Below are 43,541 nucleotides of genomic sequence, written 5' to 3'. Positions count from 1 at the left end.
AGCCCAGGTTGAGGGTTCCGCAACGCCGAACCCGATGCCTGGGTATGAATGTGAATGGGGACGTATGTGAATGGGGATGTATATGAATGGATATGCGTTGGCGGCCTGAATGGCCGCGGGAAGCCGGACTCGGGGCTGTAATTGTCCCCGCCCGCTACTGCTTCCAGCGATCGTAGACGGTCGTCTTCGGGGGAAATCCCTGGCCCTTGCGCCGGGCCTCAAGGGTTTGCTCCCGGATGTCCTCATCGATCCAGAAGACACCCGAGGCGGTGAACATGAAATACTTGGGCACCTGGAAGTACTCCGGCCATTGCATCCATCGCCAGCAGCCCCAGCGGGTGAAGTCGGCACTCAAGCCGGGCACCCAGGCGGCGTATTCGTAGAGGCGCTCCTGTATGTCATGAGAAACCTGATACGCCTTCTCCGGATCCCGAAGCTGATCCCACTCCTCGAGCAAGGCATCCAGCCTGTCGTCACGGATATTCGTCGAGTTGAAGTTCTTTGGCTTTCCAGCATCTTCACCACGCATTTCCCATTCAAAGGTCGGAACTTTGGCATAGCCGGTATTCCATCCGAAGAGACAGATCTCGTGGTTTTTCTCGAAGACCTTGGTGAAGAAAGCGGTGGGATCCATTTCCTCGATGCGCAGGTCCAATCCGGCCTGGGCGGCTTCCTCCCGCAGGACAAGGGCGATGCGGCTTTCCTCAGAGCGACTGCTTATTGAAAAAGTGAAGGAAAGTCGCTGTCCGGCATCATTGACCAGAATCCCGTCAGGTCCCCGCTCTGTGAAGCCGGCCTTGGCAAACTCCTCCAATGCCTTGTCTATACTGAAATCACGGGCGCGCATGTCGGTATGGTCATAGGGTCCATATCCGTCGACAAAGGAGCGGATGCGCCGCTGGTCGCCGCGATGAATATCCTTGTTTACCCGCTCGTAGTTGGTGGCGTGTTGAATGCCGACCCGGATATCCCGGTTATCCAGGAGGGGGCTCATTGAATTTATAAAAAGCCCCATGCTTCCCGTCGGGAGCAGGTGGTAAACCTGTGCCCGTTCAATATATCCATTCTTGATGGGATCAACGTCTGCGCGGTCATACCAGAGTTCGGTTTCATTGATCGGGAACAGGTCAAGGGTCCCATTGAGAAAGGCCTCAAACGCCTTGAAGTCATCGCGGACCACGACGTAGGTGAGTTTATCCACATTGTAACGGTACCGGTAGAACGGCTTGTCATCCGCCCACCAATTGGTCAGCCGCCGGAAGGTGACCTGCTCACCGCGCCGGATATCCTCTGTATCCAATGTGTAAGCACCCGTGACAGGCGCGAACCGCGAATGGTAGCGATCGGTGTAATCCGGGCCGAATTCACGGTAGAACTCGCGCTGGAACAGAATGTAGGATGCCCCCCATGCAAGCGGACTGGGGGTCGGCTTCGCGAGGGTTAAGGAAAAGGTCCGTTCGTCGTAGCGGGTGATGTTCGCGATGTTCTCATCATACACCCGGTTCACCGCAGGGTCCTGGACGTGCGGGGACAAGAGGACGTAAAGGGAAAACAGGAAGTCCTCCGTCGTCACCGGGCGGCCATCGCTCCATCGGGCATCCGGATCCAGCTCAAAGTAAATCCGTTGGGGAGTCGTGTTCTCCACAGCCCAGCGCCGGGCAAGGCCGGGGATGTAGCCGTCTTCCCATGGATGTCCGGAGACGAGAAAAACCGAATTGGCGTTCCATAAGGGGCCGCGCAGGCTGCCATTGGCATCAGGTCCAAGGACACGCAGCGTCGCCTGCAACCGGGGTAGTCTCAACCGCAGATGCCCTCCCCGCTTGGCCCGCGGATCACCGAACGAAGCCAACTCCGATCCGTCCTGCCAGTCAAGGCCCTCCGGCAGGTCCTCAGGGCTGGCAAAGACAAAGCGCTCCGGGTGCGCCTCATAATACGCCTCCACCTCTTCCGTGTTGTCGTAGGCGGCCACTTCGTCCCCCTCCCGACGACCGCACCCCGCAAGCACAATTACAGACATCAAAACAACAGCTTGTAGGGCAATCCTCATAGGGACTCATTGCCGCTTACACGACTCCGTGGCAATTATTTTCAGGACGCTTGCACGCATGGAGTCGCGCATGGAAGAGCTAAACAGGGGGTGACGCGCAGTAAAAAGTTGGCGCCCCGAAAAGTCCCCCGAAGCCTAGCAGGCGTGGGCGAAAGGGGCGCGGTAAGGCACTGCAGAGATTATCGCCTATGACCGAGATCCCGGCGGCATGTACCGTTGGTCTGGATGACCTTCTACCTCTGGAATTTCTGCTACGGAGGAAGACTCTTCGAGTATAGGCAGAGCAGTCTCCTCTTGAATCTCATCAAGGACAATTTTGGTTAGATGAATTTCATTTCCACCGTGATTCAGCCAACGGATGATCCGTTCCAACCAATTACCCGGGAAGAATGTCCAGATCGCCAAGGCGAAGACACCAAACCAGGTCATAAAAATGGATACCGTCATAAAGAGGGGAAAAAGTGACGACGGCGCTGGTCCTCCACCGATTGGCCCAATTATTTGTTCCAGATCGTAGGAAAAAAGGCTGGATGCAATGAATGCCCACAGCATCGGCAACCAGATAAATAAAAGGAGCGATACTCCGACTAATTTGCAAAACCTATCCAAGCGCATAAAGGCCTGATAAGCATCTCAGAAAGATGAATCAATACCTTTCCGCCCTACGATGCTGACCTTAGAAAGATCTCTTCCCGATGGTGGTTCAAACGGGAAATGGGGACAGGGTAGTTATTTTCCCTCAACCTTCATCGCCGGATTCGTGGGTGAAGATGTCCTCGATCCGGCGCTCGAAGACATGCGCCAGGGAAAAGGCCAGCTTCAGGCTGGGATCGTATTTTCCGTTTTCCAGCGCAATGATGGTCTGCCGCGATACGCCCAGCTTCTCCCCGAGCGTAGCCTGCGACCAACCCGCCTCATTGCGCAATTCTTTCAGTGAGTTCTTCATTGGTAACGCTTTCGTGCAAGAGCCTGTCCAACAACCCAGAGGACCATCAACATCGGAAGGACCCAAACGGTATCCAGCTCGGGATAGCCCACCCCTTCCATGAAGCCATAGGCCCCCGTGAGAAGGCCGGTCATGACCGCGGAGAAGACAACAGCTTCAAATTGCATCTTCCGCTGCAGTTCATCAAGGGAACGGATGAACCGCATGATGATGATCCCCACCCAGGCAATGGGTAACATCGGTAGCAGGGCAATCAGGGTCCGCAGACCGAAATGCTCGATTCCCGCGTTCTTCAAAGTATAGACGGAACCATAGGTCACCACGCAATATGTGATGGCCCAGATCAGCATCTGTCTGCGGTAAGTTTTGTTCGGTTCGCACATGGTTTCCATAATCATTTCCTATTCGTTTTCTTATTCGTGTTAATTGATTTTAGATGTAAAGTATCCTTAACATGTAAAGCAGACTTAACATGTCAAGTATCCTTTACAATATTTTTTTGAACGTCTCCAATTCACCCTCCTCAAGCTCTTCGTCATCGCCGACGTCCGCAGCCGACACTGTCCTCTTGCCCTTGGTCGAGGATTTGAATGAGCTCATCCCTGAGGCGGAGCGGCGAGTGGAGGGGTGAGGTGAGCAGAAGCGGGCTCACTTAATTAATACCAGGGGACTTTCAGTAAAAGGGTAACTCCAATCATCTGGACAATACGAAATCCTGAAAATAGGGTGCAGCCCATGCCGGACCACTCTACTTTTATTTCAACCTCCCAAAACTACTGGTTTAGAATTCTGAAGGCAGGAATCTCTATTTCCATTTTGTTTCCCTGGATGCTGTCCGCTGCCTCAGAAGATTTAGGATACGATACTCGATATTACTATGACCTGTACGGATCACAGGTTGCTGACAGTGTTCCGCAATACCTGCATTTTGGGATTCCATGGAATGGGTCCATTTCACCGAGGATCAAAGGTCCTTACAAGGTCCGCACATTTAAAGAGGGGAAGCTGACGGCGACTGTTTATTTCAATCGTCCTGACCTCCGAGCAATTGCGGTGGAATACCGTCTTCCGCATCGCTGGACAGAAAAGCAACTGGAGGCAGCCCTAAAGCCCTATGCCAATTTCTGGAAGGCCACCCACTCGCACGATGCAAGCGTCTTCTCTCGACTGATCCGCCAAGAGGTCCTTGTTAGCAACGATGGGAAATTAGCCTATTATTCCCCATACACAATGAAGCTTACAATCCTTAGCCCGCTAGTTCTTGAAGAATTCGATAAGGCCCTAAAAAAGAGTGAGAAGAAAAAGGAGAAAGTCCCGGAGTTTTAAACAGGAAACTCAGTTGGCCTTACCCCGCAAACTTGCCCCAAATCTCATCCCGATGCCACTGAAGGGCTTCCTGGTGGGGATGGAAGTATTCTTCATCGGGTAGATAAATTTTCTTTCGATCCAATTCAAAAAGTGGGAAATTTTGAATTTTTGCAGCCTTCGCTTCGGGATGGATCAGCACCTCATACTGGTCTGACAAGGTAAAGAGCCCTTTATCGAAGGCCCAGTGAACGGATCGGCTCATCGCAATTCCGTTCTTTGGATTATCCGTACCGTTCTGTTCCTTTGAAATGACATGCGCCGCCTCGGCTTCGACAATGTCATTCAATTCAAAGCGCTGACCCGTCACCGCGCAGGTGGAGTTGTAGTTGCCAAGGACGATACGCCGGAAATGCTGGCTCCTCTTCTGGGCATTTACCCGATAGAGGCGGCGATTTGGATCCTCGAAGGGATTCCATGCCTCCAGTGCCTCAAGCTGTATTGCTGTATCGATCAGGTCATCTTCCATGACCATCCCCTCGCCCAGGTACTCATAGATTTCCTCAATCCGCATGCCCCGAATGCGGAAGAGGCGGACTTGCTCATCATATCCTTCAAGCAGCCCCAGTCCGAGAAGACGATAACGGGTTCCGTTCGGTCCAGTCTTATCACTGAGCTGCTTCAGTACCAAAACCGGTTCCTTGTCCCCCAGGCAATTGAACAAGGATGCATTGACCGCCGATTTCAGCGAGCCGGCCTTTGGACTGTAATCAAAATACCAGGATCGGTCAGGATTGTACTCAACCCGGTCCGCATAGGGATTCTTCAACATGCTGGCGATGCTCAGTGCGTAGTCACCGCCTGCAGGTTTGTAGATGCCTTCAATAAGATTGTGGAGTCGATCAAGACCTGGAAGGGCTTCACCTGTCTTTTGAATAAACGACGCGGGCACGGCCTTCCCTAAATACGGAAGAATCCGCTGAAAAGTCGCCTTGCGCGCCTCCCTATCCATGTACCCCGACATCGAAAAGAGGAGTATTTGCTGCGTAGGCTTTTGTCCAGGAGGAAGTTTTTACCATTTAGACGCGATTTTTCTTCAAAATAGGGAATCTAATCATTAGACGTATACCCCGGACCGATCAGCTCGGGATTCAGCTCTCAATTCATTTAATCCCCCCATGCCCAAGAAAACGACTACCCGCCCGTCGACCGGGACGAGGTCTACAAGGAGGTCTTTGAACAGGCCGAGAATTTTAAGAAGTACAAGAGTGCGTGAGGAGCGCTAAGATTATGCAAAACAAACCAACCCAATGCCCTACCTGGGACGAATTCCTAAGACCCCTTCTGGAGTTAGCAGAACAGGAACCCATCATTAGACGAACAGCTGCTCAAAAGATCGCCGATCGATATGCTTTCCCGGATGAAATCCGTAACTCTCGTCTTAATAGCGGTCATCTCCGTATCCAGAATCGGGCTGGCTGGGCGATGAGTTCTTTGGTGAAAGCAAAATTCATTTCCAAACATCCCACGGAAAAATTCACCTACGAGATAACTCAGGCCGGCAAGGATTACCTGAGACAGCATCAAGGGCCAATAACTCCTGCAGACTTGAAGAATCTTGATGGATATGTGGAAGCATGGGAGGAAGCTTCAGCAAAGCGCAAAAAGAAAGGACGAACGGGTTCAGAAACAGTAGTTGAACTGGAAACAACCACACCAGATGATCGCATCGACACAGCCTACAACGAGCTCAATGATTCCCTGGCCGGAGAGCTATTGGAAAATATGCAGGCAATGAACCCGTACCATTTCGAGCAGCTCGTCGTCGACCTCCTCTTCGCCATGGGCTACGGCGGTTCCCGCGAGGAAGCCGCCCAAGTGACCCAGAAATCCAACGACGGAGGGATCGACGGCATCATCAGCGAAGACCGACTCGGCCTGGATGTGATTTACATCCAAGCCAAACGCTACCAAGCAGAATCAACAATAGGACGGAAGGAAATCCAAAGTTTTGTGGGGGCGCTTGCGGGAAAACAAGCGGACAAAGGTGTATTCATAACAACAAGTGGCTTCAAAACAACTGCGATTGAATATGCCGATAATGTTCAACAAAAAGTCATCCTCATCAACGGTCAACGTCTGGCCGACCTCATGATAGAACATAACATCGGCGTATCAACCATCCGTACTGTTGAGCTCAAGCGCCTCGATTCCGATTATTTTGAGGATTGATCCATCGATGCAGCAAAAGTTTTCGGAAAGGCATGGTTTTCGGGAACTAAACTTAAAACGAATTGAGCGTAGATTATGCTAAGTGTTAAAGAGCTCTTCATTGCCGATGGCCTTAATGTCCCGGGGAATCAGATTAAACTTGTTCGTCACGTAGATCACCAAGGTCGGTCAATCAGACAAATAATAAAAGAAGGCCTATTTGACCTATACCAAGCTGAACAAAAAGAAACGGTTCGGCCATTTCATGGCTGCCAAGTTTTGCTTTCCTTCCTTGGTATCGAATCTAACAAGGCCCAGTTTTATGGCGCTTACCGGGTTAATGGAAGCCGACCCTTAAAAAAATCCGACTGGCCCAACATGCCCGAATGGATGCTTAAAGCCCATGAAGATACAATACCGAGGATACATTACGATCTAGAAGAGATTGAATCCCTTAGATCCTACCGGGACCGACTTATCGTTCAGTGGAGAAATCCACGCGGGTGGCATCAATGGAAGGACCTGGACATCTACGAAATACTGCCTGTCACGGTATCCACACTTTTCCCCGGCTATCAGGAAGTCTCTCTGAGCTACGAACAGTTACGGTCCATCTTCGCGGATCCCCGGGCACACCGCGATTGGAAGGCGGCCCTGAAAGCGAATGCCGGGATTTACCGGATCGTGGACATGTCGACCGGGGAAACCTACATTGGCTCCGCCTACGGCAGCGACGGCCTATGGGGACGATGGGGAACCTATGCCAAGACCGGGCACGGTGGAAACAAGCTTCTGAAAGAGCGAAAACCCGGAAATTTCCGCTGGTCAATCGTCCGCACCCTTTCCACCACTATGGCCCCAAGGGATGTGATCCAGATAGAGAGTATGGAAAAGATAAAGCACGGGAGTCGAGCGATAGGCCTGAATGAAAATTGATAGAGAAATTTGAGCATATCTGGTGAATGAATCACTAAAGCTACGCCCCCGGAACCCATGCCCCCCAACACGCCAAAAATCCTCACGGCCCGCCTGGCCGAATGGGCCAACGGCCCATGCCATACCAGCCCAGCTTGTAGGCCTGCGCAGCGGGCCGGAGGGCTGGGTTACTTGACCGGGAATGACAATGGCATGGAGGCGGGCTTCCAGCCCTTGCGATGATGATGCCTCCTTCACCCCGGCCGTTGGCCGGGGCTGGTATGGATTCCGGCCTTCGGCCGTCAGTTGGATCAAAGACCTGGGGTTCTGTTGACGCCGATGCGTCGTTAAGCAAGCCGCTGGGCGGCCGACCAGATTGAGGCATGGGTGGAGGAGCAAATCGAGGCGCTGGAGGAGGGGTGAGGATCACCCTTTCGCTCGATTCGTGCATTTCGTAGTTTCTAAATAAAACCAACCCACCACATAAGCGCACTTAATAATCCATATTCCTGTTATTTATATTAAGGTTGCCAGTGGGACCGCTGCTTGATATCTCAGATTCATGAAATCGAACGGATGTACAGGGAGCGGGCTATTTGTGGTATTAATGGGCGTGCTGGTGAGTGGACTACAAGCGGAGCCCATGCATCCGGGCTTCACTTACCAAGGCGTGCTTGAAGATGCTGGGGCACCGGCGGACGGGCCGTATGACATGACCTTCACGGCCTATGATAATGCCTTTGCCGGCAATCAACTGAACGGCACCCTGGTGCTGGACAATGTCGACGTGGCCGGCGGCGTATTTTCGGTGGAGCTGGACTTCAGCGCGGCAATATTCACTGGCGAGCAAGCCTGGCTGGAGATTGAGGTACGACCGGGCGCCAGTGTTGATCCGGCGGACTTCGCCCTTCTTGGACCACGGCAAAAGATCAGCCCGACTCCCTATGCCCTGTACTCGCTGGCCGCTGGCACGGTCCGCCACGGAACGGAATCGCGGACCACTGACCCGATGCTGCCATCGGAAGCGACAAGCCTTGGACGGGTTGCTTTCGACTACAATTTCGCGTCACCCCCGGTGGTGACGGTAACAGGCATATATGATGCCGCTAATCCAATCCTGCTGCTTCCGCAAGTGACCAACATCGACAACGACGGGTTCGAGCTGGTGGTCATCAACCCGGTCGATATCGCCTATCCCAGCAAAACCTACACCTTCAATTGGACTGCGGTGGGCAATGGCAGTCTCATGAAATCCTGGTACCGCGACCTTGACGGCGATCTCTACTCCGACGGTGTGAGTATTGACAGCTATGACCAACCACCCGGATATTTTGCCGGTTCAGCTTTGATCCGGACGAGCGGCGATTGTGATGACGGCGATCCGGCGATTAATCCCGAAGCCACGGAAATCTGGTACGACGGCGTCGATCAGGATTGCGACGGCCTGAGCGATTACGATCAGGATTACGACGGGTACGATTCAGGCGCCCACGGCGGCAGTGATTGCAATGATCTGGATCCCACAGTTTTCCCAGGTGCTCCTGAAATTCCTCTCGACGGAATAGATCAAGACTGTGACGGGATTGACTCGACCGGACTGGGCGTGGCGAACCTGTCCCCCGGTGATCTGGTCATCACCGAGATCATGCAAAATCCCGCTGTCGTTTCGGACAGCCAGGGCGAGTGGTTTGAGGTCTACAATGCGACCGGTGTGGTGGTCGATTTATCCGGCTTGGAAATTGTTGACGACCTCGCGGCCGGATTCACCGTGACGGGCTCCCTCAGCGTTGCACCTGGAGATTATGTCGTCTTCGGAAACAATGGCGATCCGGTGACCAATGGTGGCGCACCCGTCGATTATGCTTATGTGAATTTTCCCCTGGGCAACGCCAGCGATACGATCATCCTTTCCTACAACCTTGTGGAATTCGATCGAGTCGACTACGATGGAGGCATCGCTTTTCCTGATCCGAGCGGTGCCTCGATGAGCCTCAATCCCACGATGCTCGATGCCTTGCAGAACAACGCAGGCAGCGCGTGGTGTGCTGCCACCAGTCCATTCGGGGCAGGTGACCTTGGCACACCTGGATCCGCAAACGACACCTGTGCCCCTCCTCCGCTGGGCGTGGCGGACCTGTCCCCCGGTGATCTGGTCATCACAGAGATCATGCAAAATCCCGCTGTCGTTTCGGACAGTCAGGGCGAGTGGTTTGAGGTCTACAATGCGACCGGTTCGGTGGTCGATTTATCCGGCTTGGGAATTTTTGATAATTTTGCGTCCGGATTCACCGTGTCGGGCTCTCTTATCGTTGCAGCTGGAGATTATGTCGTCTTCGGAATCAACGGTGATCCGGTAATCAATGGCGGCGCACCAGTCGATTATGCTTATGGCGCGATTTTTCCCCTGAGCAACGCTGGGGATACGATCATCCTTTCCTACAATCTGGTTGAAATCGATAGAGTCGACTATGATGGAGGCTTCGCATTCCCTGATCCGAGCGGTGCCTCGATAAGCCTCGATCCCACAAAGCTCGATGCCTTGCAGAACAACTCAGGCAGCTCGTGGTGTACAGCCACCAGCCAATACGGGGCAGGTGACTTTGGCACACCCGGATCCGCAAATGGCGGGTGCCCCTGAGAAGGATCACCGATGAAGACGATACATTCAAACACCCTTCTCCCGCTTTTCCCGGCACGGCTATTGAGCTGCTGGCTGATTATCCTTGCGCTTCCGGGTGCCCTCTCCGCCGGTGTGATCGCCGGCGGTGGTGGAACCTGTGGCGGCGGGGCCGGCGGCAGCGTCTACGCCCTGAATGGAACAATCGGGCAACCCCTCGTGGAAACATCGGCGGACGGACCCTACGTCCTGCGCTCAGGCTTCTGGAATGTGGTGCTCATTGTCCAGCTTCCACCGGCGGGCGATGGATTCACCAACTGGATGAACAGCCTGGCACCCGTGGACAAGCCTCCGGAAGGCTTACGCGGTCCGCTTGACGAGCCAGCCGGCGATGGCGTGAGCAATCTCTTCAAGTACGCCTTTGGGTTGCTTCCGCTGGAATCATCACCTGATGCCTGGCCGCATTTGGCGAGCCACCCGGATCCTTCAAATCCCGCCCAGTTCCTGTTGGCTGTCGAGTTTATCCGATCCACTACCGCTGAAGTCGTATTCTGGATGGATGGCTCCCCAGACTTGGAAGTGTGGACTGAAGCCCCCTTCACTCTTGAGGTCATGGAGGTCCTTCCCGATGAGCGTGAACGTATCCGACTTGTGAGTACAGTTTCCCTCCTTCCGGGGGAGCGCTACTTCCTGCAGCTCAATGTGGATCTGCCCTGAGCTTGAGGGCAGCGATTAGAGTTAATTGAGCCGCGTAGCAGCGACGCAAAATCAGACCGTGTTGGTCGTAGTTCCCCAACCCCAATAACATGAGAACCTGGCATATGACAAAGCAATCCCTCTTTCTATTAGCGGCACAAATCTGTATCCTGATCCCGCTTACCCGGGCAGAAGTCTATGACCTGGAGCGTTTGGTCACTGAAGGGGAGTTTTCAAATACTTTCAAATTGCGCTTGAATATCCCGGAACCCCAGACGGCCGCCCTGCTCACTCCCGGGATGCTTTTCACCGGTGAGTTTGACTTGGATAATCGCCGTCTCGCTAACCAAGCACTCTTCGATATCAACCGGCCCCGAGGGGCGTTATGGGCATGGACAGAGGAGGAGGATAAGGGTCACACGATCGGTGATTCCGAATACCTCATTCTTCCTTTCCTGGCCGAATGCGTGCGCTTGCGATATCCCGCCAATCAATCTCCGGTCAATGGGCCGGTGACCTTGAAAAATCTCCATGAATCCGATGGGTGGCTCGTTGACCAGTCCGATTGGGAAGGCGGGTCGGTTAAAGTGTATCCTTACGATGAGGCTCCCGGGGACAAGCGACAGTATGGCTGGGTGCCCAGTGAAAAGATCGCCCGCTATTACCAGGCTTTTGCTTCCTACAACAAGGCAAGCCTCCCCAATTCATGGACCAACTTCGGGGTCGTCGAGTCACCGGCCGAGCTCACCCATGCCTTCAGCATCAAGAATAGCAGGGCGGATCCCTTTGTTGCTGCCGAGACAACGTTTTACTACGATGGAGAGCTCGTCGGGGTATCGGATCCTCCCGATAGCACCACTCCACAGATTACCGTCGATGAATCATCCGGAGGATTTCACGTCTTCACGGCAGTTGTTTTAGACACAAATGGCAAGCAACGGGCCACCCATTTGAACCGGGTCTTCGTCAAGGGGCCCCGCCCCCTGTCCGCTTTTGAATCATGGGCGGTTGATAACTTGCCCGAGGGCTTTCGCGGACCACAGGTTCATCTCTTCGATGATGGGGTGACGAATCTTGAGCGATTTGCCCATGGGCTGGGTCTTGAAAAACTTCCCAAGGGCTTTCAGGTGATCCAGTTCGCCGAGTCCGGCTTTGAGAAAATAGACGATACCGACTATGTCGTTTTTTCGTATCCGGTCGGGGAGGAGGCCCGCACTTCCGGGCTGAATATCATGCCACAGGTATCGACCGATGGTCAGGATTGGAGCGACTTCGTTAATATCGATGATCCCGCATTTGGGTTGCCGCATGTGGTGACGCGTGAGGGCACTGTTGTTACGGCAAAGTATCCCCTCGCGGAAAATCCCCTCTTTTTTCGGATTGCCCTCACGGATACATTTGAGGGATTGGATTAAGCAGACCCCCACCCTACATCCCGAATCCGTAGATCGGGGCCCGGCACTGCTCGGTAAAGCCGATTTTCCTGTAGATGGGAATGCCCATCTCGGTGGCGTGGAGAAGCGCGTGGGAGGCGCCCTTGCGCGTACCCTCCACCATGGCGGCGCGGGTGATGGCGAAGCCCAGGCCCCGGCCGCGGAACTCCTCCAGTGTAGCGACACAATAGATACCGGCTGCGCCGTCCTTCACACAGACAGAAGCGCAGGCGGCGGGCTGTCCATCAAGAGTTGCAAGGACATTGGCCAGGCGGCGGCCTCCCGCAGAAAATGGTCGAAATTGCTGTGCAGGTGAAGAAGTGGATCAGGATCGGTCATAATCAATTCAAATGAGGGTTTCCGCGTGCCTTGCCGATTTCCTTTGGACCACAGAAGGCCGATTGCCAACCTGTTCGCTAATTCATCACAATCGGCGACCAACTCAGTGGAGTTCTGGGTTGTCCCGAACAACCTCGAGGCAAACATGTCAGGCAAAGGAACAGCAAACCCCAAGCTGATCAAAGCATGATGAAGACCCTATTGATTCCCCTCACCCTGTGCTACGCCCTCTCGTCGACAGCTGAAACACAGCCCACAACGAAGTCCCTGATAGAGACGCAGGGCCTCCGCTATGTTTCCCAGACGGAGACTGGCACGCGCTATCAGCGCTTTCGTGAAGACATCCTGGAATTACCACGGAAGGAACTGGGCCTGAATCCTGACAAGGCCCGGAACACCACCGGAGGGATCATCGCTTTCAGAACTGACGCCCCGGAAATAACGGCCCGCTTCAAGATCCTGAGTGCCAATTATATGGGCTCCGGTTTCGGTGTCTTCGAAAACGGAACACTGGTCGAGGAGTTCAAATTCAGCCCAAAGGAAACGGAGGCAGTCCTGACCGTTACTTCACAAAGAGACGGCGACTCGCTCTTTGAAATTGCCTTGCCGAGCTTTGCCAACGTCGAGTTCCAAGGCGTGGATGCAGCCTGTTCCGCCCTTCCCCCCGTTAAAAAACGGGTCTATGTCGCGCTGGGCGATTCTATCTCGCACGGAAACGGACAGGACGGCTTTGGTCACAAAACCTGGCCCTTCCTCCTGTCGCGCAAACTGGGCTATGAGCTATTCAATCTCGCAGTCGGTGGTGGTAAAGTCTCTGTTCCGGTCGCGGAGATGCTTGAGGACTGGGATTCCATCGACCTGATCACGATTTTGATTGGCTATAACGATCTCCATTATGACCAAAAAACGCCCGAGCAATATCGTGCAAAGGTTAATGAACTTCTCGATACAATCCGGAAAAACCATCCCGATACCCGGATCATTTGTATCACCCCGCTCTTCACCAAACGGCCCGTCTCGGATAAGACCGGCGCGACCATCGAAGAATTCCGGAGCGAGCTGGTGGACCTCGTGACAGCCAGAATGGCGGATGATAAAAACCTTTCCTTTATAAACGGTGAGGAGGTCAGCTCTGAGAAAAACCTGCGCCTCGAAAAACCGGATGATCCGGTTCACCTCGGAATTGAAGGGGCGGAGCTCCTCGCCTCAGCGCTGGCGGAGAAAATCCTTTTTCGGGCAAATGAAACCGCGGAAGAACGCGATGCGCGCATGGCATGGTGGAGGGAGGCCAAGTTTGGCATGTTCGTCCATTGGGGCATCTATGCCGCTGCCGAAGGTGAATGGAAAGGCGCTACATTTCCAGACATGCGTCCGGGCTTTGAATGGCTCATGTGCAAAGGGGAACCGGGAGGAATTGATAAGGACGAGTATGTTGAAGCGCTCGCCCCAAAGATGACCCTTGAACGATTTGATCCTGAGCAGTGGGCGGTCCTCGCAGCCGAGGCCGGTATGAAATATTTTGTCATCACGGCCAAGCATCACGACGGCTTTGGCATGGTGGATTTTCCCTTTACCGCTCTGGATATTGCAGACCGCACTCCCTATGCCGCTGACCCAATGGTCCCCCTGTCAAAGGCAATGCGGGCAAACGGGCTTAAATTCGGATTTTATTTTTCCCAGTCGCAGGACTGGAGCCGGCCCGGTGCCCGGCCCAATTGGTACAAGGGGCTCGATGGCGACTGGAACGAATATGTCGACCAGTTCGCCGCGCCTCAGCTGCGCCATCTACTGGGTGGCACATACGGGAACATTGATTTGCTATGGTTCGACTCGGGCAGAAGCACCAAAACCCGCGAAGGAGCCATGCGTATATGGCAGGAACTGACCGCTCAACCTGACATACTCGTTAACAACCGTCTGAAGCTCGATGAATACGGAGACTTTGACTGCCCTGAACAGTGGATCCCTCCATCCGTTCAAGACAAGAAGACATGGGAGACGTGTATGACCATGAACGGCGGCTGGGGATACAACCCGACCGACACCAACTGGAAGAGCACCGATGAATTGATTCGCAACCTCTGCCTGGTCGTCAGCCGTGGCGGGAACTACTTGCTGAACATCGGCCCGCGGGCAGACGGCACATGGGAACCGCAGGTGGTTGAGCGGCTCAAGGGGATCGGTGCGTGGATGCGGACTAACAGCGAAGCGATTTACGGCACCCGGCCAAATCCAATCGGCCCCATTCGCGAAGGCTCAATCACTTGGAAACCCACAGGAGAAAGCTCTCGCCTGTATGTCCACATCATGGATTGGCCTGCAGATGGAAAGATTTACCTGCCTTTAAAAAGCCCCATCCGGGCGGCGAGATTTCTTGGCGATTCCGACACCCGGCCAACCTGGGAAACCGGACAGGACAGCACGATTATACACCTCAATCGCGACAAGCCGATTCATCCTGCGGCCACGGTCCTCGTCCTCGACTTGAATACGCCAAGCCCTGAAGCGATGCCCCTTGTCGTCCGTCAGGATCAGAATGGCGGACTCCTCATGTTGGCGGTTGAAGCACAGGGAGAGGGCGGCCTCCATGTGCACAACCGGGAACCCTGCCTTGACGGCTGGAGCGGTCGTAATCAAGAACGGCGCCTTGCTAGCTGGACCGTACGGGTGGACAAAGGTGGCACATTTGTAGTGAATTTAAAGTACGGATTCAACACCGATCAGGACATCGGCGAAATGGCCTTTGTAGTGGAAACTCAAGGTAAAGACATTCGCATGCCAATCCAAATCACTGGTGTGGAACCGGACTCACACAACAAGGAAAGGAACCAACTGGTTTCCGAAAAATTCCAATCCGGTGAAGTCATCGACCTGCCTCCCGGACTGCACACAATCAAACTGCTCGCCGAGGGCGCGCCGGAAGCGTTTAAAAGGCCACCGGGACGCGAAAACCAAATTCTCTGCTACACAGGATTTCCCATGCTCAAGGAACTTCGCCTTGAGCTGATTCCTTGAGGCGGTCCAACCTCATGTGCCTCGGCAACCACGCGAGCACGCAGACCCCGATCACGGAGACGCTCCACAGGTAATACCCGACCCCAAGATCATCCAGTCCAAGGCCCGGATGGAAGAGCATGTCATTTGCAGCAAGCACAAAAATAGCGCCGACGTACGGGACGAATGGGATATAGACCCAACGCAGCCAGGCAAAGCGAGTCCGGTCCGGACAGATCAATAGCCAGGCAAGGAGCATCACCGTAAAGAGCGAGGTGGCATTATAGCTGCCGATAAATACCAGAAACAGGATCAATTCGAATGGGAGAAAGCGGGGGTCACGATCGAATAAAAACCCTGCGGACAGCGCCGCACATCGAGCACCGGTCATATCCTCGAGCACAGGCAGGAAAAACGATCCTGCAAACAGGAAGGCCAAGACAACGGCTATGCCGCGAATGATCATTCCCTCACCCCATAATCTTAAACCCTACCGTACGACATAGACCCAGGCGCCGCTACTGCCCACATGCGAGACCGGCAGGTACATCCAGCCCTCCAAGCTATAGCTCCAGATCCATGGACGATGCCCGACGTAAAGCATGCCGAGCCAATCGCCTGTATCAACCACGCCCTCAACAACCGGATAACCGGCCCAGGATTCCTCCTCATTGATGGTTCCTTCCAGATTGCTGAAGGTGACGACCGCTGTTTCCCAGACAGGACCCTTGATGAGCAAGCCCAACTGAAGCAGGTTGATGGAATCCTCACCGAGGCTTGTCTCGAGCTCAAAGCTTACCGGATCCGGTCCAAGCGCGAACTCAACGGATTCCGGCATTTTCTGGAAGCTTCGATCCAATACGCGGATGAAGGCTTCAATGATGAAGGTCTCATCGGAGGCGATTGCCGAAGCCGTCCCGCGGAAGCGGATGACATCGCCGGGCGTCATCTCCAGGGAGAGCGATTTAAACTCCTGGAAGAGCAAATGTTCGGCTATGAACTGCTCAGGTTCCCAGCGCAGGTTGTAGAATACAAATTCCGACTCACCGACCGGTTCCACCCAGTCAAGGACGGTATAGGCCCCACCCCATGAACCCACCTGGCCAAACCAGACATCGTCGAAGTCAAAGAAATTGGTATGGACGATCCACGGGAAATCCCCGTCGCTGAAATCGGTATTGATGAGCAGGCCGATGCTCCCCGGATAGGATGCCGCCAGAAGCGGGCTCGTACCGGCCTCGATCTCCTCAAGATCCTTATACCCGTCACCATCGGTGTCCTGCTTGAGGATATTCGTCCCGAGGACATGCTCCTCGATATCCGTCAGCCCGTCTCCGTCATCATCCGGATCGGTGGCATTGGGATCCTGGTCATTATCGGTATCCAAGGCGACCGTATCGCCCAGGTCATAGACCCGTACGTAGTCCACTTCCAGACGCTGGGGCCAGATATCGGGATCAACCCCCTGTTGCCCGCCCCATGAGCCGCCAACGGCCACATTGAGGATCAGATGGAACGGCTGGTCAAAGGGCCAGTCCTCCCAGCTTGTTCCCGGATTGGGCGCATTGAGCAGCTCGGTGCCGTCAATGGTGAAAATGATGCCTGCCGGGCTCCACTCAATCGCGTAGTCGTGGAAGGTCGTGTCCACATCCGGTACCACGGTAAAGGCCGTCGGATAAGTCCCCGTGAGCCAGTTGTTGTTGAGCGAATGCAGGCTGCCATGGACCGTTCCCATGTCGAAGCCGACATGCTCCATGATATCGATCTCCCCGCTGCGCGGCCAAATGCCATACGCGTCGCCGGTCGGCATCATCCAGATAGCCGGCCAGGTGCCCGTGCCCGCCGGGAGCTTGGCACGAATTTCAATCCGCCCATACAGCCAGTCGCCGTATCCCTTTGAGAGTAGGCGCGCGGACGTATACTCATGGGTTGGCTGGCGCGAGGGAGGCCAGCCCTCTTTGCGTGCCTCAATAATCAGGACGCCGCTTTCCACCCGGGCATTCTCCAGCCGCTCTTCCGTGTAAAACTGCTCCTCTGCGTTGCCCCAGCCACTGCCACCAACATCGTACAACCACTTTGAGCTGTCCGGAAGCCCGTCCACATCAAACTCATCCGACCAGATCAACACTGGATCCACGGCCAGTACGGTAGTCGCTGCCAACAGTAAACTACCCGAAAGGAATGTATATAAGGTCTGCGCATGCATAGAGAATTTCTATCCTTTTGATTCCTTTATGTCAAAGGAAACAGCGGCCCTTGGGCCCCTGTGGAGAACTGCGCAGCCCTAGTAAAGGGACAGGATCCGGGCGAAATAATCCGCCAATAGCTCTTCATGCGCATAGAGCACGGGATCAGCCCCCATCAGGAAGAACGCTTCTTCGAGTATCGTAAAAGCGGAATGGCTGCCCTCCGTCATGGAAGCCTCCAAGCCCTGTATAACAGGCCATACAGGGGCCTCTGCGGCGGCATCACCTGATGGTCGAGGAGCAATAAGGCCGTTGGCTGTCGGGTCTGCCTCGGTGGGCGACCCAATCTGATTGCTCAGGTGGTTTGTAAAGTTCTGGGCGACGGGCCATGGGTGGATGACGGTCCAGGACAGGCCACTTGCCTTGTTTGGCGCAATGAGGCCGATCTGCGACTCACCGGAGAGAATCGGATCAATGGAGGAATCCGGATTATTGATGGACTCAACAATCTCAATTTCAGGTTCGATGACGCTGACATCATCCTCGTAGTCCGGAAGGACCAAGACAGGCACAAGAACAACTGGATCAGGATCGCCACCGTCTTCAGGTGCGAGGGCCGGATCATCGGTCTGGAAGGTCACTTCATTGAAGTCGGTCACGCCGCTGAAGCCAATCAATCCGTAGTCGCCATCGGTGACCAAGGCGTTGAAAGCGTAGCTGAGGACCAGACCACCGTTCAAGGTCACGCTGACCGTGCTACCCTTGAGGATCACTTCAATATCCTGGCTACCACTCAAGTCGAGGTCTGTACGGGTGTACATCTCATCAACAACAATCCCCTTCCGGGTGCTGTGGCCGACTGTCACTTCATTGGTCTCGCTGGAGATGGTAATGAACTTGTAGTTGTTTTCGTCGTAGTAATCGAAGATAAAGCCGGCCTCACCGGATGTCTGCAGGTCTGCTTCAAGGCGGATCAGGGAGGCCGGGGCCACCTCGATGCCAATCAGGCTGATGGCGGTCTCACTCGTTGCGTTACCGCGGTAGAGGCCACTTCCAGCAGACCACAAGCCGCTTTCCGGCGTGAGGAAGAGATTATTGACGGCACCGTCAAAGTCATCACCGAGAGTGAAAGTGGTTTCCGGGGCAAGTCGCTGCACAACCACATTGTCGATCGCGGAACGGGAGTTCTGACCACCAAGGCCAATCATGCCATCGTTCAAGCCCCTGAGGATACCATACTCGTCATAGATCTTCTCAAACTCATACGTCAGGGTGGATTTATTATCGACCATCAAGGTGACGGATGTGCCGTTCACGACGAGGAAGACATTGTAAAGTGTATCTGACCGGAGAGCTCCCAGGTACGGTGCCTGTACTTCAACAGTCCAACCGTCTGCTGTATATTGGCCAATCTCGAGCTTGCTGGTCGATACGTTGATACCGGCAAACTTGAAGTCCGTGGAGCTCTGGTAATCAAAGATCAGGTAAGCATTACTCTTGAATCCACCGGTCGGCTTGACCGGCTGCAGGGTCGCCTTGACCTCGTAGTAGGTCGGGATGTAGGAATCGACGAGGAACACACTCAAGGCATCGCCACCAATGGCTTCAGGCTCAACATAGTAGCTGCCGTTTTGCGTGGTCCAGTTGCCGCTGTCGATGAAGAATCCATCTGGCTGGCCATTATTGAAACCAACTGAGCGAAGCACATCGCGCGGTCCACCGCCAATATTACCAGCCTGTGGATCATCCGGGGCACCGGTCTGGTCCTGCCAGGCAAAGTCCTGCTGGAGAATGACACCCAGCTCACCAAACGGCTCGCCGTTACGGGATTCCTCAGCAGCGATGCCGAGCTTTGCCGGACGCGTGTAATCGGCGCCGTCGCTTTTGGACAGGTCGTAAAGGTATTCGGCCAGCTGTGGCTGCAGGGCACGACTGATCGTCGCAGCACCATACGGGGCGAACGGAACGATGTAGCTGTTGAACTCACCGGCCCAGTCGATCAGGCGATCGCCACCAGTGTTGGCAATGAGGATGTCGCGGCCAGCGCCACCATAGGCAATGTCCTCGAAGGTGATGTCCGTGTCAGTCGCGTCATTGAGGCCATTGTTGGTGTCGTGGAGGTCATCCATGTTGAGCAGGTCGTCGCCCCAGCCTCCGTAGGCATGGTCACGGCCCTGCGCACCAACGATCCAGTCGTTGCCAAGGTCGCCGAAGAGGACGTCGTTGCCGTCGATTTCGCTGTCGAGGAAGTTGAGAATGAACTCAACCGCACCCGGTGCCGTGGAATCGGTGAAGATGCCAGTGACTGGATCAATGAAGACCTTCGTCATCGGGTTGTATTCGTCGTAAGCGTTGAACTCACCGGCGCGAACGTCGCTGTGCAGGAGATAGTTACCCGGATTGAATGGATTGCTGAAGTACTGCGGTAGGGCTTCTGTTCCGGAGATCGCGTCATCGCCAGCGCCACCGTGGATGGCATCGTTACCCAGACCACCAAAGAGGATGTCGTTGGAGGAGACGTTGCCCGGTGTGACATAATCATCGGCACCGAGGTTGAACGGCTCGAGAATCGCGGTCTTCTTGAGCAGGCCTGTGACGTTGATTGTGGATTGCTGGATCTTCCCAGGGGTGGAAATCAAGAGGTCTAGGTCAACAACAGCGGCGATGCCATAGAGCGGCTCGGCTGTGCCATTGCGACTGGTCCAGAGGCGACCGTCGTCACCGAGGATTCCATCATCATGTGTGCCACCGCTGATCCAGTCAGCGCCAACGCCACCGATCAGGTCATCGTTCTGGGCATCACCGTAAAGGACGTCGTCGCCCAGCTGGCCATAGATAAAGTCATCACCCGATTCACCGTGGATTTCATCGGCGGCACCGATATCGAGGGCTGCGGAAGCCGGATCGATGTCTGCCCCACCCGGTGTGTAGTCGAGCAGCACGGCTGCGCGCACCACGATGCGGCGGGCGGCGTCGTAGTTGTCGTAATTGAAAGTAAGGTAGCTGCCGCTATCGATGCCGTTGGTTCCGACGAGGCGGTAGATGTTGCCATTGTCACCGATGATCATGTCGGAGTCGCGGGCATTGAGCTCACCTGTTGTCAGGATCAGGTTGCCGGACTCGTCTGTTGCGGCACCGGTGTTGTTGCGGCCGGCCATATCGCCGTTGCCACCATAAATTGTATCGGATCCGTCAGGACGATCCGTGCGCAGGTCAAGGTTGTAGTGAGTGGAGCTGCCACCGATCAAATCATCCTGGCCGAGGCCACCGAAGATCGTGTCGTTGCCGCCATTGCCCTCGACATAGTCGTCGCCGCCAACATCCGAACCCGGGATTGTTCCCGGCAAGGTTGCCAGAACGAGGATGCCGTTATCATCAACGAGCTTTCCATCACCATGGAGATTGTCGTTACCGAGCTGGCCAAAGATCTCATCATCATCGGCGCCACCGGCAATCGTGTCGTTGCCGAAGTTGCCGACATTGTTGGCGCTGTCGTCGTGGTCAAAGAGGACGATGAAGCGTGACTCGATACCATCCGGATTGGAGGCATCACCCGTTGCGACCTGGTCGACTCCCCAGATGTCGTAGATGATCGTGCCATTGAGGACTGCGAAGCGTGGTCCGGTATCGCCACCCGTGCGGATGATGCTGGCATTGTCACCAGCGATGACATCGTTTCCGGCTCCACCATCAATGTAGTCATTCCCGTCAAAGCCGTTAGCGACATTATGACCACCAATGAGGTCATCATCATTATCGCCGCCGTAAATGGCGTCGTCGCCCTGCTGGCCGAGGATGATGTTCAAGCCAAAGTCAGTCAGCGGAGGCTCGGCACCGGAACCGGCGAAGATCAAGTCAGCAGCGCCATCATCGGCTTCCTGCGTATCGATTGCCGTGTAAGTGAAGGTGGCGTTGGCGAGGCCGATTTGAGCGGCGTTGACGATGCCCCGGACTTCGCCGTGGTCACCGAAGATCAGGTCGCTATCCGGATTTGCATCAATGATGTCCGGTGTGGTTTCGCTCAGGCGGTCGCCCCAGATCGTGTCCGAACCGGTACCACCGAAGATAAAGTCGTTGTCGCTACCGCCGTAGATCATGTCGGCTCCACCGATGGTCGGCTGGGTTGTCCGGACGAGATCGAGGGTTGCCGGGTCGGCGGTCGGGTCATCGTAGACCAGCTCGCCATTGTCACCGAGGACGATGTCCGTGCCTGCGCCACTGCGGATCACATCCGGCTCACCGGCATCGCCGCTGAGGACGGTTCCGCTGACGCCACCAAGGATGATGTCGCTGCCTGTACCGGTCGTGATGTCATCGGCTCCACCATCTGCATAAGCGGTGGTTTCGATGTGACCAATGGTCATCAGGGTGAGCGGAGCGCTGCCACGGCGTGGTGAGTCAGCATCGGCAGCAGTAATGATGCCGCTGTCACCGAAGACAATATTGTCACCGTCAACCGAGTTAATGATGTCACCGAAGCGGCCACCGATCAGGATGTCGTTGCCACTGCCGGAATCAATTTCGTCGACGCCACCGAATGCGGTAGTGGAAAGGCTCTTGATCAGGTCGATGTCGGAGGCGATCAGGTCGGCCCCTGTTTCGCCCGCTTCACGCTCGGCGCGGACGTAATCAATCACGCCATCATCACCGAGGACGATGTTGTCGCCTTCGTAGACGTTGATGAAGTCACCGAGGTGGCCGCCGAGGACGATGTCGTTTCCGTCTGAAACGGAACCGGTATTGATCGTATCCACTCCGCCGTCGCCGAACTGGGTTGTTTCAATGCGGCCGATGGTGATGGGCTGACCTGCGAAGGTCTGGGCACTCTCGTTGGCGGCAGTAATGATTCCGCTGTCACCGATGACGATGTTGTTGCCACCGAGGGAGTCGATAAAGTCGCTGTCGCGCCCACCGATGAGGATGTCGTCGCCCTTACCCGAATCAATGTCGTCAATACCGCCGGCGGCCGTGGTCGAGAGGCTCTGGATCAGGTCGATGTCGGAGGCGATCAGGTCAGCACCCGGGAGAGTGGCAGATTCACGCTCGGCACGGACGTAATCAATCGCGCCATCATCACCAAGGACGATGTTGTCGCCTTCATAGACATTGATGAAGTCACCGAGGTGGCCGCCGAGGACGATGTCGTTTCCGTCAGATACCGAACCGGTATTGATCGTATCCACTCCGCCGTCGCCGAACTCGGTCGTCTCAATGCGACCGATGGTCAGCGGCTGGGCGCTGAAGTTGGTCGCACCCGTGTTGGCGGCTGTAATGATTCCGCTGTCACCGATGACGATGTTGTTGCCGCCGAGGGAGTCGATAAAGTCGTTGTTACGCCCACCGATGAGGATGTCGTCCCCTTCACCGGAATCGATGTCGTCGATACCGCCGGCAAAGTCAGTTGACAGGCTTGTGATCAGGTCGATGTCAGAAGCGATCAGATCAGCACCTGGAACGCTTTCGCGCTCGGCACGGACGTAATCGATCGCGCCATCATCACCAAGGACGATGTTGTCGCCCTCACCCACGTTGATGAAGTCACCGAGGTGGCCGCCGAAGACAATGTCATTTCCGTCAAACAACGGACCTGAAACGATTCCGGCATTGATGGTGTCCACGCCACCGTCACCAAACTCAATGGTTTCCATCCGACCGATGGTCAGCGGGAGGCTGGCAAAGCGTGAACCGTTATCAGTCGCCGAGGTAATCTTGCCGCTGTCACCGATGATCAGGTTGTTACCGCCGAGCGTGTCGATGGTGTCGCCGAAGCGACCGCCGATGAGGATGTCGTCACCACGACCTGAATCAACGTCGTCATCACCGCCGTTTGCGGTTGTCGAGGTGCTGGCGATGACATCGATATCGCTCAGGTCACCGTCGCGGATGACATAATCGATATAACCGTGATCACCGAAGATGATGTTATTTCCTTCGTGGCCGTTGATGATATCGCGAAGATGGCCACCGAGGATGATATCGTTGCCGGCATCGCCGTTGATCGTGTCGATGCCGCCCTTGTCTTCGACATTGGTCTCAATGCGCTCAACCTGACCAGTTGTTTCGATGCGACGCGTTCCGTCCTTCTGTGTGATGATACCGTGATCACCAAGAATTGTATCGTTCCCGTCATTACCGGACAGCATGTCGCCGGCGGGCTCCAGGTTGGTCGGAACGGTGAACATGGCGTTGATCATATCCAGCTCAGCCGGGATGGATGCATCAAACGGCGTGATCTGGTCCTGTGAGAACAGGAGGAGGTTCACATTAAAGTGGGAATCGCCGTAGATGTGGTCATCACCCTTCTGGCCATAAATGGTGTCCGTGCCTTCGCCACCTGCGAGATGGTCGGCGTACTGGCTACCGGTGATGATGTCATTTCCAGGACCACCGTATATAACCACTCCGGCGAAGGAATCGTCGAGGTTGTCCAATGCATCGAGGGCCGAGGCATCAATGATATCATTACCCGGGTTGGAGAAACTGGTACCGTGGATTGATTTCAATCCGGTATCGTTGCTGTAACGCGTGCCCTCTTCGGAGGTGTCGCCGTAGATGACCAGCGGGCTTGTGCCACGTCCAGTTACGGTGATCGTGTCAGTGCCGCCACCACCGTGGACAGCCGTGATAGCACCATCCTGTGTGGTTTCAATGGTCAGGGTTTCATTGCCCTTACCAAGGAGCAGTTCGAAGATTTCAAAATCGCTGTAGGTGATGCCGCCACCGTAGTTGACCAGTTTCTCAACTTCGTCGGTGCCTTCATCGACGGTCAGGCCATCGCCCATTTCAAAGCCCGTGAGGGAGTATCCGGTATTGGTGATGTCCGCATCAATTCCACGGAAGCTGAGCAGACCGGTGTCCGCATCGGTATTATCCGTATGGAAGATTTCCAGCGTATCGATATTCAGGGTCTCATCCGTCAACGAGCTTTCCTGGTTGCTGGCCTCATTGGTTTCACCCGGCAGCACGAGGGCAGGATTCAGGGAACGATCCCTGCCTTCGATAATTCCACCATCAATGATGAGCGGTCCGCGAATCTGGTCGAGGTTCTGATCCATCGGTGCGAAGGCCTTGGTCGGGGAACCATCGCCCTCGTAATCCGCATTGGCAATCACTTCAACATTGAACCAGTCATTCCAGTTATCGCTGTTGAAGGTCAGGCTGTACTCAAATTGTGGAGCATTGGGATCTTCATCGATAATCGCGAAGCGCGCATCCGAGGAGAAGAGCTTTGTCTGCGTGTCGGTGTAGAGCGACAAGGTGATGGTCGCATCCGGCTCATATGTGAGACGCATCCTGTAGCTGTCCCCGGATCCGCCGACAACGGCAATTGTCGAACCGTCTGATTCACGGACGATCACACCGGCCGATTCATCATCGTAAACGGTGACGTCGACTTCCTGATAATCTTCTTCATCAAGGTTGAAGACACTGCCAACAACGTCGGAGGTCATCTGGTGGAAGATCGTGGAGAATTCTACGCCATCCTGATCGCTATCGTCAGCTGCGTAAACGGTGACTGTCTGGAAGAGATTCCATGCCTTCGGGCCGTCGAAAGTAAATGTGAAGACCGACTCGGACAGGTCAATCTGGCTGTCGCCAACCAGGGTAATGGTCACGGTTTCACCATCTGCCGGAGCAGTGGTCAGACGGAACTGGTAGGTATCGCTGAATCCGTCAACGCCTTCGAGGACTTCAGTGATCTCGTCTGGAGTGGTTCCATCCAGCTGGCGGATATCCAGACCCGGCTGATCGTTGTCCACGATGATCACCGGCATATCGAGGATCGGCAGATCATTGTAGCTGCCACTGGCGCTATTGATGCTGTGGCTGATCATGGCAATGCGTTCGCCTTCGAGTCCGGCGTCATCAATTGCCTTCACCCAAATCTGTTGACCAGCGTTGGCGGCATTGAAGGTCAGGACGACCGCATTGGTGAAAGTCACTCCATCCGTTGATACGAGGATGCTTGCGCCGTCTTCGCTCTGGTCGGTTGTGCTGGCCACACCGGCGGATACCGTGAGGTAGACTGTCGAGAAATCAACGGCCAACGGACCGGTGAGCATCACCATGTATGTGGCGATGAGGCCATCCTCAGTCACCCGGAGGGGATCACCGAATGGTGAAAGATCGACAAGGGCACCGTCATTCGAGGAAAGGACATTTGTGGAAACGCCGTTGATACCCGCGGATACATAAGGCTGATCACCACTTGTGATGTTGTGGGAGATGATTCCGGAACGGCCCAGCAAGTCATTGGAAACGATGGTTTGGACGACATCGCCCATGACGCTGATGGTGTCGCTGCCAAGGCCGCCGATCACGGTGGTGACGAGGTCCTTGTTGGTACCGATGACATAAATGGTGTCATCGCCTTCGAGGGCATCCAGCTCGGCACTTTCCACATTTTCAAAGCGGACATTCAAGCCGGCCCCGAAGATGCCGTAGGAAGTGACGACAAAGTTATCTCCAAATGGCGTTCCGAGGACGACGACGGTGTCAAAACCCGCTCCGCCATCGATACTGACTGGAGCGTTGATGGCGTACTGGATGGTGTCTTCACCATTACCACCGAGAACTTCAGTTTCGGCCTGGAGAAGACCTTCAAGGATCACGAAGGCGCGGACAATAAACTCGTCATTGCCGTTTTCACCTTCCAGGCGAAGAACACCGACATTGCGATAGACGGAGAAGGTATCTTCACCCTCACCACCAAAAGCGGTCGTCGCAAAGCTTACGCCGTCACTGAGGTAGGCGATGCCATCAAGCGGGTCATCACCGGAATCGATGATTGCCTGTGAAATCTGTGCCTTGACCGCATCGGTGAGGGCGTCCTCAGCCGGATCAAAGATGACCTCGTTGTTCAACGGGTTGCGGATCACACCAATGATGACCGGTGTGGTTGTGAAGGTATCGCCTGCGGCAATGTTGGCGTCGGTATTACGCGGCGTGCCAAAGACCTGGCCAATCTGGAAATAGTCGTCGCCGTCACCACCATCAAGTGTGGTGATGCTGCTGTTGTCATCCGCGGTGAAGGCATCATGTCCACCAAGGCCATTCACGATCAGGCGGGCATTGATGTTCTGGTCGTAATTGACGCGCTCGACCTGGTCGAGGTCCGGATCGATGTCGGCGGAGTCATTCAGGAGGGCAACGAAATCCTTACGGAGGAGGAAAGTATCATCCGGATTGTTGGCGAGTCCGGCAACCGTGTCGGCACCATTGATGATCAGTGTATCGACACCGTCATTTTCAAATCCGTTGTCATGCACATTGACCGTTGCCGTGCCAGCGTGGGCAAGGTTGATCGTGTACTGGTCGGAGTCGCCTTCACCGTGCAGGTTCAGCGTGGCGGCCAAACCGTTCAGGTGAGTGCGGGTGAAGAAGCCAATGATCGGCTCATCCGGAGTAAAGCTGGCATCCTGCGGAAGGACATCGGCCTTCACATTGACTTCAATGAAGTCATTGCCGGCCTGCGTGTGAATGGTGGTCACACCGGAGATGGACTTGATCGCAATGGTGTCGTCACGCTCGTTGGTCGTGTCGTTACCGTCACCGGAGTAAACCTGCGTCGTTCCCGCATGCGTGCTGTCGATGAAGAGGACATCCTGTCCGTTTCCAAGCCAGAGGTTCAGGTCTTCAAATCCGTCGTAGTTGACACCGGCCGGGAGATCGAGCCCGCGCAGGGTCGTGGTGGTCAAGGTACCGAGCTTGGAAAGGGTGTTGCCGGAATCATCAATATTCAGGTCGTCAAAGCCATCTCCAGCATCGATGTCGATCAGGCCGTCAATTCCGTCAATCGAGCCAACTGGATCGGCGGCCGGCGGAGGTGTTGTCACCGGATAGTCTGCGGGAAGTGTCGGGGAGGTGTCGCTGATCGTGATCGTATCATTACCGGCTTCGGTATTGATGAAGGTCGTGCTGTTCAGGCTCGTGGAGCGGATGTTAACCGTGTCCAGACCGCCAGCGGTGTTGATCGTTGTTTCAGCGGCATGTGTGCCGTTGATATCAAAGCGGTTGTTTCCGTCGCCAAGCCAGATGTTCAGGAATTCGAAGGTCGTGTAGTTGATGCCATTTTCAAGCTCCAGCTCACGGATGGTCGAGCCTGTGAGGATGCCGTACTTGGCATTGTTGGCCGGATTGGAATCGTCAACGTTCAGGACGTCGCCCGTCCCCGTGCCACCATCAACAGTGAGGAGACCATTGATCGCATCGATATTGCCAACGAGCGTAGTTGGCAGGCTCGGCAGTAACGGCGTGTCTATACCGACATTGATCGTGTCGTCATTCTCGTTACCATTGACTTGAACCGAACCGTTCATGGCACGGACATTCACGATGTCGTTGCCGCCATTACCATTGATGGTCGTGTCACTGATGGTGCTCGTGCCATTGACATTCACGGTATCCGCATCGGCCTGGCCGTTGACGAAGAGCGTGTCGCTGACGTCGTTGATGTGGATTGTATCCGTTCCCGGACCCGTGTTCAAAGTGGTCAGCTCGGTGACGGATCCCGTGGACGCATTGTGCGTGCTGTTGATCGTAAAGGTGTCGTTTCCGGAACCGAGTGAAATGACCAGCTCTTCAAAGTTGCTGTAGTCTATGCCGAGGGCGGCGTTGACAGCCATCTGGTTGGCATTGCCCATTCCGAGGCCGGTGATACGGCTGTTGGTGAGGATGCCCGTATTGTTGACCGTGTCACCCGTGTCATCGACGGAGAGATAATCCGTGTCACTGCCCGCATTGATATTCAGACGAGCGCTGATGCCATTGACGGTGCCATTGGTATTAAAGTCCTTGTCACCGGTTGTTCCGTTTGCGTTGGAACCAACATTGACGTGGTCGAAACCGGAACCGGTGTTGAGGTTGGTCGTGCCTCTGATCGTGCGGATATTAATGATATCAGAGCCGTTGTTGCTGTTCAGGTTGGTCACCCCAACATGCGTGCTCTCGATTGTGAAGATATCAACATTTGACCCGAGACCGATGTTCAAGGTCTGGATACCATCATAAAAGATGCTGCCCGGGGTCATATCGAGGCCGGTAATGGTGGAGTTGGTCAGGATTCCTGTGTTGGCGGAGGTCTCACCGGTCTCGTCGACGTTGAGGATATCCGTGCCGCTGGCCGGCTCATCACCACTGAGTGAAAGAAGTGCCTTGATGCCGTCGACTGTGCCGTTGGCATTGAGGTTGCGGTTGGCCTGGGTGCCGGCGGCGTTGCTGCCAACATTAAAGGTTTCCGAGCCGGTACCGCCGTCAATTGTCGTGGCACCGCTGATGGTCCGGACATTGAAGACTTCGGAGCCATTGTTGCCGTCAATGTTGGTCGCACCGGTATGTGTGCTGATAATCGTGAAGGTGTCCGATCCGGAACCAAGGGCGATATTCAGGGTTTCGAAGGTCGTGTAGGTAATGCTGCCACCCATGCCGAGGCCGGTCAGGGTTGTTGCGGTCAACGTTCCGACGTTCGGTGTGCCGTCCAAGGTATCATCAATGTTCAGGACATCGCTGCCACTGCTCGGAGCGTTGCCATAAAGGGTCAGGAGCGCGCCGATGCTGTTCAGGGAACCCGTGGAATTTGTATCCGGAACGGTCAAATTACCCTGGGCGTTTGTCCCGACATTGAACGTATCCGAATCATCCCCGCCATTCACTGTCGTGATGCCGCTGATCGTCTTGATGTTAACGACGTTATCCCCGTCTCCGGTATCCAGGTAGGTCGATCCAGCGTGCGTGCTGTTGATCGTGAAGAGGTCCTCGTTTGTCCCGAGGAAGATATTGAGGATTTCAAATGCGTCGTAATTGATCGAGCCACCGGTTCCGAATAGACCCGTGATGGCCGTCGAGGTCAGCGCTCCTGTATTGGAATTACCATTACCTGAATCACGGACGTTCAAGGTATCTGTTCCCGCGGTTGGGGACGTGAGCTTTACAATATTAGATCTTGTCAGCGGGGTGCCCGTGGCATCGACCCGGATAACCGGAATCAGCGACGGGGCAATGCGATCAAGGATGGCATCCTGAATAGTGCTCGTGAAGGAGCCAAATCCGAGGAAGTCAAACGCTTCAATGATCGAGCGTAAGTCCGCGAGGAAAGAGTTGTTGTAGTCGAGGAGACTCTTCGGGAAATTCGCCCAATCGGTCGGATCCCATGCAACGAGCTTGCCGTTCACATCGCGCCAGACCGGCTTGCCCGTGCTGTCGACTTCCTGGATAAGGTCTTCAATGAGGAATCCGTTGGAATCGAGAACAACCGGGCGGATCCACAATTCACCGCCGGGGGCTGCGCCCGGACCATTGCGGAAGACCAGCTTGTCCAGATCCTGGCGGGCGTAAGTTGTCACGTCCCCGCTTGCATCAATGAAACTGTACAGGGTGTATCCACCGCTTGTGTTGGTCGGGTCGGAATTGACGTAGATCCGGATGTCGCTGTTGAGAACGGCATCATGCAGGGATTCAAACGGATCCTTGCCCGGAATCGGTATTGTCGGGTCGTACTGAACGTTTGTGACGGTCTCTTCGAGGTAGGAATTCCCCTCGATCGTGAGAAGGGCCAAAATGTCCTCAAGTTTCGAGGAATCGTTGGTGACGTTGACGGTGTCGTTACCTTCACCACCCATGATTGTCATCGGGCTATCGGCTTCCTTGATATTGATGATGTCCGCTCCGCCACCGGTCGAGAGCTCCAGCTCCACACCGGATAGTTTATCAACTGTGAACTGGTCCCCACCCTCTCCGAGGATGATGCGCATTCTCTCAAGGTCGCCATATTCCACACCGTCATACGGAGTGCCGTCGAGGGAGATGCCCGCTCCCAGACCAAGACCCTGAAGAGTGAAGAGGCTACGTGTGTCATTGCCCAGTCCGTCAGGCACTTGCTTGTAGAAAGTTTCGAACTTGCCCACGATGCCCGGGACGAGCACAGGGTTACCGCTCGCGTCAACCTCAGGCACTGCGGCAACGGCGAGAATGACCGGCTTGTAAGTGGTCAAATCGGCACTGGACAGCAGGCCGTTCACGGCTGCGACAAAGCTGGCCTCGTCGGCGTAGAACTGGTCGACGATCGAGTTGAGGCTATCCACCACTGAACTCGGTACAGACTGTTCGATGAGGGATGTCTGGTCTGCTCCGGTCAGCGTGAATGTATTCACGGGTACCAAGCCGCTAACCAGCTTCGGTGCGTAGCCAAGGCTTTCAGCATGAAGCCGTGAGTAGATGGTCTCGGTGAAGTTACCAGTGAGTCCATTATAGAAATCAAGGTTCTGGGTAGTTCCTGTGAAAGCTACATCGGTGGAAACAAAGATCTCGTTACTTCCCTTCCTGTAAACCTGGAATTCCTCGCCTTCGAGATTTGGAATCACGACGGATGTGAGCTGGCCGGTTACGCCACCATCATCGCCTTGGGCATGGACCGTCAGGCGGTCGCCTGAGGATGTTTCAAAGCCGTCACCGCCATCAATGGAGATGCGTCCCTTGATATCTTCAAGGGAGAAGGAAGCCGGTTCCTTGAAAGCGAACGGTGGCGGATCCACGATTACGCGGGCAGGAACGACTGTTCTCAGCGGAGGCAATTCAAGGCCGTCATACACGAGCGGGATCACTCCGAGGCTGACAGTAATCCGTGATTCGAGCCCCCAGAAGAGGAAACGGAAACGCGTATCAATACTCAGGGGAGCATCAGCAGCATCCGAGGCAATCTTGTCAAGATTCTGGCCCTCCTGCAGGCGAAGTCCCGGGAAGGCCAAGGCAAGAACCGCGATCTGGCTATTGATGTAGTTCTTAATCAGGTTGGTGACAACCGACTTGCTCGACGTCAAATAAGTCCAGGTGTTGATTGAAAAAGTCGGGTTGCCAAAATTCAGGGGCAACTGCTTTATGACGGGAACTGGGGCATCCTGCACCTGGTAGGCCGGTGGCTGATAGCTGAATGCTGGAGGATCAAAGACGAGTGGTGGCGGATCTCCACCGAGGTGGATTTCGTCATTGCCCGTACCACCGCGCACGGTGATCTCGAGTTCCTCTGGGGAGCTCATGATGTAAATTTCGTCATCGCCACCGGCGCCGTTGATTTCAAGGCGCTCGATTTCAGTAAAGTAGACTACCCGGCCTGCTCCCACGATGTAGTTGGCTGTCACGATGAACAAATCGCCGACTGGCGTGCCGTTCACGACGACGGTATCCGTCCCGGCACCGCCACTGATGAAGACAGGCGCGTTCTGCAGGTAAGTGTAGCGATTGGATCCCGCTCCACCGAACAGCGTTGCCAGATTGGCCACATCTTCGGAGTCAGCATCGGTCAGGACAAGGAAAGTGTTGATGACGAATACATCATCCCCAGCTTCACCGGAAAGGTAGAGCTTGGCGGCGTTGTGGTTGACCTCGAACTGGTCGCCGTCGGTGCCACCGAATACGGTGACCGTGTGCGAATTGCCGTTGGTCATATTGTCGACATCGGCAATCGGCACGCCCAAGGGGAACTCGCCTGTGACAGGTTTGTTGCCCGGATCATTGATCAACGGGACAATGCCTACGACAATTGTGTCCTCACCAGTTCCGAGACGGACGATGGTCGGTGCGGCAGTATCCTCAATGCCCACTGTGTCGTCGGCACCCATCAAGTTGACAGTGAGACGGCCCAGGTTGCGGAAGACCACTTCGGAACGTCCAGCATTATCTGCCGGGACCATCACTGGCTGCGCCGTCGGGGTTGTCGTTTCCAAGTAGATTGGCACCGCAACCTTCGTCGGATCCTCCGAATTCACCAGGGAATTACCAAGGCTGAGGTCATAAATCTGCTCATCAACCCCGTTGATATTAACAGTCCGCGGTACCTTGTTTCCAAAAGTATCGAGTTGGTAATAAAGCGGGGTGCCATCGATAGTGGTCTTCTGGACCATTGTGGTTGGATCATACCGCTCACCGAAGATGACTGTACCGGTTTCATCAATACCGCCCTGTCCATCCGGAATCCGAGCGCCAAGAAGTGTGACGGCATCTTCGTTATCCGTGCCATAGACATACAGTTCGGAATATCCAAAGCCGGCACCCTGATCATTGAAGTAAACCTTGGTACCCGCGTCGTTGGTCAGGCTGACAATGTAGTACTCATTGAAGTTATCTCCGTCCGCGCTGTTGCGGCCACCATTGCCGAAATTGTCGAGGGTCACTTCGCCGGTCCATGGTTCAGCGACATAGGTGCTTCCATCAACGGTGATCTCGCCGTCGAAGTCACCAACCACCATTGTGTTGTTGTCCGTCGAACCGGTCAGGAAAGCACGAGTGAAGATCGGGGTTGTTCCATCCGCCTTGGTGAGGACTTCAAGTTCCACCGGCAAGGTCTGGAAGCCTAAATCGTAGGTACCCGCATAGACGTCCCCGCGATCCTGCAGGTAATCGACATACGGAGTCGGGAATAGCGGATTAAGGGGAAGCTGATCCTGCTCGAAGTTGATGTCGCCCTTGAAGAAGGTGCCCTCGTCATCGCCGAGGATACGGCCATGGACAAAGTAATTGTTCAGCAGGGTCATGTCCCCGCTCAAGGTTTCAACCAGGGTATCAATATCGCTGGAGGAAGTACTGGTGTCGGTGAATACATCGATGCCATAGCCACCCGTCACGGTATCGCTGCCGGTACCGGAGTTGATGTGGTCATTGTAAGGTGTGCCAATGATGACGTCTTCACCGGATCCGCCATTGAAAGTCATCTTCATGAGCTTCTTGGAGACGCCGGATGCGTTGATTGATCCCCCACCCGCTTCAGCGTGTATGACCAAGTCATCATTCTCGGTCCAGACACCACCCAGGATTGTCGCGGAGTAAGCGCCCTGGCGGACCAAGTCGATCTGATCGGTACTGGTCACCTCATCAACACTGGTGGAAATCGTGAAGTTGTCTTCGGAAGCGCTGCCGTAGAATTCGAGGTGGTCATCATCGCCATCGCCGGCGCTGTAGAGCTGGTTACCGTCGGAATCCTTGATGGTCGGGAGGCGTCCGAGATCAATTGTGTACTCAGTCACACCGGAACCATCGAGGTTGTTGATGATCAGGCTGTCTGCCCCGTCACCAAGATCGATATCAAGGGACTCAATGCTGTTGGCATCCATCGTCGAGCCTTCACCGGCCCATGCAAAGGAGATCTGGCCGGCAGCTGGAGAGGAAAGGACACCGATATCCGAGCCGGAACCACGGGTGATCAGGAATGTATCCCGGTTCAATCCGCCGTCTGTGACATCCAGTCCGTCACCCACATTCCAGAAAATGGAATCCGCACCGTTATTGCCGTAGATATTGTCGTTGCCGGTGCCGCCAAAAATCGAATCCGGTCCATCATTGCCGTGGATTGTGTCAATTCCGCCCTTGCCATAAATGGTATCCGGACCGAAGCCGCCATAGATGGTGTCGTTACCGGATCCACCGATAATAAAGTCTTCATCTGTTCCAGAGCCACTCATTGGCCCACCGATGATGGTGAACGGCACGGTGACTCGCCCGGCGACCTCGATATAGTCATCACCTGTTCCGCCATCGATGCGGTTGCCTGTGCCGCGGGCCGATTCGACGATGATGACATCATCCCCGCTTCCACCATTCAGGTCGACAGAGGAAAGAACACCATCCTTGACGATGATCATGTCACTGCCGGCTCCGGCATCATTCACAATGATTTCACTGACACCGCTGAACTGCTGGGTGCGGCCAAAGGATACGACTTCGACAACTTCATTACCGGCCGTGCCGCTGACATGCTTGATGATGAAGGTTTCGTCAGGATTGGATTCTTCAATGTTCCTGTATTGGGCTCGGTCGCCCATGTTGAGATAGAGCTTTCCGTCGGAATCAACCGCATCGCCATTGAGCAAGGTATCGTTGGAGCTACTACCAGCGAGGAACACCGGTGGAGGAATCTTGAAGAGGCCGATTGTAAAGGTCGCGGAGACATCCACGCTGAAGAGCCAGAAATCAAGCGTGATGCGTCCGGTAATGGTCAACAGTCCAGTCAAGGAGGAGTAATCAAAGGCCACGCTCACACTTGCCAGGCTCCAGCCGAAGAGAACGAGGCGGGCCGAAGCGCCACCGCCGATGGTGAAATCAATCCCGTCGTATCCGGCATGGATATTAAACGTGCCAATGATACCGAAGGATTCCGTGCCGATAACAATGCGTCCGCCAAGGTAGACACCAAAGTGGCCCTTGCTGTTGAACCAGCCGTCGGCACCGAGGGTGATGATTCCGAAGAAATCAATATTGGCGGCAAAGCTGACGGCCCATTGGCCCGGCCTGAGCATGGTATCGGAACCCGCCGGCAAGCGAGCCTTCGCGTTTGCGACATCATGACTGAATGTTCCGCCACCAACTTGGATTTTGAAGTCAGCGGTAAAGGTCAGCACCTCAAGGATCGAGACCTCGCCATGCAGGTCGAGGAGGAAGGTCTTCGCAGCATAGGTCTTGCTGATGTTGTCCCTGACGATTGTGACCTGTGAACTGGATGTGTTGATGATCAGTCGCCCGGAAGCCTCGATTCGGATAATTTCAAGGATGTTGGCATTGATCGTCACCGCTGCATCAAGGGTGATGCCATCCGGTGTAATCAGGACATCCAAGGAAATAGTCGTGTTAAGCAGGCTACCAATGGAAATGGTTGCTGTGCCACCCAGATAGAATTCATCGCCCCGGAAACTGATTGTCAGCGATGCGCTGGCCTCGAGGAAGCCGACAAAGGAAATGGTTCCTTCAATCCGGATGAGGACACCTTCTTCAATGGTGACCGTCTCGAGGACAAGCCCGCCGCCTTCAGCAAATCCAAAGACATTCAGGGTCTCTTCTGCGGAATTGTCGGTCGTGTTGATCTCAAAGAGAGCATCTCCCGTAATGGAAAGCCCCGTGCTTCCACCGATTCCGACATCCAGTTTGATCTGTACGCGTCCGACAATACCGGTCGGGTCAATGCGCAGGGATCCGGAAACGCCAGCTGTGCCCAACGGACCGATCGTGATGCTTGCCCCAATCAGTAGCTCAAATGAGTTATCCGTAATGAGGATTCCAAATTTGCCAGAGAGGTCGAAGACATCGGCAAAACGCAGCTGGGCGCTGAATCCGACAGCAATATAGAAGCCTGCAGGGGCCAGCGGTGTATCCGGTGCGTTCGGGTCGTCAAATAGATCCCTCAGACTTGGGGCCTCTGCACCAACTGTGTAATACAGTTTCTCTCCGTTGACCAACTGGTCGTTAATCTCAGCCTCTGAAATGATATCATTCCCGTCCGTATCAAACTGGTCTGCATCACCGGCCAGCGTTTCCAGCCTGTTAAGGACGGAATCCGGCAAATTGTCATAGAAGGTCTTCGGGATTTCAACGCTCTTCAGCGTCCCGGTTGTGTTCATGATCAGGCGGGCATAGATATCGGCACCCGAATTGGAGATGTCTCCGCTCAGGTCATCGCCAATCTCAAGACTGATTTCAAAATCCGCGGCAACGCCATCCGCATCAATAATCAGTACCCCGAGGGCTGTCATTTCAAAGTAATCGCCACTCGGCCCAACCGTCAGGCTGGCACTGGCGAAGATCTTCAGTCCCTGCGTGTCCACTTCCAGAAGGAAAGCGCCATCCAGGGCAAACAAGTCGCCATAGGAAATTTCGCCTTCAAGCTGGATGGAGATCAGGAAGTCCGTGAAATCGAGGCGCACAGGCTCGCCACCCGGGCCGGTATTCACACGGTAACCGGCATAGACCAGACCATCGGCATCGCCAGCATTATCAAGGGCGGCGAAGTCGCCGGAAAGAGTATCCTCTGTATCCGTGTCAATGAGCCCGTTGTTGTTGGTATCATACTCGGCAAGCAATTCGTCATAGGTGACGATACTGTCCCCGTTGCTGTCAGCATCACGGATATATTGCGGGAGGTTGTCGTCACCAAACTCAAGGATCTTGTCATTATCCGTGTCAAGGCCAGCCAGGTCATACTGGAAGCTCTTGATGAAATCGACTTGTGCAAATCCGGAACCAGTCGCCGCACCGGCGTTGACTTCAATATTCAGGGAACCGGTGATAGTGAGGTCATCCACGCCTACGAAGGAAATGCCGTCTTCAGGGATATTCACCTTACCGGCGATGTAGACCCCGAGGTCCTGGATATCGATGGAAGCCATCACCATGATGCCGAAATCGAGATCGGTGATCGCCAGGCCAATGGCCTCCTCGTTGAGCTCAGCGGTCTCTTCCGCCTCAACAAATGTGTTCAGTGTTGAACCCTGGTCACCGTAACGGACTCCATCGACGGAAACGGTCGTGGCTGCGTTACCGTTCTCGGTAATTGTCGCGATGGAGCCACTACCACTGTTATCCATACCCGTGATGGCCGTGATGGTTACACCCTTGGTGGAGTCGCCGGCGGCATACGCCACCCCATCGATCACATAATCGTAATCGAAGGTTCCGTCATCCGGGAGTGCCCATGAAACTTCGCCGTCGCCATCGAGGTCGGTCCAGTAAGGTCCGTCAAAACCGACAAAGGCGGAAATATCGGCGCCGCCGATGGTCATGACAGTGACATCCTTCGAGCTACCATCCGTGAGGGTGATGTTCTCAACAGGGCCCAATTCAAAAGCAATGCTTCCGCTCAAGGTAACAGCGCCCAGAACATCCAGATCCACCCTGCCCTGTGCACGGATCAGTGGTGAGTCCATGGTCAGGTATACAGGCGTGCCACCCGTGTTCACTTCAAAGCCGAGCGGATCAATCTTGCCATCAAAGTCGAGGTCAAAGCCCTCAACAAGAGCGATTGCTGCATCAACGACTGATTGAGTGGAGGAATTTCCACCGAAGAGGACGGCTGCCTCATCAATGTCAATGACCCCACGGCTGTCGCCAGCGTTGTTCGTGTTGAGCAGGCTTAGAAGAATCTCATGGGTAACGCGTGTGTTATCCGACTGGAGGACATTATCCAGTTTGGAAATTCCAGCACTGTTATCAGTGTTGAGTTTGGAAAGGTCACCAAGGGTGAGGATATCGTCATCAATCGCGTCAAAGAGGGCCAGTTGCTCACTTTCAAATGCATCGGTGTTGGCAAAATCGACAACCGGGAATAGCGGCACACCGTAGACACTCGGGCTTGACTGGTTGACCTCGACGAGAATCTTCTCGGCGGAAATTGTCACGTCGTCCACTCCGACAAAAGTGACTTGGTCAGCTTCGGCCTTCAGGGCGAAATACTTGGCGAAATCAGTCGGGAGGACTGGCGTCATCATGGCCAATCCAAAATCAAAATCATCGAGGACCAAGCCGACGGCATCCGGGTTTACTTCGGCGGATTCGTCAGCATCGACCAAGTCGTCTCCATCAATGTCACCGTATTTGACCTGCGTACCGTTGATATCGACAAGGACGGTATCCAGGAGAGTGGACAAGTCGGAGGTCAGGGCGATGTCCACCAGGTTGCCGGCATTGTCCGTGAGAGTCACATCATCGATGACAGTTCCAGCGGTGTAGGCAAAGCCATCGATAGTGACATTATTGACGAAAGTCGCGCCGTCCGGAAGGACCCAGCTGATTTGGTTATCGCCGTCCAGATCATCCGTCCAGTAAGGACCGTCAAATCCGAAGAAGGCATTGATGTCAGATCCGCCAATGGTCAGGAAGGAAACATCAGTCTGGCCACTCAGGGCCGGGAAAGCGTCGAGCAAGTCGGCTGGCAGGCCAATGCCGGTGAGGAAATCAGTCCGCTCTTGTGGTGTGCCCAAGCCGGCGATGACACCGCCCGTGAGGTCAACAGTTTCAATCTGTCCCTTTTCAAAGGCGATGTTGCCCGTGATGTGGACGTACTCGGAAATGATCAGAGTGGCTTTGCCAACTTCGGCAATGATCCGCTCCCCTGCCCCGAAATCGAGATAGACCGGATTAGGCGTGGTCCCGGTCTCTACCGGGAAGCCGATGTTGCTGGTCGTGTTGCTTGGGAAGGTGCTGTTCTCAAAATCGATGGTGGCGTTGGCCAGCAGTGGTCCGAGACCCTTGACCAGCGGTCCGCCGAGGTTGAACTGCACGTCGATATCACGGGCAACAATCTCGATTGTATCGGCATCTGGATCGCCATCGCTGAAGCCGGCTGCGTCAGCGGAAATCTTGGCGGCCGTGAAGGTCGGAAGCTGCTTGCTGATGACCGGCTTGAAGATGCCGAGGCCCATGTTGAAATTGTCGATGAAGAAACCAAGGGCGTCCTGATCCACAATCGGGGTTGAGAAATCGATTCCACCTTCGGGTGGCAAGCCGATGAAGGCCGTCGCGTTGCTGATACCGATCGCTGTGACGTCTACCTGTACGCCCTCGATGGTCGCAAGGTTGTCCCCGAGGCGGAGGCTCGCAAAGCCCCTCAGCTTGTCGAATACGGGATTCAGCCTGCTTGCTGCGTTGGTCGCCAACTGGATCAGCTTGGCCTCGACGCGGGCGATCTGTGGCAGGAGCGCATTTCGGATGGCAGCCTTTATCTCCGCTTCGGCCTTATCCAAGCCGTTGTTAACCGCATTGGAAACGGCATCACCGACGGAATTGACGATGCGGTCAATCGCACCTGTCAACGATTCCTCAAGGGCTGATTCAAGTTCCTTGGCGACAAGGGTCTTGATCGGGCTGAGAATAGTCTGCAGAAGACCGCTGATGTTCGAATCCAAGCCGCTTGGAATGATATTCGTTATGGTGGTCTCGAGTAGATTGTCTACGGAAATGGAATCCGTGATCGCGGTCAGACTGGTAGTCAGGCTTGCTGCAATGTTATCCTTGGCGGCGTCGATGCCGGAATTAATAGCGGTGTTCAACTCGTCAAAAACGCTGCTGATCAGGCTGCTGCTCGTATTGAGTACCGAATCCGTGATTGCGGTTGTTACTGAGTTGATGGCGCCCGTAAGGGTTGTGGCCACGCTGCCCTGAACATTATTGAGAGTCGACTCGATACTCGCCATGGCGGCGTTGATCGAAGCGATGTTACTCGCTCCGATATCGCCTAAGATCGGAGGTATTCCAGTGCTGACAGTGACTGTTTCACGGCTTCCCAGATCCAGGGAAATCGTTCCGTTCAAGTAGGCAAAATCCGCTACATTCAGAAGGACATTGTCAGCCGAGGCACGGATGCGGCGGCGTTCTTCATTCAGGTAAGTGGATTCCCCACCCGTCCTGACTTCATAGCCAACCGGATCAATCTTGCCGTCGAGATCAAGATCCTTCGTGACGGCAAGCGCGTCATTGGCGGAGGAAAGGAATTCCTTTGCTTCATCGACGGAAAGGTAACCGTCCAAATCAGTGTCGAGGATCCGGACCAGCTCGGCCAATTCGATCTCATCCGTATCCAGGGCGGCGGTGGCATACAATTCCGCAATACTCGAGCTGTAGGAAGTACCGCCACCATTGAGGGCGCGGAGCTCTCCAACCGTGATGACTTTATCGCTGACAGTGTCAAAGAGGGAGAGGAGCTCGCTTGGCTTGGTGGCCGCAAAATTAACGACCGGGGAGGACGCATTGGTGCCACCACCTGTTACCAAGTTCAACTCGACCTCGACCCGTGTGGCTTGGAGCTTGAAAATATCCGTACCAACAAAGCCGAAGAATTCGGAGGAAGCCTGAAGACCAATATACTTGGTGCTCGCACCGTCCTGCTTGAGGAGGGTAAAGGCCAGATCGGCATTCGTAATGTTGAAGCCGACAGCCTCCGCATTCAGCTCACCGGATTCAACAGGATTGACCTCGTCCGTTGTGCTCAGGTCGCCCGTAATGTAATCGCCATACTGGACGCCGTTGGTGGTGCCCACCGTGATGATCTGGTCGTTGGTCAACGTGACAATCGCATCTTCCGGGAGAATCGCGCTGGACGTACCGATGGTGACAGTTGTTACAGAACCGTTGATATCAAGGTCGATGGATCCCGATGTTGCCTCTCCGATTTGTGTGATCGTACGGCTTGCGTCATTCCCACCGCCGGCATCAAAAGCCCAGCTGATCTGACCATCCCCGTCCAAATCGGTCCAGTACGGGCCGTTGGCACCGAAGAACATGTTGACGTTGGTCGCCCCGACATTGATCGCCGAGACGTTCGTCAGCGGAGTGCTGTTACTCAGTGTGACCGATGGGAGTGTCCCCTTTTCAAAGGCGAGGCTACCGTTTATAAAGACGTAATCATCAATCTGCAGCTCGGCGTCACCAACGCTGGCGCGAAGCACCTTGCTGTTGAAGTTGATTGGCAACACGCCATTACCCGTGCTCAGAGGATAGTGACCGAGCGGCAATTCTGAGAAATCAACGACTACGTTGTCATTCGGATTGGAGGGGTTCCGGACAGTGTTGTACTCGATATCAATATTCGAGGCCGAGAGCTTGAAGACATCGATACCAACCAGGCCGGCAAAGTCGGCTGTTGCCTTGACTGCGATATACTTGACCGACTTGTGCGCAGCGGCTGTTGGCCGGAGCAGGATCAGCCCGAAATTCACGTTCTCCAGGGCAAGACCGATGGCATCAGCATTTCGGTTATCGTCTGCGTCGATATCGCCATCCGAATCCGTGTCTTCAAAATATGGACCGCTTCCGACGAATACATCGAGGTTCCCCGCACCGAGGGTGTATGTATCAACAACCCGCTTGCTGTTGGCAGTATCGCTCAATGTGACTGTCAGGCCCTGTTGGCGCTCGAAGGAGAACCCACCGGAGACATAAACATAGTCGTCGATGCTCAGGCTGAGGTTTTCGATGGAGACGCGCTCGAGCTTGGCGCCGTAATTAAAGGCTTCTGTTCCGCCGCTAGGTCCGGTTACGACCAGTAACTGGCCTGCTGTAGCGGCATAAGTGGTACCAAAATCAACCACCTTGGTTCCCGCGGCGGCGTTGCTCGCGTTCATCTCGATCTTGTAGCCACGACCCTTGAAAGCACTTGAGTCACCGGAGAAGAGACCCGGCAATTCAATCGATTCGGTGGAGGCACTTACCGCATAGTATCGTTCAGCGCTGCCAAGGGCAGTTGGCTTCAACATGACCACCGCGATATCAATATCCTTCAAAAGGAGGCCCGCTGCATCCGGATCAATCTCATCGTAAGAACCATCGCTGTCGGAATCCACGAAGTACGGACCCGCGCCGATGAAGGCATTCACATTCTCGAAGGCAATGGTCGTGCCGTCCATGTCCACGAGAGTGGTCTGGCCAGTCAGCTTGACGTCCGGTGCGGAGAACTTGGTAAAGGAGAAACCACCGTTGATCTGGACAAATCCAGCGATATCGAGAACCGCATTCGCGGATACCTGAAGGAGCTGCTCGTCATAGTCGATAGCGACATTAACGACTGCGCCAAGTTCATCCGTACGACCGGTATCGACCTGAAGGGCGCCGCCATAGGTGGCGTTAAAGTCGACCATGTCATTGGGGGCAAGGTCGTTGCTGGACGAATCCTTACCGGTATTCATCTCAACAGAAATTGTATTGGCCGTAAGGGTAAAGCCCTCGATCCCGACGATTCCCGCGGAAGTGGCAGTAGCCTTGACGGCATTCCACTCGCGGCCAAGGCCCCCGACTTCAGCCATCTTTACGACAACGAAATCCATACCGGTCAACTGGAAGCCAATGGCATCCGGGTTGATTGAACCGTCACCGTTCTGGTAAGGACCATCGACCCCGACAAAGGCGGAGGCGTTGGTCACACTCAAGTAGCTGACGTTGACATTGATGCCACTCGTTCCACCTACCAAAGTGATGGATTGTGGACCCAGGTCGGTATATTCAAATCGGCCGTTGACGAAGAAGAAGTCGCCGATTTCAAGGCTGCCTTCGACAGCGAACGATTCGAGTTTGCCATCATAATCCAGACGGACCGGTTCGGCGCCATTTGTATCAACGAGGACTGCGCCATCATTCAACCCATTGGCGCTTTCAAAACTCTTCTTAAAGTCGACAACTGTGCTGTTCGGATTGGTTCCGTCATCCGTACCGAATCCGGTATTGAGACGGACTGTGATCTCACCGGATACTACAGAGCCAGCAGCAACCCCGCCAAACGTCTTCAAGCCCATCCATGTCCTCGTATCAGTGGAACTGGTTGGCGTGTAGTAAGCTAATCCCAGAGTAACGCCGGAGATGCTGAATGTTTCCACGCCATTGCCTGCGGCCGGATCAATATCATAATTGAAGCCCACGCTGGCATTGGAAACACCAATCTCAAGAGCGCTCACTTCAACCGGTCCGGCAGGTGCATCACCCGGACTGGTAATGCTGCGCAAGTAGACTTCCTGTGTGGAAAGTTTCAGGCCGACAGATGCTGTGATGGTGATCGTGTTGCTGAGCAGGTTCAGCTGGACATCACCAGAGACGGAAAGTGTTGTATCGCCACTCAATTCCTCGAGCGGATGCGGGTCGAGAACAGGGACTGTGGCGGTTGGGAAGACGAGGTCCCAATCAATTGTTTTCGCGGCGACTGGCGTAGCTGAGTCATCAAATCCTGAAGCGGAGTTAAAGAGAACCTTCAGGTTAGTCAGATTTGGATCGGCAATTTCAGTTGGAAGACCGACTGCAGTAAGGTTGGAAGCGGTGGCTGCGATTCCAGTCCAGCTGCGTGTATCTTCAGCCGGTGTTTCAGGAGTCGGGTCTGTCACGGAAGCAATTCCGATGAAGAGGTTGGCATTACTGACGGAGAAGCCAATTGCATCGGCATCGGCATCAGTGATGGCAACAGTCTGTGCAGGATTGGAAATCCGCTTGGCGACGATCGAATAATTATTCGGATCCGTTGTGGTGTCGAATTCGCCCCCTACCCCGACAAACAAGTCAACGCTTGTCAGGCGGATCTCGAGCACGTCAAGATCGACCAGATCAGGAGCGGAAGGTGAGCCTA

At 54.7% G+C, this 43,541-nt stretch carries 16 protein-coding genes (1 of these 16 cut by a window edge); 7 read left to right on the top strand and 9 right to left on the bottom strand.

The window, feature by feature from the left end; translation table 11 throughout:
- Positions 1-154: 154 nt before the first annotated feature.
- The 4 genes from G0Q06_RS10600 to G0Q06_RS10585 form a co-directional block, all read right to left on the bottom strand.
- The gene (locus G0Q06_RS10600; protein WP_163965562.1) at positions 155-2,017 is read right to left on the bottom strand and encodes an ABC transporter substrate-binding protein; all 1,863 of its coding nucleotides are present in this window, start codon (positions 2,015-2,017) and stop codon (positions 155-157) included.
- A gap of 216 nt (positions 2,018-2,233) precedes the next feature.
- Positions 2,234-2,662, bottom strand: a complete 429-nt coding sequence (locus G0Q06_RS10595) for a hypothetical protein (RefSeq protein ID WP_238710509.1) — start codon at positions 2,660-2,662, stop codon at positions 2,234-2,236.
- A gap of 124 nt (positions 2,663-2,786) precedes the next feature.
- Positions 2,787-2,993, bottom strand: a complete 207-nt coding sequence (locus G0Q06_RS10590) for a helix-turn-helix transcriptional regulator (protein ID WP_163965560.1) — start codon at positions 2,991-2,993, stop codon at positions 2,787-2,789.
- Positions 2,990-3,391 carry a hypothetical protein gene (locus G0Q06_RS10585; protein ID WP_163965559.1) on the bottom strand — a complete coding sequence of 134 codons (402 nt, stop codon included), beginning with the start codon at positions 3,389-3,391 and terminating at the stop codon, positions 2,990-2,992. The genes G0Q06_RS10590 and G0Q06_RS10585 overlap by 4 nt, the downstream gene beginning before the upstream one ends.
- 337 nt (positions 3,392-3,728) lie before the next feature.
- Here G0Q06_RS10585 and G0Q06_RS10580 point away from each other — a divergent pair, with 337 nt between their 5' ends.
- On the top strand, positions 3,729-4,319 hold the full coding sequence (locus G0Q06_RS10580; protein ID WP_163965558.1) for a hypothetical protein: 591 nt from the start codon (positions 3,729-3,731) through the stop codon (positions 4,317-4,319).
- 19 nt (positions 4,320-4,338) lie between these two features.
- Here the strand turns inward: G0Q06_RS10580 and G0Q06_RS10575 are convergent, their stop codons facing one another.
- Entirely contained in the window at positions 4,339-5,322 is a 984-nt protein-coding gene (locus tag G0Q06_RS10575; protein ID WP_163965557.1) for an HNH endonuclease, read from the bottom strand.
- Between the two features lie 266 nt (positions 5,323-5,588).
- On the opposite strand from G0Q06_RS10575, the gene G0Q06_RS10570 reads away from it, so the two are divergent.
- The 5 genes from G0Q06_RS10570 to G0Q06_RS10550 all read left to right on the top strand — a co-directional run bounded on the left by G0Q06_RS10570 (position 5,589) and on the right by G0Q06_RS10550 (position 12,152).
- Positions 5,589-6,530, top strand: a complete 942-nt coding sequence (locus tag G0Q06_RS10570; protein WP_163965556.1) for a restriction endonuclease — start codon at positions 5,589-5,591, stop codon at positions 6,528-6,530.
- A gap of 369 nt (positions 6,531-6,899) precedes the next feature.
- Positions 6,900-7,445, top strand: coding sequence for a GIY-YIG nuclease family protein (locus tag G0Q06_RS10565; RefSeq protein ID WP_163965555.1), 546 nt, complete (start codon positions 6,900-6,902; stop codon positions 7,443-7,445).
- A 541-nt stretch (positions 7,446-7,986) separates the two neighbouring features.
- Entirely contained in the window at positions 7,987-10,062 is a 2,076-nt protein-coding gene (locus G0Q06_RS10560; RefSeq protein WP_163965553.1) for a lamin tail domain-containing protein, read from the top strand.
- Between the two features lie 12 nt (positions 10,063-10,074).
- Positions 10,075-10,758, top strand: a complete 684-nt coding sequence (locus tag G0Q06_RS10555) for a hypothetical protein (RefSeq protein WP_163965551.1) — start codon at positions 10,075-10,077, stop codon at positions 10,756-10,758.
- Between the two features lie 104 nt (positions 10,759-10,862).
- The gene (locus tag G0Q06_RS10550) at positions 10,863-12,152 is read left to right on the top strand and encodes a hypothetical protein (RefSeq protein ID WP_163965549.1); all 1,290 of its coding nucleotides are present in this window, start codon (positions 10,863-10,865) and stop codon (positions 12,150-12,152) included.
- Positions 12,153-12,165: 13 nt separating this feature from the next.
- On the opposite strand, the gene G0Q06_RS10545 is transcribed toward G0Q06_RS10550, so the two are convergent.
- Positions 12,166-12,441 carry a GNAT family N-acetyltransferase gene (locus G0Q06_RS10545; RefSeq protein ID WP_163965677.1) on the bottom strand — a complete coding sequence of 92 codons (276 nt, stop codon included), beginning with the start codon at positions 12,439-12,441 and terminating at the stop codon, positions 12,166-12,168.
- 254 nt (positions 12,442-12,695) lie between these two features.
- Here G0Q06_RS10545 and G0Q06_RS10540 point away from each other — a divergent pair, with 254 nt between their 5' ends.
- Positions 12,696-15,524: an alpha-L-fucosidase gene (locus tag G0Q06_RS10540; protein WP_163965547.1), complete on the top strand. Its 2,829-nt coding sequence runs from the start codon at positions 12,696-12,698 to the stop codon at positions 15,522-15,524.
- Here G0Q06_RS10540 and G0Q06_RS10535 read toward each other — a convergent pair.
- From G0Q06_RS10535 to G0Q06_RS10525, 3 genes are all read right to left on the bottom strand, one after another.
- A complete protein-coding gene (locus G0Q06_RS10535) occupies positions 15,493-15,969 on the bottom strand; it encodes a hypothetical protein (protein ID WP_163965544.1) in 477 nt (158 codons plus the stop codon). The two genes, G0Q06_RS10540 and G0Q06_RS10535, sit on opposite strands and share 32 nt — an antisense overlap.
- A 24-nt stretch (positions 15,970-15,993) precedes the next feature.
- Complete coding sequence (locus G0Q06_RS10530) at positions 15,994-17,709, bottom strand: glycoside hydrolase family 16 protein (protein ID WP_163965542.1); 1,716 nt, start codon at positions 17,707-17,709, stop codon at positions 15,994-15,996.
- A gap of 78 nt (positions 17,710-17,787) precedes the next feature.
- Positions 17,788-43,541 carry the 3' portion of a matrixin family metalloprotease gene (locus tag G0Q06_RS10525; RefSeq protein ID WP_163965540.1) on the bottom strand. The gene runs 16,624 nt beyond the window's last position, so the window shows 25,754 of its 42,378 coding nt (coding positions 16,625-42,378); its start codon lies beyond the right edge, outside the window; its stop codon occupies positions 17,788-17,790.

Origin of the sequence: Oceanipulchritudo coccoides (genome assembly GCF_010500615.1) — a bacterium.
Classification (GTDB): Bacteria; Verrucomicrobiota; Verrucomicrobiia; order Opitutales; family Oceanipulchritudinaceae; genus Oceanipulchritudo; species Oceanipulchritudo coccoides.
This window is presented reverse-complemented; position numbering and strand designations above follow the sequence as displayed.

What these genes read in the sequence shown, in the direction of transcription:
- G0Q06_RS10600 (WP_163965562.1), bottom strand. Translation starts at nt 2,017, where the DNA reads ATGTCTGTAATTGTGCTTGCGGGGTGCGGTCGTCGGGAGGGGGACGAA.
- G0Q06_RS10595 (WP_238710509.1), bottom strand. Translation starts at nt 2,662, where the DNA reads ATGCGCTTGGATAGGTTTTGCAAATTAGTCGGAGTATCGCTCCTTTTA.
- G0Q06_RS10590 (WP_163965560.1), bottom strand. Translation starts at nt 2,993, where the DNA reads ATGAAGAACTCACTGAAAGAATTGCGCAATGAGGCGGGTTGGTCGCAG.
- G0Q06_RS10585 (WP_163965559.1), bottom strand. Translation starts at nt 3,391, where the DNA reads ATGATTATGGAAACCATGTGCGAACCGAACAAAACTTACCGCAGACAG.
- G0Q06_RS10580 (WP_163965558.1), top strand. Translation starts at nt 3,729, where the DNA reads ATGCCGGACCACTCTACTTTTATTTCAACCTCCCAAAACTACTGGTTT.
- G0Q06_RS10575 (WP_163965557.1), bottom strand. Translation starts at nt 5,322, where the DNA reads ATGTCGGGGTACATGGATAGGGAGGCGCGCAAGGCGACTTTTCAGCGG.
- G0Q06_RS10570 (WP_163965556.1), top strand. Translation starts at nt 5,589, where the DNA reads ATGCAAAACAAACCAACCCAATGCCCTACCTGGGACGAATTCCTAAGA.
- G0Q06_RS10565 (WP_163965555.1), top strand. Translation starts at nt 6,900, where the DNA reads ATGCTTAAAGCCCATGAAGATACAATACCGAGGATACATTACGATCTA.
- G0Q06_RS10560 (WP_163965553.1), top strand. Translation starts at nt 7,987, where the DNA reads ATGAAATCGAACGGATGTACAGGGAGCGGGCTATTTGTGGTATTAATG.
- G0Q06_RS10555 (WP_163965551.1), top strand. Translation starts at nt 10,075, where the DNA reads ATGAAGACGATACATTCAAACACCCTTCTCCCGCTTTTCCCGGCACGG.
- G0Q06_RS10550 (WP_163965549.1), top strand. Translation starts at nt 10,863, where the DNA reads ATGACAAAGCAATCCCTCTTTCTATTAGCGGCACAAATCTGTATCCTG.
- G0Q06_RS10540 (WP_163965547.1), top strand. Translation starts at nt 12,696, where the DNA reads ATGATGAAGACCCTATTGATTCCCCTCACCCTGTGCTACGCCCTCTCG.
- G0Q06_RS10535 (WP_163965544.1), bottom strand. Translation starts at nt 15,969, where the DNA reads ATGATCATTCGCGGCATAGCCGTTGTCTTGGCCTTCCTGTTTGCAGGA.
- G0Q06_RS10530 (WP_163965542.1), bottom strand. Translation starts at nt 17,709, where the DNA reads ATGCATGCGCAGACCTTATATACATTCCTTTCGGGTAGTTTACTGTTG.